51 protein-coding genes and 1 pseudogene (2 of these 52 only partly in view) are annotated in these 57,167 nt (G+C 59.8%); 23 read left to right on the top strand and 29 right to left on the bottom strand.

Features of this window, described 5'->3' with window-relative positions; genetic code table 11:
- A protein-coding gene (locus tag JJQ51_RS10575; RefSeq protein ID WP_113333244.1) for a TetR family transcriptional regulator crosses the window boundary here: on the bottom strand, positions 1-565 show its 5' portion. Its footprint begins 77 nt before the window's first position; only the first 565 of its 642 coding nucleotides appear in the window; its start codon is at positions 563-565; the stop codon falls past the left edge of the window.
- 452 nt (positions 566-1,017) lie between these two features.
- Here JJQ51_RS10575 and JJQ51_RS10570 point away from each other — a divergent pair, with 452 nt between their 5' ends.
- The 6 genes from JJQ51_RS10570 (at position 1,018) to JJQ51_RS10545 (ending at position 6,514) form a co-directional block, all read left to right on the top strand.
- On the top strand, positions 1,018-1,851 hold the full coding sequence (locus JJQ51_RS10570) for an EF-hand domain-containing protein (protein ID WP_152095469.1): 834 nt from the start codon (positions 1,018-1,020) through the stop codon (positions 1,849-1,851).
- Positions 1,852-2,219: 368 nt separating this feature from the next.
- A complete protein-coding gene (locus tag JJQ51_RS10565; protein WP_113353653.1) occupies positions 2,220-2,792 on the top strand; it encodes an RNA polymerase sigma factor in 573 nt (190 codons plus the stop codon).
- Positions 2,785-3,237: a hypothetical protein gene (locus JJQ51_RS10560; RefSeq protein WP_113333247.1), complete on the top strand. Its 453-nt coding sequence runs from the start codon at positions 2,785-2,787 to the stop codon at positions 3,235-3,237. Before JJQ51_RS10565 ends, JJQ51_RS10560 begins: the two co-directional genes overlap by 8 nt.
- Positions 3,234-3,683 (top strand): periplasmic heavy metal sensor, encoded by a 450-nt coding sequence (locus tag JJQ51_RS10555; protein ID WP_113333248.1) that lies wholly within the window; start codon positions 3,234-3,236, stop codon positions 3,681-3,683. Before JJQ51_RS10560 ends, JJQ51_RS10555 begins: the two co-directional genes overlap by 4 nt.
- A 75-nt stretch (positions 3,684-3,758) precedes the next feature.
- Complete coding sequence (locus JJQ51_RS10550; protein ID WP_152095493.1) at positions 3,759-5,291, top strand: DUF1800 domain-containing protein; 1,533 nt, start codon at positions 3,759-3,761, stop codon at positions 5,289-5,291.
- Between the two features lie 2 nt (positions 5,292-5,293).
- Entirely contained in the window at positions 5,294-6,514 is a 1,221-nt protein-coding gene (locus JJQ51_RS10545; protein ID WP_113333250.1) for a DUF1501 domain-containing protein, read from the top strand.
- A 45-nt stretch (positions 6,515-6,559) separates the two neighbouring features.
- Here the strand turns inward: JJQ51_RS10545 and JJQ51_RS10540 are convergent, their stop codons facing one another.
- Entirely contained in the window at positions 6,560-7,741 is a 1,182-nt protein-coding gene (locus JJQ51_RS10540) for an MFS transporter (protein ID WP_162748849.1), read from the bottom strand.
- Between the two features lie 190 nt (positions 7,742-7,931).
- Between JJQ51_RS10540 and JJQ51_RS10535 the strand changes: the two genes are divergently transcribed.
- Complete coding sequence (locus JJQ51_RS10535; RefSeq protein ID WP_113353656.1) at positions 7,932-8,645, top strand: FadR/GntR family transcriptional regulator; 714 nt, start codon at positions 7,932-7,934, stop codon at positions 8,643-8,645.
- Here the strand turns inward: JJQ51_RS10535 and aspA are convergent.
- Positions 8,617-10,044: an aspartate ammonia-lyase gene (gene aspA, locus JJQ51_RS10530; RefSeq protein WP_113353657.1), complete on the bottom strand. Its 1,428-nt coding sequence runs from the start codon at positions 10,042-10,044 to the stop codon at positions 8,617-8,619. The two genes, JJQ51_RS10535 and aspA, sit on opposite strands and share 29 nt — an antisense overlap.
- Positions 10,045-10,318: 274 nt before the next feature.
- On the opposite strand from aspA, the gene JJQ51_RS10525 reads away from it, so the two are divergent.
- From JJQ51_RS10525 to JJQ51_RS10510, 4 genes are all read left to right on the top strand, one after another.
- Positions 10,319-11,770, top strand: coding sequence for an amino acid permease (locus JJQ51_RS10525; RefSeq protein ID WP_113353658.1), 1,452 nt, complete (start codon positions 10,319-10,321; stop codon positions 11,768-11,770).
- Positions 11,767-12,726, top strand: coding sequence for an asparaginase domain-containing protein (locus JJQ51_RS10520; RefSeq protein ID WP_113353659.1), 960 nt, complete (start codon positions 11,767-11,769; stop codon positions 12,724-12,726). The genes JJQ51_RS10525 and JJQ51_RS10520 overlap by 4 nt, the downstream gene beginning before the upstream one ends.
- A 107-nt stretch (positions 12,727-12,833) precedes the next feature.
- Positions 12,834-13,103, top strand: a complete 270-nt coding sequence (locus JJQ51_RS10515) for an antitoxin (protein WP_113353660.1) — start codon at positions 12,834-12,836, stop codon at positions 13,101-13,103.
- Positions 13,100-13,504: a type II toxin-antitoxin system VapC family toxin gene (locus tag JJQ51_RS10510; protein WP_113353661.1), complete on the top strand. Its 405-nt coding sequence runs from the start codon at positions 13,100-13,102 to the stop codon at positions 13,502-13,504. Before JJQ51_RS10515 ends, JJQ51_RS10510 begins: the two co-directional genes overlap by 4 nt.
- Before the next feature lie 56 nt (positions 13,505-13,560).
- On the opposite strand, the gene JJQ51_RS10505 is transcribed toward JJQ51_RS10510, so the two are convergent.
- Both JJQ51_RS10505 and aceA read right to left on the bottom strand, forming a co-directional pair.
- Positions 13,561-13,806 (bottom strand): SMc00767 family acetate metabolism repressor, encoded by a 246-nt coding sequence (locus JJQ51_RS10505; protein WP_069614529.1) that lies wholly within the window; start codon positions 13,804-13,806, stop codon positions 13,561-13,563.
- Between the two features lie 26 nt (positions 13,807-13,832).
- Complete coding sequence (gene aceA / locus JJQ51_RS10500) at positions 13,833-15,122, bottom strand: isocitrate lyase (protein ID WP_113353662.1); 1,290 nt, start codon at positions 15,120-15,122, stop codon at positions 13,833-13,835.
- 207 nt (positions 15,123-15,329) lie between these two features.
- Here aceA and JJQ51_RS10495 point away from each other — a divergent pair, with 207 nt between their 5' ends.
- Positions 15,330-16,742 (top strand): helix-turn-helix domain-containing protein, encoded by a 1,413-nt coding sequence (locus tag JJQ51_RS10495; protein ID WP_113353663.1) that lies wholly within the window; start codon positions 15,330-15,332, stop codon positions 16,740-16,742.
- A gap of 78 nt (positions 16,743-16,820) precedes the next feature.
- Here JJQ51_RS10495 and JJQ51_RS10490 read toward each other — a convergent pair.
- The 15 genes and pseudogenes from JJQ51_RS10490 to JJQ51_RS10420 form a co-directional block, all read right to left on the bottom strand.
- Positions 16,821-18,541: pseudogene (locus tag JJQ51_RS10490) on the bottom strand (ABC transporter ATP-binding protein).
- Between the two features lie 312 nt (positions 18,542-18,853).
- Complete coding sequence (locus JJQ51_RS10485) at positions 18,854-19,807, bottom strand: sugar kinase (protein WP_113353664.1); 954 nt, start codon at positions 19,805-19,807, stop codon at positions 18,854-18,856.
- Positions 19,804-20,862 carry an ABC transporter ATP-binding protein gene (locus tag JJQ51_RS10480; RefSeq protein WP_113390413.1) on the bottom strand — a complete coding sequence of 353 codons (1,059 nt, stop codon included), beginning with the start codon at positions 20,860-20,862 and terminating at the stop codon, positions 19,804-19,806. The genes JJQ51_RS10485 and JJQ51_RS10480 overlap by 4 nt, the downstream gene beginning before the upstream one ends.
- Positions 20,863-20,895: 33 nt before the next feature.
- The gene (locus JJQ51_RS10475; RefSeq protein ID WP_113353666.1) at positions 20,896-21,711 is read right to left on the bottom strand and encodes a carbohydrate ABC transporter permease; all 816 of its coding nucleotides are present in this window, start codon (positions 21,709-21,711) and stop codon (positions 20,896-20,898) included.
- A gap of 1 nt (position 21,712) precedes the next feature.
- The gene (locus JJQ51_RS10470; RefSeq protein ID WP_113353733.1) at positions 21,713-22,648 is read right to left on the bottom strand and encodes a carbohydrate ABC transporter permease; all 936 of its coding nucleotides are present in this window, start codon (positions 22,646-22,648) and stop codon (positions 21,713-21,715) included.
- Positions 22,648-23,979, bottom strand: a complete 1,332-nt coding sequence (locus JJQ51_RS10465) for an ABC transporter substrate-binding protein (protein ID WP_113353667.1) — start codon at positions 23,977-23,979, stop codon at positions 22,648-22,650. Before JJQ51_RS10465 ends, JJQ51_RS10470 begins: the two co-directional genes overlap by 1 nt.
- Positions 23,980-24,038: 59 nt before the next feature.
- Positions 24,039-24,698 (bottom strand): GntR family transcriptional regulator, encoded by a 660-nt coding sequence (locus JJQ51_RS10460; RefSeq protein ID WP_113333262.1) that lies wholly within the window; start codon positions 24,696-24,698, stop codon positions 24,039-24,041.
- Between the two features lie 21 nt (positions 24,699-24,719).
- A complete protein-coding gene (locus JJQ51_RS10455) occupies positions 24,720-25,604 on the bottom strand; it encodes a dihydrodipicolinate synthase family protein (protein WP_113353668.1) in 885 nt (294 codons plus the stop codon).
- A 161-nt stretch (positions 25,605-25,765) separates the two neighbouring features.
- Positions 25,766-27,058, bottom strand: a complete 1,293-nt coding sequence (locus JJQ51_RS10450; protein WP_113353669.1) for an amidohydrolase family protein — start codon at positions 27,056-27,058, stop codon at positions 25,766-25,768.
- A 15-nt stretch (positions 27,059-27,073) separates the two neighbouring features.
- Positions 27,074-28,015, bottom strand: a complete 942-nt coding sequence (locus JJQ51_RS10445) for an ABC transporter permease (RefSeq protein WP_113353670.1) — start codon at positions 28,013-28,015, stop codon at positions 27,074-27,076.
- Positions 28,012-29,061, bottom strand: coding sequence for an ABC transporter permease (locus tag JJQ51_RS10440; protein WP_113353671.1), 1,050 nt, complete (start codon positions 29,059-29,061; stop codon positions 28,012-28,014). Before JJQ51_RS10440 ends, JJQ51_RS10445 begins: the two co-directional genes overlap by 4 nt.
- A complete protein-coding gene (locus JJQ51_RS10435) occupies positions 29,051-30,577 on the bottom strand; it encodes an ABC transporter ATP-binding protein (protein WP_113353672.1) in 1,527 nt (508 codons plus the stop codon). The genes JJQ51_RS10440 and JJQ51_RS10435 overlap by 11 nt, the downstream gene beginning before the upstream one ends.
- A complete protein-coding gene (locus tag JJQ51_RS10430) occupies positions 30,574-31,998 on the bottom strand; it encodes an amidase (RefSeq protein WP_113353673.1) in 1,425 nt (474 codons plus the stop codon). Before JJQ51_RS10430 ends, JJQ51_RS10435 begins: the two co-directional genes overlap by 4 nt.
- A 15-nt stretch (positions 31,999-32,013) precedes the next feature.
- Positions 32,014-33,000 carry a BMP family protein gene (locus tag JJQ51_RS10425; RefSeq protein WP_113333269.1) on the bottom strand — a complete coding sequence of 329 codons (987 nt, stop codon included), beginning with the start codon at positions 32,998-33,000 and terminating at the stop codon, positions 32,014-32,016.
- 198 nt (positions 33,001-33,198) lie between these two features.
- Positions 33,199-33,780 carry a TetR/AcrR family transcriptional regulator gene (locus tag JJQ51_RS10420; RefSeq protein WP_269244704.1) on the bottom strand — a complete coding sequence of 194 codons (582 nt, stop codon included), beginning with the start codon at positions 33,778-33,780 and terminating at the stop codon, positions 33,199-33,201.
- A 69-nt stretch (positions 33,781-33,849) separates the two neighbouring features.
- Between JJQ51_RS10420 and JJQ51_RS10415 the strand changes: the two genes are divergently transcribed.
- The 3 genes from JJQ51_RS10415 to JJQ51_RS10405 all read left to right on the top strand — a co-directional run bounded on the left by JJQ51_RS10415 (position 33,850) and on the right by JJQ51_RS10405 (position 36,072).
- Positions 33,850-34,281 (top strand): VOC family protein, encoded by a 432-nt coding sequence (locus tag JJQ51_RS10415; protein WP_269244703.1) that lies wholly within the window; start codon positions 33,850-33,852, stop codon positions 34,279-34,281.
- Positions 34,282-34,397: 116 nt separating this feature from the next.
- Positions 34,398-34,604, top strand: a complete 207-nt coding sequence (locus JJQ51_RS10410; RefSeq protein ID WP_092706279.1) for a KTSC domain-containing protein — start codon at positions 34,398-34,400, stop codon at positions 34,602-34,604.
- 157 nt (positions 34,605-34,761) lie between these two features.
- Positions 34,762-36,072, top strand: a complete 1,311-nt coding sequence (locus JJQ51_RS10405; RefSeq protein WP_269244702.1) for an MFS transporter — start codon at positions 34,762-34,764, stop codon at positions 36,070-36,072.
- Between the two features lie 84 nt (positions 36,073-36,156).
- Here the strand turns inward: JJQ51_RS10405 and JJQ51_RS10400 are convergent, their stop codons facing one another.
- The 5 genes from JJQ51_RS10400 to JJQ51_RS10380 form a co-directional block, all read right to left on the bottom strand.
- A complete protein-coding gene (locus JJQ51_RS10400) occupies positions 36,157-37,344 on the bottom strand; it encodes a galactarate dehydratase (protein WP_269244701.1) in 1,188 nt (395 codons plus the stop codon).
- Between the two features lie 129 nt (positions 37,345-37,473).
- Positions 37,474-39,195 (bottom strand): ABC transporter ATP-binding protein, encoded by a 1,722-nt coding sequence (locus JJQ51_RS10395; RefSeq protein ID WP_269244700.1) that lies wholly within the window; start codon positions 39,193-39,195, stop codon positions 37,474-37,476.
- Between the two features lie 7 nt (positions 39,196-39,202).
- Positions 39,203-40,324 carry an ABC transporter permease gene (locus JJQ51_RS10390; protein ID WP_113353678.1) on the bottom strand — a complete coding sequence of 374 codons (1,122 nt, stop codon included), beginning with the start codon at positions 40,322-40,324 and terminating at the stop codon, positions 39,203-39,205.
- Positions 40,325-40,333: 9 nt separating this feature from the next.
- Positions 40,334-41,320, bottom strand: coding sequence for an ABC transporter permease (locus JJQ51_RS10385; protein WP_152095474.1), 987 nt, complete (start codon positions 41,318-41,320; stop codon positions 40,334-40,336).
- Positions 41,321-41,406: 86 nt separating this feature from the next.
- The gene (locus tag JJQ51_RS10380) at positions 41,407-43,353 is read right to left on the bottom strand and encodes an ABC transporter substrate-binding protein (RefSeq protein ID WP_269244699.1); all 1,947 of its coding nucleotides are present in this window, start codon (positions 43,351-43,353) and stop codon (positions 41,407-41,409) included.
- A gap of 212 nt (positions 43,354-43,565) precedes the next feature.
- Here JJQ51_RS10380 and JJQ51_RS10375 point away from each other — a divergent pair, with 212 nt between their 5' ends.
- Together JJQ51_RS10375 and JJQ51_RS10370 are read left to right on the top strand one after the other, a co-directional pair.
- Positions 43,566-44,279 (top strand): FadR/GntR family transcriptional regulator, encoded by a 714-nt coding sequence (locus JJQ51_RS10375; protein WP_069614737.1) that lies wholly within the window; start codon positions 43,566-43,568, stop codon positions 44,277-44,279.
- A gap of 87 nt (positions 44,280-44,366) precedes the next feature.
- Positions 44,367-45,287 carry a dihydrodipicolinate synthase family protein gene (locus JJQ51_RS10370; RefSeq protein WP_269244698.1) on the top strand — a complete coding sequence of 307 codons (921 nt, stop codon included), beginning with the start codon at positions 44,367-44,369 and terminating at the stop codon, positions 45,285-45,287.
- 181 nt (positions 45,288-45,468) lie between these two features.
- Here JJQ51_RS10370 and ampC read toward each other — a convergent pair whose 3' ends face one another.
- Both ampC and bla read right to left on the bottom strand, forming a co-directional pair.
- On the bottom strand, positions 45,469-46,641 hold the full coding sequence (gene ampC, locus JJQ51_RS10365) for a class C beta-lactamase (protein WP_442967298.1): 1,173 nt from the start codon (positions 46,639-46,641) through the stop codon (positions 45,469-45,471).
- Between the two features lie 111 nt (positions 46,642-46,752).
- Positions 46,753-47,646, bottom strand: coding sequence for a class A beta-lactamase (bla, locus tag JJQ51_RS10360; RefSeq protein WP_145634096.1), 894 nt, complete (start codon positions 47,644-47,646; stop codon positions 46,753-46,755).
- 171 nt (positions 47,647-47,817) lie between these two features.
- Between bla and JJQ51_RS10355 the strand changes: the two genes are divergently transcribed.
- Positions 47,818-48,696, top strand: coding sequence for a LysR family transcriptional regulator (locus JJQ51_RS10355; protein ID WP_113390416.1), 879 nt, complete (start codon positions 47,818-47,820; stop codon positions 48,694-48,696).
- A gap of 74 nt (positions 48,697-48,770) precedes the next feature.
- Here JJQ51_RS10355 and JJQ51_RS10350 read toward each other — a convergent pair whose 3' ends face one another.
- Positions 48,771-50,273, bottom strand: coding sequence for a globin-coupled sensor protein (locus tag JJQ51_RS10350; protein ID WP_113353685.1), 1,503 nt, complete (start codon positions 50,271-50,273; stop codon positions 48,771-48,773).
- A gap of 332 nt (positions 50,274-50,605) precedes the next feature.
- On the opposite strand from JJQ51_RS10350, the gene cml reads away from it, so the two are divergent.
- Positions 50,606-51,802, top strand: coding sequence for a CmlA/FloR family chloramphenicol efflux MFS transporter (gene cml, locus JJQ51_RS10345; RefSeq protein WP_113353686.1), 1,197 nt, complete (start codon positions 50,606-50,608; stop codon positions 51,800-51,802).
- A gap of 149 nt (positions 51,803-51,951) precedes the next feature.
- Here cml and JJQ51_RS10340 read toward each other — a convergent pair whose 3' ends face one another.
- Positions 51,952-52,974 (bottom strand): LLM class flavin-dependent oxidoreductase, encoded by a 1,023-nt coding sequence (locus tag JJQ51_RS10340; RefSeq protein WP_113333283.1) that lies wholly within the window; start codon positions 52,972-52,974, stop codon positions 51,952-51,954.
- A gap of 359 nt (positions 52,975-53,333) precedes the next feature.
- Here JJQ51_RS10340 and JJQ51_RS10335 point away from each other — a divergent pair, with 359 nt between their 5' ends.
- From JJQ51_RS10335 to JJQ51_RS10320, 4 genes are all read left to right on the top strand, one after another.
- Positions 53,334-53,834: an invasion associated locus B family protein gene (locus tag JJQ51_RS10335; RefSeq protein WP_113353687.1), complete on the top strand. Its 501-nt coding sequence runs from the start codon at positions 53,334-53,336 to the stop codon at positions 53,832-53,834.
- Positions 53,835-54,015: 181 nt separating this feature from the next.
- Positions 54,016-54,945, top strand: coding sequence for an ArsR/SmtB family transcription factor (locus JJQ51_RS10330; protein WP_069614498.1), 930 nt, complete (start codon positions 54,016-54,018; stop codon positions 54,943-54,945).
- A gap of 218 nt (positions 54,946-55,163) precedes the next feature.
- Positions 55,164-56,672 (top strand): arabinosylfuranosidase ArfA, encoded by a 1,509-nt coding sequence (gene arfA / locus JJQ51_RS10325; protein ID WP_113353688.1) that lies wholly within the window; start codon positions 55,164-55,166, stop codon positions 56,670-56,672.
- A 191-nt stretch (positions 56,673-56,863) separates the two neighbouring features.
- Positions 56,864-57,167 carry the 5' portion of an ABC transporter substrate-binding protein gene (locus JJQ51_RS10320; RefSeq protein WP_113353689.1) on the top strand. 1,598 nt of this gene lie beyond the right edge of the window, so the window shows 304 of its 1,902 coding nt (coding positions 1-304); the start codon lies at positions 56,864-56,866; its stop codon lies off the right edge, out of view.

Raw genomic sequence — 57,167 nt, 5'->3', positions numbered from 1 at the left:
GTCCACACGGGACCAGTTCGAAACTGCCCCGGTCGAGCGTCCATTCGGTGATCAGGCCGCCGATGACCGCTGTCAGAGCGGAAGCGGCCGTATCCGGCGTCCACGGAGCCGGAAGCTTCGTCTTTTCATCCATCAGGGTGAAAATGCGTTCGAAATTTTCATGCATGTCATGCCGGAACGAGCTCGCCCGGCTTGTCGTCCCGTCGCAAAATGCCATGTCGAGATGCATCATCACCTTCAACATGCTGCGCTTGCGCGGATCACCGTGAACGTCGTCGAATATCGCAGCTATCGTATCGGCAATCAGGTCGAGTGGATTGGGCGGCAGCTCCTTGGACATTCGCTCCGCCAATTCCTGAAACGGCTGCTGGGCCTCGTCGCGAATCGCGAACATCAACCCCTGCTTGTTCTTGAAATGCCAGTGTACTGCCCCCCGCGTGACACCGGCGGCTGCGGCTATCTCTTCCAGGCTGACATTCTCGTAGCCTTTGTCGAGGAACAAAGCCTTTGCAGACTGCAAAATCTCGCTCCTCGTTTCCGCCGCCTCCTCCTTAGTTCGCCTCATTCACCTCTCCACAGAAACCGATGTTCAAGCTGTGCCCCTCTTCTTGATATTCTTTATCCATCAATGCCGCTCAGTGCTGGAGCCCATATACCAGCAATGCTCAACAGAGTGGCGGAATTTATATATTCCCTAAAAATCGAGGAAGGAAATCGCAACAGGATGTTTTCGTCAAGCGTCTATAAGCCACGCGCAAGTTTCCTTGTGCAATTTCCCCGCGTTGGGAAGTGAAAATCGAAATGTGCAGATGCCGATATAGCCATGATGGCGACATACATATTGCTGGGGTGATCCCGGGTACGCCTGCTCTGGAAAAGATGCATCGGTCAAGTTGGGGCGCAAGATGCGTTTGATCGGCGGCGTTCGCAAGTCCATCCGCACATATCGATTGTGTTCAAGTCGCGTACGCATAAGCCATCTGAGTTCCTCTCAACGCTCGTATCTGGAGGCCCCCAATGACGAGCATCTACTCGATCTCATCGAGCAATTATTATCAATACCAGACCTCGCGCTCGACAGCGTCGACGGCTGACGATTCTATCGCATCCCTGCTGTCCGACAGCTCCTCCGGTAATTCGTCGGGCAGTTCTTCCGGCACGAATTCCTCTTCGTCTTCGGACGATCAGTCTCAGATCGCTTCGGCAGAACAGCTCGTCGCGCAGCTGATGAACATGATTCTCAATCTGCAGGCCGGCATCGGCAGCGATAATTCGACATCGGACTCCGACAGCAACTCCACCAGTTCGACGTCAAGTACTCAGCAGACTTCCGCAACCGGTAGCCAGGATGGCAGCCAAAGCGACATGATCAGCGCTATGGACACCAATGGCGACGGCAATATCAGCGAAGCGGAATTCGTGGCCGCACGCCCGTCGGAGGTCAGCGAAACCCAGGCGCAACAATTGTTCCAGAGCTTCGACACCGACAATACAGGTTCTCTCACCGAGGCGCAGCTCGCAAAAGCCATGCAGGCAGGCCATCACGGCCGTCCCGCACCGGGCGACGGGCAGATGAGCGAGGACGATCTCTCCACTGCATTTTCCTCCATGGACACGGACGGCGACGGTAGCGTCAGCGAATCCGAATTCGTGGCCGCCCGTCCTTCCGATGTAAGCGAGGACCAGGCAGCATCGCTGTTCAAGAGCCTCGACACGTCCGGCGCCGGATCCTTGACGCAGAGCCAGTTCGAGCAGGCCATGAAGGCGCAGCAACCGCAGATGCCGGATTTCGGAAGCTTCTACGCGAACAATGAACAGGATCTGACGACGAGCGACTTATTGACGCTCTGATCGAGCCTGAACTTTCGCATTTCATCATGCGAAGTGCCGGCAAGCCCCGGGCAGGGAAGGTTGAAACTCCCGCCTCCGGGCGAGCCGGCTCTTTGTTTTTGCCTGATATTTTACCCGATAGATGCCTTTTGGGCTCGAAAAGAAAATTCGAAAACCTTCGACATGAAAGCGACGGAATTCGGCAAGTGCGGCGTTCAATCCTTGTGAGCCTGTGTTTGATGTCGAAGGATGATACGCTGACCGAGATGCTGCGATCTAAGTGGCGCCGCTTGCCGAAGTTGACGGCGAGGCGGGATTTGCCGGCCGAGAGTCCCGAGGCCCCGGTGTCATGGCGGTATCGCAGGAAATTGGAGCGGTAGCGATTGTCGATGAAGTGGGATCGCGCGCCCAAGAGTGGCGACCCAGATGAGGACCTGCTCGGTCGCATCGCTGCGGGCGATGTTCCGGCGATGCGCATGATGATAACACGGCAGTTGCCGCGCATCGTTGCCGTGGCAACCCGCATGCTCGGTGATGCGACCGAGGCAGAGGATGTAGCGCAGGAAACATTCCTGCGCGTCTGGCGCAATGCGGGCGGCTGGCGCCAGGGCAATGCCCGCTTCAGCACCTGGGTGCACCGCGTAGCGACCAACCTTTGTTATGATCGCCTGCGGCGTCGCAAAGACGTTCTTGCCGAGCATCCACCCGATGTCGAGTATGAAGGGCCGGCGCCGGATGCGGGCTTGATGAGCGAGGACGATCCGTCCAGGCGCGTGGAACGGGCCATGCAGATGATCGCGCCCAGGCAGCGCGAAGCGATCATTCTGGTTTACTATCAGGCGCTGTCGAATGCCGAGGCAGCTGAGATCATGGACGTCAGCGTCGACGCACTGGAAAGCCTGCTTGCGCGTGGACGGCGCTCCTTGCAGGCGCTTTTGTTGAAGGATGAGGGCGATGGTTGAGAATATCGCGGGTCCGATGAATGCCGATCGCTTTGAAGCGCTGACCGCGGCGTATGGCGGCGATATCGGCCGATGGCCGCAGGCTGAGCGGGCGGCCGCTCGGGATTTTGCCAAGAGCCCCGCCGCCGCCGAAACGCTTGCGCGCGCGGCCGATCTGGATGCGTTGCTCGACACCTACGTCGTCAAGCCTCGCCATGCCGGCCTTGAAGAGCGAATTCTCGCAAAGCTCGTTCGCCGCCTGACGATAAGAAACTGGTTTCGCTTCGGCTCGGCCGGCATCGGCCTCGTGGGTGTCGGCATAGCCGGCGCGCTTGCCGGCAGCATCGCCATCGCCGTCCTGGCCCCGAGCTTGACGTCCGATACCTCAGTCGTCTCCGACGGAACCGCGACCATGTTCGGCGATATAGGGCCGGACGCGGGTGCAGCACAGCAGGACAGCCAATGACGGAACGCAGCTTTCGAATAGTGGTCATTTTTCTTTTGGTACTGAATACGTTCCTGGTCGGAGCATTGGCCGGCGGTGGGCTGACCTGGATACGCAAGACGCAGGCGCGGGCCGGGATGATGCCGCTTGCCGGCGAGCAATTGCCTTCGGCGCAGAAGAAGGCTCTGCGCGCCGCGCTCAACGAAGCCCGCAAGGACGAACGTCAGATCATTCTCGAGGCACAACAGGCCAAGGTCGACGCCGCCTCCATTCTTGGGCAGCCGGCGTTGGATAAAGAGGCGCTCTCGGCCGCGCTGGCGAGGGCGCGCGATGCCGATATTGCCTTGAGGGCGAAGCTGGAGCAGCGTGCCGTCGATTTTGCGGCAGGGCTTTCCTACGACGAGCGTCGGGCGCTGGCGGAAAGCCTGGTCCGCCGCAGCATGCCTAAAGCCGCTGCCACAAAATGATCATACTTGCCGAGCGACGGATGGAAACCAGGCCTGCGTTAAAGAAGCAAGTTTGATGCAGGAGTTGGCATGGCCATGGCCCAGCAGTCCAATGATGTTTATGCCGCGCTCGCTCTTTCCCGCTTTGGGCTAGGAGCGGACCACAACGGCGCCACGTCGATCGCATCGGATCCGCGCGGCGCGTTGCTGGAAGAAATCACCGAGCGCTTCGTCCCGGTTCCGGTCGGGCCGCAGCTGCAATCGACGGCCGATCTTCTCGTTTCTCTCTACGCATTCCAGGAACAGCGCAAGGAGGCCAGACAGCAGGCCGCAGCCGCTGTCGCCGCCGTGCCGCAGGACAAGCAGATGCAAGGCCCGCAGCCGCCGCAGAAGCCGCCGCTACAGCCTTCCGGCGCCACGGCAGGGCAGCCGAACAATCAGGTCCAGCCAAGTAACCAGGCCATGGCGGCAGTCATCGGCAAGGCAGTCGAGAAGTTGGAAAAGCCCGCAATGCCCTACCTTCCGCAGCAGGTCCTGCTGGCCGAAGTGGATGCCCGCTTCAACGGCACGATCCGGCAGCCATTGATCGGCTTTGGCGAGCGGCTTGCCATGTTCTGGGCAAACCATTTCGCTGTCGCCGTGTCGAAGAGCGAGGAGGTGCATATGATTGCCGGCGCCTTCGAGCGCGAGGCGATCCGGCCGCATGTCTTCGGGCGCTTCGCCGACATGCTGCTCGCTGTCGAGACCCATCCGGCTATGCTCGGTTATCTCGACAACCAGCAATCGATCGGGCCGAACTCCAAGGCCAATGCCAACAAGAAACGTGGTCTCAATGAAAACCTTGCCCGGGAAACGCTGGAGCTCCACACGCTTGGTGTCAACGGCGGCTACACGCAGGCCGACGTGACGACGCTCGCCAAGATCATCACAGGCTGGACGGTGGCGCGCGCCGAGGGCAAGCTCGGGACACCCGGCACCTTCGTCTTCAATGCCGGTGCCCACGAGCCCGGCGATCAGACGCTGCTCGGTCTCACCTATGCCGATAATGGCGTGGGGCAGGGGCGGGAAGCGCTGCGCGATCTCGCCCGCCATCCGGCAACAGCGCAGCATATCGCCACCAAGCTTGTCCGGCATTTCGTCGCCGATACGCCACCACCAGGGCTTGTGCAAACCGTTGCGGCGACCTTTAGCAAGACGGATGGCGATCTTTCCGCCGTCTATCGGGCGCTCGTCGACTCCGAGGAAGCATGGAACCCGACCCTGTCGAAAGTTCGCTCGCCAATCGAATTCATGACCGCGCTCTTGCGGGCAAGCGGCGAGACGCCGAAGCCGAATGTCATCCTCGGCGCCTTGACCGCGATGGGGCAGCCCTTCTGGGCGCCGGCCGGCCCCAACGGTTTTGCCGATACCGTCGATGTCTGGGCCTCCAGCGAGAGCCTCAGCATGCGCATGGATGTCGCCAATATGATCGCCAATGCGGTGCCGCCTCAGGTCGATCCTCGCAGTTTCGTGTCCGACAGCCTGGGGCCGCTTCTTTCGAATGAAACGTTGCAGGCGGTATCGCGCGCGGAAACCCGCAAGCAGGGCCTGATGATCGCTTATCTTTCCCCCGAATTTCAAAGGCGCTGACCATGACCTGCGAACTTATGACCCCCACCCGTCGTGCCGTACTTGGCGCCTCCGGCGCCTTGTTTGCCTGGGCCTTCATCCCGCGCTTCGCTCACGCCGCCGGCGGACGGGACCCGCGCTTCATCACCATCATCCTGCGCGGTGCGCTTGACGGTCTGACGGCTGTCCCACCCGTTGGCGATCCCGATTATCAGGCCCTGCGGCAGTCGATCGCCATGACGACGAGCGGCCCTGAGGCGGCTCTTCCGCTCGACAGCTTCTTTGCGCTGCATCCGTCGATGCCGAATTTCAATCGGCTCTATCTCGCGGGACAGGCGGCCGTCGTGCATGCCAGTGCGACGCCGTATCGCGACCGGTCGCATTTCGATGGTCAGGACGTGCTGGAGTCCGGTTACGAAATGCCCGGCCGTGTCGAATCCGGATGGCTGAACCGGATGCTCGAAGGACTGCCAAAGGGTGACAAGGTTTCACCGGGAGTTTCGGAGATCCGAGGTCTCTCGGTCGGAGCCAATGCACCGCTCGTTATTCGCGGCAAGGCGCCGGTACTCGGCTGGTCGCCATCAACCCTCCAGCCGGTGAGCGACGACCTGCCGCCGCGGCTGATGGATCTCTACAATCACACCGACCCGCTCTTTGCGAAAATCCTCGCTGAGGGCATTTCGACCGGCAAGATCGCCGCCGGCCTTGATGTCAAGGCGAAGGGAGGTCCCGGCGATCCCACCGGCATGGAACAGATGGCGAGAGGGGCCGCGCGCCTGCTGGCTCAAGACGATGGCCCGCGCGTCGCAGCGCTTGCCTTCGAAGGATGGGATACTCATGCCGGAGAGGTCGATCGGCTGAACAAGCTGCTCGTCGGGCTCGATAATTCGTTTGCCGCCTTCCAGCAGGAGCTTGGTCCGGCCTGGAAAGATACCGCCATTCTTGTTGCGACCGAATTCGGCCGCACCGCGCAGGTGAATGGCACCCAGGGCACCGACCACGGCACCGGAACGGCGGCCTTTCTCGCCGGCGGCGCGATCAAGGGCGGCCGCGTGATCGCCGACTGGCCCGGTCTTAAACAGGCGCAACTGCGCGACGGCCGTGACCTTGCCGCAACGACGGATCTGCGTGCTGTGGTCAAGGGGATCGCGGTCGATCTGCTTGGGGCGTCACCGACCCTGTTGACGCGCGATGTCTTTCCGGGCTCCGATCATGTCCTGCCCATGAAAGGGCTGATTGCCTGATTTGCGCTGGCGGCCTGGGTTAAGGGCCGCCGTCTTCCAATAGAATTACGTGAGAGCCGCATTGGGAGGAACGGCGCCGCTGCGCCTTTCGCGCGCTGCGGAGAGGATGGCAACCACGCAGGCCAGGGCAAGCGTGATCGCGCCAAGCACCGGCAAGCTGCGATAGCCATAGCCGCTCTCGAGCAGCGCCGCACCGACACTGGCTGCGATCGCAATGCCGATATTGAACCCTGACGGAATGAGCGAGGAGGCAAGGCCCGGCGCATCGGCGGTCCACATCAGGATGCGAGCCTGGATAGGGGTGCCGATTGCAAAATTGAGCGCGCCCCAAACGAAGATCGCCACGCTCATCGGTATGGGGTAGGGGCTGACCAGGTAGAGAATGACGAGTATCGCGGACTGGATGGCGAGCATCGCGATAAGCGAGGGCATCAGCTTCCAGTCCGACAGCCTGCCGCCGATCACAACACCCAATGTCGCTCCAACGCCATTGAGCAGGAGAACCCAGGGAATGAGCATGACATCGAGGCCCGTTACTTCGCTCAGGAGCGGCGTTATGTAGGTGAACGGCACCATCTGGCCGATCATCAATGCGAGCATCATGATAAGGGACGTCCAGACCTGCTGACGGCCGAGAACGCGCACTTCGCCGCTCAAATGGCCGGATTGCTGAGATTCTGCTTTCGTTTGCGGAATCAAGACCCATATCGCGACCAATGCGAGGACACCGACCAAGGTCATCGCCCAAAACGTCATCCGCCATCCCCAAAGCCCACCGATTGCCGCGCCCAGAGGAACGCCGACAATATTGGAGACCGTCAGGCCTGCGAGGATCACGGAGACTGCACGCCCTCGAAACGCTTGCGGCACGAGGCCGACTGCAACCACCATGGCGATGCCGAAATAGGCGCCGTGGGCGACGGCAGTCGCAACACGGAAGAAGAGCATGGCGGCGAAGTCAGGTGCAAGCGCGCAGGCGATCTGACCCAGGCAAAAGGCGATCGTCAGAGCAATCAGAATGGTTCGGCGCGAAATCTGTCGTGTCGCCATGGTCAGGAGCGGCCCGCCGAGGGCAATCCCCAGCGCATAGCCGGAAACCAGATAGCCGGCAAAGGGGATCGAGACATCAAGACCCTGTGCCACGTCCGGAAGGATGCCGGCAATGACAAACTCGGTCGTGCCGAAAGCAAACGCAGCCAGAAACAATGCGAAGAGGGGTAAGGGCACGTCCAGCTCCGATATAAAGGAATAAGGATTTCTTTATATTGCCATGGGGGATACATCAAGCACGAGTTATCGTCGGTGACATTCTTCACATAATGCCAGTTCTTTCGACGGGCTTTCAGCCGGAGAGACATGCACCAATTCGGGGTGCGATCGCTTGACAAGCGAAGAATGTTTGTGAAGTTTGACTGTTATGAGTGAGGTGGCTGATTGGTTATCTTATACAAGTCCGATCAGTCGGAAAAACGCTGCCGAGGCAGTGTTTGAGGATATTCGTTCGGCAATAACATCGGGACGGTTGGCGGTCGGGACACGGCTGCCCGCCGAGTCGCAGCTTGCGACGCGTTATGGTGTCAGCCGTCCGATCATCCGCGAAGCGCTCCGCTCGCTTCAGACGCTCGGCCTCACCCAGACGCGCACCGGCAGCGGCACCTACGTTCTGACCTCCACTCCCGGTCCGGAACTCCGCTATGGCGGTTATTCCGCCCGCGACCTGATCGAGGCGCGTCCGTTTATCGAAGTCCCGGCGGCAGGTTGGGCGGCGCTACGGCGCACGGAACAGCAGCTGGCGCGCCTGCTTGAACTTTGTGATGAGATGGACGGGGAAGAAGACCCATTGAAGTGGGTAACTCTGGACTCGGAATTCCATTCCATGATTGCCGAATCCTCCGGAAATGCCGTCTTTTCCAAGATCGTTTCCGACGCCCGCGACGCACTGATGCGCCAATCGGAGTTGGTCAACATGATGGCGCAGCGCCGCGTGGCGTCGAATGTCGAGCACCGCCGCATCGTCGAGGCGATTGCGGCGGCCTCGGAGGAGGAGGCCATCGAGGCGATGGAGGCCCATCTCGGTCAGGTCAAGCGCGTGGTGACCACGATCATCGGCGAGGGGCAACAGCCTCATTGAGAGCAATCGGCAGGTTGGCGAGCCGTTCCGGCCGTAGCGCCTCGAAAAGCTCTTCCGCGGTCAGATATCCATGATCCAGCACGATTTCCGGCACTGTGCGTCCTGTTGCCAGCGCCTCGCGAGCAACTTTGGTCGCCGCCTGGTAGCCGATCAAAGGATTGAGCGCTGTCGCAAGGCCAATCGATTCCTGCAGGCGTTGTGCCATCAGAGCCGGATTGGCCGTGATACCGTCAACGCAGCGTTCGGCTAGGATATGGCAGGCGGCGGTCAGATGCATGATGCTTTCCGATAGCGAGCGCACAATGATCGGCTCGAAGGCATTGAGCTGCAGTTGGCCCGCTTCCGCCGCCATGGTCACGGTAATGTCGTTGCCGATGACGGAGAACGCCACCTGGTTGACCATTTCCGGGATCACCGGATTGACCTTGCCGGGCATGATGCTCGAACCTGCCTGCATGGCAGGCAGCGTGATCTCGCCGATGCCGGCGCGAGGCCCGGAAGAGAGCAAGCGCAGGTCGTTGCAAGTCTTGGATAGCTTGACTGCGACGCGCTTCAGTACACCGGAGAGATGGACGAAGGCGCCAGGGTCCTGCGTTGCTTCGATGAGGTCGCTTGCGGTGACCAGCGGACGGCCCGTCAGCCGGGCGAGGTGGGAACAGGCAAGGGCGGCATAGCCGACAGGTGTATTGAGGCCGGTGCCGATGGCGGTGGCGCCGAGATTGACCTCATGCAAAAGGGCCGCCGATTCGATCAGGCGGGATCGATCTTCCCCGAGCATGACGGCAAAGGTCCTGAATTCCTGGCCGAGCGTCATCGGCACGGCATCCTGTAGCTGCGTGCGGCCGATCTTCAGAATGCCGTCGAATTCCTTGGCCTTGCGTTCGAAGGCCTCCTGCAGCGTCTCCATTGCCGCCGCCAGATTGTCGATCGCTTCGATCAGCGCGACATTGACGGCTGTCGGATAGGCGTCGTTGGTGGATTGGCTGAGATTGACGTGGTCGTTCGGATGAAGGTGAGCATAGTCGCCCTTGGCATGGCCGAGCAGTTCGAGCGCGCGGTTGGCGATGACCTCATTGGCGTTCATATTGGTGGAGGTGCCGGCGCCGCCTTGAATCACATCGACGACGAACTGGTCGTGAAGCTCGCCGGCGCGGATTTCGCGGCAGGTGCGCACGATGGCGTCGAGCCTTTCCTTGCTGAGCAAGCCAAGTTCGTGATTGGCAAGAGCCGCTGCTTCCTTGACGAAGGCCAGGCCTCGAATGAGATGTGCATAGCGGCTGATCGGCGTTCCCGTGACCTGGAAATTCTCGACGGCTCTTGCCGTATGTACCCCCCAATAAACCTCAGCCGGAATATCCTTTTCGCCCAGCAGGTCATACTCGCTTCGCGTCTTGACCACATTATCCTCCTATGGTCGAAATCAAGCTATATCTGTCAAGCTGTATGACAGATTTTGAAATCTGTTATCCGTTCGCTCCTGCCGCGTCAATAAGTGCTGCCCGGCTTGACCTGCGGACTTTTCTATGTCTAAGAGAAAATCTGTCATACAGCATTACAGCATGACCGGCGATCACTAGACTTGATCGGCGGCCAGATTAAGGCAGCGGCATCCGGTCGGGTGCGAAATCAGCACCCCGGATCCGCCCATGGACAAACGGCTCGAGGGAGGAGCAATGTCAGTCGAACCTATTCAGAATATTCCGGCGGATCGCCGGCCGCCGGTCAATGAGGATCTTGGCTACCACAAGGCGTTGAAGCCACGGCAGATCCAGATGATCGCGATCGGTGGCGCAATCGGCACCGGTCTCTTCCTCGGTGCGGGCGGACGCCTTGCCACAGCCGGGCCAGCGCTCATCTTCGTCTACGCGCTCTGCGGCTTCTTTGCCTTTTTGGTGCTGCGCGCGCTCGGCGAACTTATTATGCACCGCCCGAGCTCCGGCTCTTTCGTTTCCTATGCCCGCGAGTTCTATGGTGAGAAGATGGCCTTTGCCGTCGGCTGGATGTACTGGCTGAACTGGGCCATGACCTCGGTTGCCGATGTGACGGCCGTCGCCCTCTACATGAATTTCTTCAAGCATTACGTGCCCTGGCTTGCGGGCATCGATCAATGGGTCTTCGCGCTGATCGCGCTGATGGTCGTGCTGGCCATGAACCTCCTGTCGGTGAAGGTCTTCGGCGAACTCGAATTCTGGTTCAGTCTGGTGAAGGTTCTGGCGCTGGTCAGCTTCCTCGTCATCGGCATCTATTTCGTCGTTTCCGGCACGCCGATTGCCGGTCATTCGGCGGGCTTCAGTATCATCAGCGATAGCGGCGGTTTCTTCCCCAATGGCATCTTGCCCGCCTTCGTCATCATACAAGGCGTGGTCTTTGCCTATGCGTCGATCGAGCTGATCGGCACGACTGCGGGTGAAACAGAAGATCCGCGCAAGGTCATGCCTGGCGCGATCCGCACGGTGGTCGCCCGCCTGTTGGTCTTCTATGTCGGCTCGGTCCTGCTTCTGTCGCTGCTTCTGCCCTATACGGCCTACAAGGCAGGCGAGAGCCCGTTCGTCACCTTCTTCGGGACGATCGGTATTCAAGGTGCTGATATCATCATGAACCTCGTCGTGCTGACGGCCGTGCTGTCCTCACTCAATGCCGGCCTCTACTCCACCGGCCGCATCCTGCATTCGATGGCGGTTTCGGGCTCGGCACCGGCCGCGCTGGCCAAGATGAACAAGGCAGGCGTCCCCTATGGCGGCATTGCGGTGACGGCCGTCGTGACCGTCATCGGCGTGGCGCTGAACGCCGTCGTTCCGTCGGCCGCTTTCGAGATTGCCCTCAATATCTCGGCACTCGGCATCATCTCGGCCTGGGGCGTGATTGTGCTATGCCAGTTGAAGCTCTGGAAGCTCTCTAAGCGTGGCGAGATGGCTCGTCCGGATTTCCGCATGTTCGGCGCCCCTTATACCGGTATCCTGACGCTCGTCTTTCTCTTTGCGGTGTTGGTGCTGATGGCGCTCGACTATCCGGTCGGCACGTGGACGATCGCCTCGCTGATCCTGATCGCGCCGGCTCTCGTCATCGGCTGGTATCTGTTGCGTGACCGCATCTATCGGCTGGCAGCCGAGCGGGGCCAATCGTGACGGCTGGGCAAGTCAATCCGCTGGTGGCAGTCATTGCCACCGGCGGCACCATTGCGAGCGAGCGCACCGATAGCGGCGCCAGCATACCGTCGCTGACGGGAGAGAGCCTGTTGGCACTGCTCCCGGACATGCCTGTCGATCTCAGGCCCGTCGAGCTGATGGCAAAGGATTCGGCGAGCCTGACGCTCGCCGACATGCAGGGGATCAGCGACAAGGTCGGCGAATTGCTTGCAGATGATGCCATCAACGGTATCGTCATTTTGCATGGCACGGACGCGATGGAAGAGACGGCGCTGCTCGTCCATCTTCAGCACGGCCTGAATAAGCCCGTTGTGTTTACCGGTGCGCAATTTACCGCAGACCATCCCAAGGCCGACGGGCCGGCCAACCTTGCTGCTGCTGTTGCCGCAGCCGTCGATTCTGCAAACGCGAGGCGTGGCGTGCTCGTCTGTTTCGGTGGTCGGTTGTTGCCGGCTTGGGGGCTTTATAAGCATTCTTCGGATAGTGCTGATGCGTTCCGTCAATCGCGGCCGCTCGAAAATCCGCCAAGTCCGCGGCTTGCGGCGCCGCTCGATAATGTGCGGATTGATGTCGTCGCAATCTATCCTGGCTGTGACTCGGTGCATGTGGATGCAAGCCTGAGGGCAGACGCCCATGGCATCGTTCTGGCGGCTCTCGGTTCCGGCAATGCCAATCCGCGTCTGGTCGAGGCTGTCAGGCGCTGTGCCGATGTCAGCGTACCCGTCGTGGTTTCCAGCCGCGTACCGGAAGGCTTGCTCGTTTCAAGCTATGGCGGTGGCGGTGGCGGCCATGATCTTGCGGCGGCCGGTGCAATCCACTCCTCCACACTGCGACCGGGGCAGGCGAGAGTTTTGCTGGCAGCCCTGGTTGCCTCTGGAGCCACTGCGGACGTCGTCAAGCAGGCATTCTCTGATTTCGCAGACGTGAAGTCCTAAGCAAGGGCTTTCGCGGAAAAGTAATCTTGTGTCGTTGGATTCAGCGGGCTTGAAATCAGATCCGTTACGTTGCATATACATATGGATATGCAAGGAGGGAGGTTAGCATGCGCCATCTCCGAGATAACGAACCTAGTCCGCCACGAGAAGCCAAGCTGTTTCGTAACAACAAGAGTCAGGCCGTACGCATCCCGGCTGACTTCGAGCTTCCTGGCGATCGAGTGATGATTCACCGGGAAGGAGATCGGCTTATTATCGAGCCGGTGCGCCGCAAGAGCTTGCTTGACGTTTTGGCAAGTTTGGAGCCTCTCGGACCAGAGGATCAGTTTCCCGATATAGATGATACTCTGTTGCCAGCGAAGGAAATCGAGCTTTGAATAAGCTCTACATGCTGGATACCAATATCGTATCCGAACTTGCGCGAAACCCGCAGGGTACCGTTGCCAAGCGCATCGCAGATGTCGGGCCGAATGCAATTTGTGTCAGCATCGTTACAGCCGCAGAGTTGCGCTATGGCTGCGCTAAAAAGGGATCGCCGAAATTGCTGGCACAGATCGAGGCCATCCTGGGAAGCATACCGGTGCTCGCGCTCGATGTCCCTGCCGATGCCGAATACGGAGCCATTAGGGCCGAGCTGGAAGTTGCTGGCAAATCCATCGGCCCAAACGACCTGCTGATTGCTGCCCATGCTCGTGCGCTGGAGGCGGTCCTGGTAACAGCTAATATCGGCGAGTTTAAGCGCGTCCGCGATCTCCGTGTCGAAAACTGGCTGGATTGAGCGTCGGGCCGGCCGTTAATGACGGCGCGGCCCGAACATCGTTGTATCTATCTTCGTCAAGCCTGATGCGCAGCCTTGGCGACGACGACGGGGATCAAGAGGTCGCCCCAATTGCCGTTACCGCCATGGTGGCGGGCCGAGCGGACGAGCTCGACGGAAACGCCGGCTTCGACCGCATTCATGACCGCCTGGTTGAGGCGATGCAGTTCATTGGCCAGCATGCGGATGACCGCCTGCTGATCGGCATTCATGGTGAGAGATTGCTCCTCTGCTCTCTCGCGAACGCGTGCTATCGATGCCATGTCATTCTCCTCCTAAGATCCTGATATCACTCTGCTGCCGGTTTGAACTGGGCATGCTCCGTCGATCCGTGCATGGCGGTGGTGGACGACTGGCCGCCGGTGATTGCCAGCGAAACCGCATCGAAATAGCCGGTGCCGACTTCGCGTTGATGCTTGGTGGCGGTATAGCCATTGGCCTCGGCTGCAAATTCCGCCTGCTGTAGCTCCGAATAGGCGGCCATCTGGCGAGCCTTGTAGCCGCGGGCGAGCTCGAACATGCCGAAATTCAGCTGGTGGAAGCCGGCAAGCGTGATGAACTGGAACTTGTAGCCCATGGCGCCTAGTTCGCGCTGGAACTTGGCGATCGTCGCGTCATCCAGGTTCTTCTTCCAGTTGAAGGACGGCGAGCAATTGTAAGCGAGCAGCTTGCCGGGATGGATCCGATGCACGCCCTCGGCAAATTTACGCGCCTGCTCCAGATCCGGCTTCGACGTCTCGCACCAGATGAGATCGCAATGCGGCGCATAGGCGACAGCACGGGCGATGCAGGGTTCGATGCCGTTCCTGACCTGATAGAAGCCTTCGACCGTGCGGCCGGCGTCGTAGTCGACGAAGGGCTGATCGCGCTCATCGATGTCCGAGGTCAGAAGCTTGGCGGCCTCGGCGTCGGTACGCGCAACCACGAGGGTCGGCACGCCCATGACGTCGGCGGCAAGCCGTGCTGCGTTGAGATTGCGAATATGGGCCGCCGTCGGGATGAGGACCTTGCCGCCGAGATGGCCGCATTTCTTCTCCGATGCCAGCTGATCCTCGAAGTGGACGCCCGCAGCCCCCGCCTCGATATAGGCCTTCATGATCTCGAAGGCATTGAGGGGGCCACCGAAGCCCGCTTCGGCATCGGCAACGATCGGCGCAAACCACGTGTCGACGGAAAGCCCTTTGCCTTCCGCGGTCTCGATCTGGTCGGCCCTTTGCAGGGTGCGGTTGATGCGCTTGGCCAATTCCGGACCCGCATTGGCAGGATAGAGCGATTGGTCGGGGTACATGGCCGAAGCCGTGTTGGCGTCGGCGGCAACCTGCCATCCCGAGAGATAGATCGCCTTCAGGCCGGCGCGGACCATCTGCATGGCCTGATTGCCCGAGAGCGCGCCGAGCGCATTGACGAAATCCTCCTCGTGGATGAGCTGCCAGAGGCGGTTCGCACCCATCTCGGCCAGTGAATGACGGATGCTGACCGATCCGCGCAGCCGCTCCACATCCGCGGCCTTGTAGGGGCGCTCGATGCCATCGAAACGCCCAGTGGGTGCGCTGGGAACCAGTTTGTAAAAATCTGTCATGCTATTCTCCCGGTACTTCCTCTTGATCCTTCGATCGATCTCCGTTGCACGACTATTTTTACAATATCGATGCTGTAAGGGCGAGGAAAACTGGAAAATGCCGTTAGATAAAAGGGTTATGATGTGTTACTGTTGACATTAGTCTTCGGTAAAATTGTAAATCTTGTAAAAATCTTGCTGATGAGAGCTTTGTAAAAGGTATGACACATGGTTGAGCGCAAGATCTTTGCAGGTCCGAAGGTTCGGCGCATTCGCATGGGCCTCGGTCTGACACAGACGACGATGGCGCAGGCGCTCGATATCTCGCCATCCTATCTCAACCTCATCGAGCGCAACCAACGGCCGCTGACCGTGCAGCTGCTGTTGAAGCTGTCGGCGGTCTATAAGGTCGACCTCGACGAGCTGCAGGGCGGAGAGGCCGGCAGTGCAGGGCAATTGCGTGAAGTTTTTGCCGATCCACTGCTGTCAGGCGAGATCCCTGGGGATCAGGAGCTGATCGAGCTCGCCGAGGCCGCGCCGAATGCGGCAAACGGCATGATCCGGCTTTATCGCGCCTATCGCGAGCAGGCGGCAAGGTTGTCCGATCTCGCCGAGCTTCTGGGCCGCGAGGGCCGGGTTGCCGAGGTCGCCGGACCGCGACTGCCGCTCGACGAGGTTCACGATCGCCTTCAGTCGCGTCCGAATTTCTTTGCCCGCATCGAAGATGCTGCGGAAACCTTCCATGAGCGCCTGTCGCCCGGCGACGACCTGGCGGGCGCATTGAAGGCATGGCTAAAGGCCGAGCATGGCATCGCGGTGCGCCTGTTGCCAGTGCGCGCCATGCCTGGTTTGCGTCGTCGCTACGACCGGCATTCGATGCGGCTTTTCCTGTCGGAGCGTCTTTCGCCCTTCGATCAGATCCGGGAGATTGCGACTGAAGTCTCCCTTTTGGCCCTGCGTCAAGAGATCGCCGCCGAACTCGATGCTCTCGCGCTTTCGACGCCTGAGGCCAATCGCATCGCCCGTTTCGAGCTGGCGCGCTACGCTTCTCATGCGCTTCTGATGCCGTATGGCGCCTATCTCTCGGCAGCACAGCGACTGCATTATGATATCGATCGTCTGAGTGGCCGTTTCGGCGTTTCTTACGAGCAGGCCGCCACGCGGCTGACCAGCCTGCAGCGCCCCGGCGCATCCGGCATTCCGTTTTTCCTGATGGAGATCGATAATGCCGGCCATCGCCTGCGCAAGGCAGGCGCCCAAGGTTTTCCGCAGGCGCGTTTCGGTGGCGCCTGTCCGAAGCTCAATATCCATGCCGCTTTCACCCAGCCCGGCCAGATATTGGTGGACGCTGCCCAAATGCCTGACGGGGGCGGCTTTCTGACAATCTCGAGAACGATCGAGGGGCCGCGGGCCGATTTCGGCGAAAGGGTGCGCCGCACCGCACTTCTGATCGGCTGCGATATCTCCCATTGCGACGAGGTGGTCTACGGGAAGGCGCTGGGTAGCAATCAGGTCATGATCGGTCCTGCCTGCCGCCTATGCGAACGGCAGGGCTGTCTGGCGAGAGCCGAACCGCCGGTCACGCGCCCGCTTGGCCTCGATGAAATGGCGGCTGGTCTGAGTGTGTTCGATTTTCAGTAACGGCATTGATTATCGCTGGTTAGAAGAAGGCCGGGCCGCCGAGCCCGGCTCCTGTTTTTTTTGATGTTTCAGCCAAAATCAGGCATAAAGCCCGAACTGTGCATCATATAGCCGCGCATAAGCGCCGCGCCCGGCGAGCAGCTCGTCATGCGATCCCTCTTCGACAATGCCCTTGTCGCCCATAACGATGATGCGGTCGGCATTGCGGATGGTCGACAGTCGATGAGCGACGACCAGTGTCGTGCGTCCCTTTGCAAGCTCGAGCAGTGCCTGCTGGATGGCGTATTCGGTGGCCGTATCGAGCGCCGAGGTGGCCTCGTCAAGGATGAGGATCGGCGGGTCTTTCAAGAAGATGCGGGCGATCGCAAGGCGCTGTTTCTGTCCGCCCGAAAGCTTGACGCCGCGCTCGCCTGTCGGCGTATCGAGGCCGGCGGGCAGGGAGCGGACGAATTCGTCAAGCGAGGCGCGCCGCAGCGCCTTCATGATATCGTCGTCCGTCGCGCCGAGCTTCCATAGGCGATGTTCTCGCGGATGGTCGAACCGAACAGGAAGACGTCCTGCTGCACGATGCCGATCTGGCTGCGTAGCGAGGTCTGCGTCATATCGCGAATGTCGGTGCCGTCGATGGTAATGCTGCCAGCCGTCACATCGTAGAAGCGCGGCAGCAACGAGCAGATCGTTGTCTTGCCGGTGCCGGAGGCGCCGACGAAGGCCACCGTCTCGCCCGATGCGATAGTCAGGTTCAGATCCTTGAAGATCGTCGCCTGATCGGAATAGCCGAAGGTAACGCCCTGGTAGGCGATATCGCCTTTCAGGTGATCGATCGCGACAGCATTCGGCCGATCGGCAAGATCCGGTTCCGTGTCGATCAATGATAGGAAGCGTTTGAAGCCGGCAATACCCTTGGGATAGGTCTCGATGACCGATGTGATCTTGTCGATCGGCCGGAAGAAGACGTTGATGAGCAGCAGGAAGCTGATGAAGCCGCCATAGCTCAGCTCCCCCGATATGACGAACCAGGTACCCGCCATCATCACGATCAGCTGGACGAGGCGCGTGCTGAAATAGCTGAGTGCGATGCTTGCCGTCATATAGGCATAGCCGTCGAGCTTGGTCGCCTTGTAATCCTCGTTGTCGCTGGCAAACAGCTGGCTTTCGTATCGTTCATTGGCAAAAGCCTTGACCACACGGATGCCGCCGACTGTTTCCTGCATGCGCGTGTTGAAGTTGCCGACCTTGCCGAACAGGCTGCGCGAATTCAGCGTCATTTTCGAGCCGTAGCGGCTGACGAGCCAGGTCATGAACGGCACGATGATCGTCGTCAGCAGCGCCAGCTTCCAATGGACGCTGAACATCAGCAGGAAGGCCCCGACGAAGGTCATGATCGCGATGAACAGGTCCTCGGGGCCATGGTGGGCGATCTCGCCCACTTCCTCGAGATCCTTGGTGACGTGGGTAATCAGATGGCCGGTGCGGTTGTTGTCGAAATAACGGAAGGAAAGCTTCTGGATATGATCGAAGGCCTGGCGGCGCATGTCGGATTCGATCGAGATACCAAGCGCATGGCCCCAATAGTTGACGATCGCCGAAAGGCCGGTCGCCACCGCGTAGACGACGAGGAGCAGCACCGCCGTCGTAAAGATCAGGCTCCAGTCGCGGCTTGGAAGCAGTTCATCAACGAAAAGCTTGACTGCCAGAGGGAAGCCGAGTTCCAGCAGGCCGGCGAGCACGGCGCAGCCGAAATCCAGGAAAAACAGCGTCTTGTAACGCGCGTAATATGAAACGAAACGACGAAGCATGAATGCCCTCCATGGGCACTGAAGAGGATATGGGAGACAAGAACGGACTGAGCGGCAGCCCGAATTCGGCATCGCCGTTCAGCGTTAATTGGTGCCGAAATTTCTCATCTGGCGATCCTCCTGTTTCGGTCGCGCGTTTGGTATAGCCGACGCATGCAGGCATGTCACCCCCATAAAGGAGGGGTGACGACCGTTGCAGATGGCCTGCCGTACCGATGTAGAAAACGCTCGCTTAGGACGAACAACGGCTGGAGGTAAATGCCTCCAGCGGGTCATGAATTCGCGACAGGTTTCGACGGCATCCTCATGCCGTCAGAGCCTATGAAGCAGCCCGGAACGTTTGATCACATCGACACGCCTCGGCGCACCGGTACGCCCTCCGAAGAATTCGCATTTGATCGCCGCGGCGATAGAGGAGAAGCGGATGGCATCTTCCGCCGCCATGCCCTCGGCAATCGCAAGAGCGAAGGCGCCGTGGAAGATGTCTCCGGCGGCAAGCGTATCGACGGTCTTGATGGATATGGTCGGGCAATGCTCGACCTTGCCGGTATCATCATTGAACCAGTGACTGCCCGCTGCACCCGCCGTTACGCAGATGAAGGCATGGTCGAACCGTTGTTTCAGACGCCGCGCCCTCTCGGGCACATCGCTTGTTCCCGCGATACGCTGTGCGGCTGGCTCCGAAAAGATGATGTGGGTCGCTTCCGGCGCCAGCTCCTCGATGACGCCGTCAGGAGCCACGTCGCCGTCTAGAATGGCTGGCCTGCCCATGGCTCTTGCGGTCTTGAGAACTTGCAGCGCCAACGCCGGCCAGCGGACGTCGACGAGTACGGCATCGAAGGCGGCGATCTCGTCGGCCGAGAATGCCTTGACGGTGTGGTGCAGTTCCGGATCGTAGAAGGGAACGATCAGTCTTTCGCCGTCATCGTCCACCAGGATGGTCGAGACGGCAGAGCGTGCGCCCTCTATGCGCGACATGCCTCCGACGTCGATGCCGGCGGCGTCCAGATCGCGGATAATGCGCTCGCCGGTATCGTCGCGGCCAACGGCACCCCACAGGCTTGCCTTGCCGCCGAGCCGGATAATGGCATAGGCTGCGCTGGAGGCCATGCCTTCCGCGATCTGCAGCATGTCGTAAGGCAGAACCTTTCCCTGACCCTGCGGAAGGGTGCGGACGCGAAAAAGCGTATCGAGAACGGCAGCGCCGACACAAAGGACGTGCCTGGCCCTACCGGCCGGTGGATCGAAGATGGACAGAGCGCTCAAAGCCGCTTTCCGCTCGCCTTGTCGAAAAGATGGATGCTGGCCGGGTCGATGCCGATTTCGATCTTGTCGCCGAAGCGGATGTTGAGCCGCTCGCGGAACAGACAGGAGATGTCTTCTCCGCCGCAGTCGAGTTTGGCGTAGATCTCGGAACCTGTGCCTTCGACGATGCCGACCTTGGCCGACAGGCCGCTTGCCACAGCTCGGATATGCTCGGGCCGGACACCGTAGACGAGTGGGTGCCCACCATGCTGCGCGATCGGAAAGCCTTCCGGCAAGGGCAGGATCAGACCTTTGTCGCTGCGGAAGACGCCCTCCTCAATCCTGCCGTCGATGAAGTTCATTGAGGGCGAGCCGATGAAACCGGCGACGAAGAGGTTGGCCGGACGATCGTAGAGATCGAGCGGCGCGCCAACCTGTTCGATGAGGCCGCCATGCAGCACGACGATCTTGTCGGCCATGGTCATCGCCTCGACCTGGTCATGCGTCACGTAGATCGTCGTCGTGCCAATGCGCTGATGCATGGATTTGATCTCGCCGCGCATCTGGACGCGCAGCTTTGCATCGAGATTGGAGAGCGGTTCGTCGAACAGGAAAACTTGAGGATCGCGGACCAGTGCGCGGCCCATGGCGACGCGCTGGCGCTGGCCGCCGGAAAGCTGACGAGGCAGGCGGTCCAGCAAATTTTCCAGGCCAAGGACGGCGGCCGCCTTCTGCACTTTAGCGGCGATTTCCGAAGCCTCTGCCTTTTTCAGCTTTAGCGCAAAGCCCATGTTTTCGGCGACCGTCATATGCGGATAGAGCGCGTAGTTCTGGAAGACCATCGCAATGTCGCGGTCGCGCGCCGGCAGATGGCTGACTTCGCGCCGACCGATATGGATCTCGCCGCCGCTCACCTCTTCAAGCCCGGCAATCATGCGCAGCAGCGTGGACTTGCCGCAGCCCGAAGGGCCGACGAGGACGACGAATTCGCCGTCGGCGATATCGACGCTGATATCGTGAATGACCTTTACCTGGCCGTAGCGCTTCTGGATGCTCTGTATATTGACGGGTGCCATGAATGTGATCCTATCCAAAAGATAAAGGCTGCGTCACTTGACGGCGCCGGCTGTTAGACCGGCGATGATCTGTCGTTGTGCGAACATCGTCAGCACGAGCACCGGCAGCGTCACGATCAGGGCGGCAGCAGCAAGCGGTCCCCAGCTCACCTGCTCGAAGGAGAGCATGTTATAGACGGCCACCGGCAGCGTGCGGGTCTCGCGGCTCGCAAGCACGATGCCGAAGACGAAATTGTTCCACGAGAAGATCACCGAGAGAATGAAGGCGACGACGATACCGGGCCGGGCGATGGGCAGAGCGACGAGCCGGAAGACCTGCCACGGTGTCGCGCCGTCGATGCTTGCTGCCTCCTCCAGTTCCATCGGGGTCGTCTCGAAATAGCCGATCATGATCCAGACGACGATCGGGACGGTGACGACGAGGTGGATAATGATCTGCGGCCAGAGCGTTCCCAGCAGATTGAGCCATTGGAACAGCAGGAACAGCGGGATGAGGAAGGAAAGACCGGGCGTCATGCGGGCAATCATGATGATGACGGCAGACTTCTCAGCCTTCAGCCGTGCAATGCCATAACCGGCCGGCACGCCGATGACGAGTGCGAGCAGGGTCGCTGCGCCCGTCACAAGAATGGAGTTCCAGAAATAGAGAAAGAAGTTGTTTTCCTGGAAGACATTGACGTAGTTCGTCCAGGCGAAACGATCGGGAATAAGGATCGGCGGATAGGCGCCGTTGTCGATCTCGTATTTCAGCGATAGCGAGATCATCCAGAGGAAGAACAGAATAACGGGTGAGACGATAACCAGGGCCACGAAGAATAGGCCGATACGGTTGAGTGTCGAACGCTTCATCTCAATGTCCCTCCGCGTCGATCCATTTCGTCCGCTGCCGCATCATCAGGAGGATGAAGGAAAGCGCGACGATGAGGATGAAGAACACCACTGCCATGGCCGAACCATAGCCGATGTCGTAATAGGAAAAGGCAGTGTTGTAGAGGTAGATGTTGATTGTTTCGGATGCCGTTCCCGGACCACCCTGCGTCATCGCATAGATGATGTCGAAGCTCTTGATCGCGTCGATACCGCGGATGATGACGGCGATCATCAGGAAAGGTGAGATCATCGGCAGCGTCAGATAGCGGAACTTCTGCCAGGCATTCGCACCGTCGATTTCGGCACTTTCATAGGGTTCGCGCGGCACGGAGGCGAGACCGCCGAGCACGATCAGCATGACCAGCGGCGTCCATTGCCACACCTCGACGAGGACAAGTGAGGGGATGACGCTCGCCTGATTGTAGATCCATTCCTGCGGTCCGATGCCCACCAGCGACAGCAGGTAGTTGAGCACGCCGAGCTGTGGGTGGAACATCATCGTCCACACAAGCGCCACGGCGACCGGCGTTGCCATCATCGGCATAACGAAGATACCGCGCAGGAAACCGCGCAGCGGAAAATTGGCATCGAAGATCAGCGCGGCCAGCGTTCCGAAGAACAAGGGGCCGACGACGGAAAGCACGGTATAGAGAACCGTGTGCCAAAGGGATTCCCAAAATCGTACGTCGGTCGCCAGCCGGACATAATTGTCCCAGCCGACGAAACTCTGCGATTGACCGAGCGTCCACTTGTTCACGCTCATCCAGAGAGTGAAGACCCAGGGGAAGACGATGACAGCGGCAATGACGATCAATGCAGGAATGACAAAGGGCCAGTAGTTGGTAGCAAGCCGTTGCGGCTTGCTCCTTCCTTTGGTTGCCTTCGCGGCGGTATCTTCAATGCTCACGGAAGCCATCATCCCTCGCTTCGTGCCAGAACAGGCTCGAACTGGGCGGTTGCCGTCTTCAGTTCGGCTGCCGGATCTGCGCCGCCGATCATGTTTGTCAGCGCGACACCATAGATGTCGCGGAACTCGGTGACCGGGATGATGACGGGTAGCGCCAGCTGGGAGACCTTGGCGGAGCCGGCGACGGCATCGAGCCAGGCGCCTGGCATTTTCACACCTTCGCGAACCTTCTGATCCTCCAGAATGGATTGACGGAAGGGAACACCGGCGCCGGCCTGCAGAAGACGCGCGCCCATGTCATGCGAGATCGCCCATTGGCAGAAGAGATAGGCGGCTTCCTTCTTCTGGCTGGCAGCAGTCACGCCTATGCCGTCGCCGGTCGTGGCAGCTGCCTGTGCGTTCGGCCCTTTCGGCATGACGCCGTAGCCGACCTGGCCGACGACGCGGGATTTCTCCGGATTTTCGATGGGCGGCGCAAAGCCGACGCCATCGACCCACATGCCGATCTTGCCTTGCAGGAAGGCTGATTGCGCTTCCGCCCAGTTGAAGCCGGAAACTCCGGGAGGTGCCGATTTCGTCATCAGGCGTTGATAAAGCTTGGCGGCGTCGACGGCGCCCTGCGATTCCGTCTGCAGCTTGCCGTCGGCCGAAAGCGGCGTCGTACCGTAGCCGAGCATGAAGGTCGTCCAGACCGGCGCGTTGGCATTCTTCAGGCCGCGGGCGACGAAGCCGTAAGTGTTGGTCGATTTGTCCGTCAGCGCCTCGGCGGCTTTCGCCATATCTTCGAAGGTTTCGGGATAGGCCAGGCCCTTCTTCTCAAACAGGGCCTTGTTCCAGTAGACGATCCAGTAGTCCACCGAGAAGGGCAGGGAGCGCATGACGCCTGCGGAATCCTTGGCGAACTTCAGTCCGGCCTCGGCGAAATCGCTTTCCGTCAGCGAGGGATCGGTGAGCGACGGATCCTTCATGAAGCCGCTGATATCGGCGAGCCAGCCGCCCTTTTCGAACTGACGCTTCTGAACGTGGTAGCTCAGATGGACGACGTCGAAGCTGGGCTTGCCGGAGCTGAGCTCGATCGTGGTTTTCTGACGCTGCTGCTGCTCGGGTGTCGCCTCGGCATTGACCTTGATGCCGGTCAGAGCCTCGAATTCGCTTAAGTATTTGAGGATCGTTTCGCTGCGCGGGCTCTTGACCAGATTGACTTCGAGCGTCGTGCCGGCAAAGCGCTTCCAGTCGACGGCTGCCGAAGCGGTGCGGACACCGAGAAGGCTTGCTGCGCCGAGTGCAGCCGTGCCGGCCATGAAGCCGCGACGTGTCGGATTGAAAAGTGACGATGACATTGGTTCCTCCTCCTTTTGGCCGAAAATCTCCTCATTCGCGGCCCGTTATCCAAAGCTATTTACATCTTCAACGCGCGATCCCGGGCTCCGCCGATGTGGGCGACCAGCGCGGTAACCGCCTCTTCGGCGGATCGTCGCTCGATGGCCTCAAGCACTTTCAAATGCTCGTCCATGACCGGCCCGACATGGCCGTTGATGCGGAACCTGTCCTGACTGATCAGTCGCATCTTGATCGAATTGACCCGATAGGCGTTCGAGATGATCGTATTGCCGAGCGCATCGATGAAGGCATCATGCATGCCCCAGTCCACCGATTGCGCGTGAAGCTCCAGCTCCGGGGAATTGTCGCCGGAGCGGATGGCATCGGCGATATCGCGATGATCCTTCAGAAGCTTGGCGATCGTCTCGTCCGATGCTGAATGGGTAAACAGCGCAACGGCTTCCTTCTCCAGAAAAAGACGAAGCTGGAACGCTTCGCGGATCAGGTCCAGATCGATATGGGCGATCTGCAATCCACGCTGCGGAACCGTCTTGATCAGACCTTCCGCTTCCAGACGCGGGATCAATTCGCGGATCGCGCCGAGCGTCAGTCCCGTCAGCTCGACCAGCCGCCGCTGCGAGATGAATTGCCCGGGACGAACGTCGCGCGCCAAGAGATGGCGTGTGAAGCTCTCATAGGCTTTCTCTCTCAACGTTGTCTGTTCGCCTGGTCCGTCCATCGGCAGCTCCGGGCTGTTCGGTTAGGCTGCTTTGGCGCGAAACAGTGCGCCGAAAGCAGCAAAGAGCGTGTCGGAATCTTGGCTGTTCAATGCCACGAGCGGCGGGCGCACGGCAAGCCAGCTATCGTCCTCCGTCAACCGGGCGAGAATAGCCTTGATCGAAGGAATGACCGGATAGTTCAGCAGCTGTTCGACGAAACGCTCGACATTGGCGTCAGCGATACCTTTTTCCGCCATGGCCTGCACTTCGCGAGGAAGAAGATTTGCCATGCCGGAGATTGCTCCCTGTCCGCCGAGCCGAACGCCGCGGGCAAGATGCCGCTCGTCGCCAATCAGAATGATGAGATCGCCATGCGTCTTCAGCAGTTCCTCGGTATAGGGCCAATCGCCCGAGGAGTCCTTGACGCCGACAACAACATCCGGAAATGCGGCGTGCAGGCGGCCAACGAGGGAAATGGAGAGCGGCACCATCGTTACCGACGGAATATTATAGACGATCACGTCGCGGGCATGCGTGCCGAGCATAGTGAAAACGGCCGCGAACCATTTGAAGAGGCCATCGTCGCTGACGTTCTTGAAGTAGGAGGGCGGGGCAAGGAGAATGTTGCGGACACCCTGCGCCAGCGCTTGTCCAGCCTGCGCTGCCGCATCTTCTGCGGCATCGACGAGCACGCCCATGACGATCTGCTTCGGCGCAATGCCGGCGGCGAGCATGGCGGCCAGAACTTGCTTGCGCTCCTGCATGCCAATCGAAGCGCCTTCGCCCGTGGTCCCGAACAGGGTGACGCTCTTGCAGCCATTGGCAAGGCAATGCTTTGCCTGCTCGATCACACCCGGGATTGCAATCTCGCCATCAGCGTCGAAAGGTGTTGCCAGCGCGGCCGACAGGCCAAAATTCTCACTCATCCGATCCTCCCGATCTTGTGAGATCAGTGCGTAGCATGCTGACATGTTAGTTGTAAAGCGAAGTTTATATCAGTCGCCTATATGTGATTACACTGACGTCGAATTGGCGGCGGTAGGAGTTGATGGCTGGGGACTTTATAGAGCCTCGGCCCCGGCCTCTGTTAGCCCCTTGCAGGCACGTAGTCGAGCCCGCCATCGATTTGTGAAGGCCGGCCATCGAGGAAGAGTTCGCCGATGCGCGGCGCGGAGCGGGCAATGACCTTGCCGCGCCTAATGACGGCGAGGCGAGTTGGCTTCAGGCGCAGCGCTTCCAGCGTGTCGACGGCCTGCAGCACTACAAAATCGGCATTGCAGCCCTTTTCCAGGCCGTAGCCTTCCAGGCCGAGCGTCTTGGCGGAGTTGATGGTGAGCGCATCGAAAATCTTCTTCTTGTCTTCGATGCCGGCCATTTGTGCGACGTGGATAGCCATGTGGCCAACTTCGAGCATGTCACCCGAGCCCATCGAATACCAGGGGTCCATCACGCAATCATGGCCGAAGGAGACGTTGAGCCCGGCATCCATCAGTTCGCGCACGCGCGTCATGCCGCGGCGCTTCGGATAGGTGTCGTGCCGGCCTTGCAGCATGATGTTGATGAGCGGGTTAGAAATTACATTGATCTTCGCCTCTGCCATCAGCGGGATGAGCTTGGAGACGTAGTAATTGTCCATCGAATGCATCGAGGTCAGATGCGAGCCGGCAACACGTCCCTGCAAACCGAAGCGGACCGTCTCTGCCGCAAGCGTTTCGATGTGACGCGACATCGGGTCGTCGGTTTCGTCGCAATGCATGTCGACGGGAAGACCGCGATCGGCGGCGATCCTGCAAAGCGCCTCTACTGAGGCTCTGCCCTCATCCATCGTGCGCTCGAAATGCGGAATGCCGCCGACGATATCGACGCCCATGTCGAGCGCGCGTGCGAGCGAAGCCACGCCATCCTTGGCGCGATAGTATCCATCCTGCGGGAAGGCGACGAGCTGCAGATCGATATAGGGCTTGACCCTGTCCTTCACCTCCAGAAGCGCCTCGGCCGTCACCAGCTTGGGATCGGACGTGTCGACATGGCTGCGGATGAACAGCAGTCCTTGCGTGACGGCGAGATCGCAGTATCGTAGCGCGCGCTCGACAAGCTCCTCCTTCGTCACGATGGGGCGCAATTCTCCCCAGAGGGCGATGCCTTCCAGAAGCGTGCCGGATATATTCATGCGCGGCAGGCCGAGCGAAAGCGTGGCATCCATATGGAAATGCGGGTCGACGAAGGGCGGGCTCACCAGCCGATCGGTCGCATCTATTTCTTCCTTGCTCTCGGTGGTAATCGAGGCTTCGATTGCTGCGATCCTGCCATCCTTGACGGCGATGTCGATGCCTGTGCGGCCATCTGGCAGATTGGCATTGCGAATGATCAGATCGAACATGAACGGCTCCTCGGATTATCTTTCGCCACGGCGATAGGGTTGCATCAGCGCCTGCGGCACGCGGGCGCGTCTGCTCATGACGGCAAGGGCAACGATGGACAGGATATAGGGTGTCATCAGGAAGAGCTGATAGGGGACACCCTGGACTGCGGTCTGCAGGCGCAATTGGAACGCGTCGAAGAAGGCGAAGAGCAGCGCACCGAACAGCGCCCGGCCCGGCCTCCAGGACGAAAAGACGACGAGCGCGATGCAGATCCAGCCGCGTCCCTGCACCATCGTCGGAAAGAAGCTGTTGAAGGCGGAAAGCGTCAGGAAAGCGCCGCCCATGCCCATCAATGCGCTGCCGGCGATGATGGCGCCATAGCGGATCCTCATGGGGTTGAGGCCCTGTGCCTCGGCTGCATGCGGATTTTCGCCCGTCATGCGGATCGCAAGCCCGACCGGCGTGCGGAAGATCAGATAGGCCATGACCAGCGCCACCAGGATCGCGAGATAGGTCGGGACGGTCTGCGTGAAGAGAGCGGGGCCGATGAAGGGCAGGGTGGAAAGCCCGGGAATGGCGATCGGCTGAAACGGCGTGATGGTCGGCGGCGTCCCGGCGACGGGAACGATCAACCGGAAGGCGTAGTAACTGAAGCTGGATGCAAAAAGCGTCACGCCGAGGCCGGAAACATGCTGCGACAGGCCCAGCGTCACCGTCAGGGCCGAATGCAAAAGCCCGAAAATGCCGCCCGCAATCGCCGCGATGAGAAGGCCGGTCCACAGATCGGCACCGTGATAGACGGAGAGCCAACCGATCATCGCGCCAAAGGTCATGATGCCCTCGATGCCGAGATTAAGAACGCCGGCCCGCTCGCAAAGAAGCGCGCCGAGCGTGCCGAAGATCAAGGGTGTCGCAATCCGCAACACGGCAGCCCAAAGCCCGGCCGAAGCAATGATGTCGATCAACGTGCTCATCGGCGGATCCTGTACTGCGTGAAGAACAAAGCGATCAGCATGGTCAACAGCGACAGGGCGACCGTGACGTCGGCGATGTAAGTTGGGATGCCGAGACTCCGGCTCATGCCGTCAGCGCCGACAAACATCGTGGCCGTAAAGATCGCCGCAAGAACGACACCAAGCGGGTTGAGGTTTGCAAGCATGGCGACGACGATGCCGGCATAGCCGAAGCCCGGGGACAGATCGGTTGTGACATAGCCTTTGACACCCATGACTTCGATGGCGCCTGCAAGGCCGGCAAGCCCGCCCGAAAGACAGGCAACTTTGACGAGGGTCGAGCCGAGACGAACGCCTGCAAAAACGGCGCCCGAAGGATTGAGGCCGGCTGCCCGCGACTGCATGCCGAAGACGGTGCGCGACTGGACGAAATAGACGATCGCCGCGATGACGATCGCAATTGCAAAACCGATATGAAGACGCGATCGCGCAATCAGCTTCGGCAGCATGGCATGATCGCCAAGCGCCTGGGATTGCGGCCAGCCGAATGCCGTCGGGTCCTTCAGCACGCCGTCGATCAGCATGGAGACGAAAAGGACGGCGATGAAATTCAGGATAAGGCTGGTGACGACTTCATCGACGGAAAAGCGCAACCGCAGCCATAGTGGCACGAGGATCAGGACCATGCCGGCAATGGCACCGATCACCATCAAGAGCGGAATAAGGATCGGGCCGGGCAGGCCGGCGAGCATTTTTGACCCGAAGGCCGCAACGGCAATGGCGCCGAAATAAAATTGTCCCTCGGCGCCGATATTCCACAGACGGGCGCGAAAGGCGACTGCGGCGGCCAATCCCGTTAGGATCAATGGCGTCGCGCGGGTGAGCGTCTCCGTTGCCGAAAGCCGCGAACCGAAGGCTCCAAGCAGAATCCGCCGATAGGCTTCGAGGACGGGTGCGCCGGCAATCGCGATCAGTATGCCGGCGAGCGCAAGGGCCGCGACGACCGAGAGCACGGGAGCGAGGATCATCATAGACAGTGGGCGGTGTTCGCGCCGTTCAAATCGCATGATTGGCCCCACTCTTTTCTTTCCATTCTCCCGCCATCATCAGTCCCAGCAGGCGCGCATCGGCCTTATCGGCATCGATAGGCGCCGAAAGGCGTCCGCCGACGATTGCCTGGATGCGATCGGCCAATGCAATGACCTCGTCCAGATCCTCCGAGATCAAGAGAACGGCAGTGCCTTGCCGGCGCGCTTCCAGAATGCGTCCGTGAATGGCGGCCACTGCACCTTCGTCCAGCCCGCGCGCTGGCTGGGCGGCGATCAGGATTCGTGGTCGCTCATGGAGATTGCGACCGAGGATCAGCTTCTGCATATTGCCGCCCGATAATAGCCGGGTGCGTGTCGCAGCATTGCCGCCGCGCACGTCGAATGCCTCGATGATCTCCTGCGCAAAGGCCATGCCGGCACCCTTGTCGACCAGACCATGTTTCGAATAGGAAGGCAGGCGCTCGAGCACGGCATTCTCCCAGATCGCCATTTCGCCGATGGCACCATCACGGTTTCGGTCTTCCGGAATGCGCCCGATGCCAGCCTCGATAATCGCGGCAACGTCGAGATCGCCGACTGGCTTGCCGAACAGAAGAAGCTCGCCGGATGTGCGGTTCGACATGCCGGACAGAATTTGCCCCAAGGTCGCCTGACCGTTGCCCGATACGCCGATGATCCCCAGAACCTCGCCGGCCCGGACATGGAAGCTGATCTTTTTCAACCGTTCGACGCCACCGGTCTTGACGATGATATCGCGAGCTTCGAGCACGATGTCGCCCGGCGTCGACGCTTCGCGGGTCGGGCGTGTGACGCGATGTCCGACCATCAGCTCCGCAAGCTCGGCCTTGCTGGTCTGAGATGCCTGTCTTTCGGCCGCGACCTTGCCGCCGCGCAGGACGACGATACGATCGGCCGTCGCCATGACTTCATCGAGCTTGTGCGAAATGAAGATCAAGGACAGGCCTTGTGCGGCCATCTGTTTCAACGTCGAAAAGAGCTTTTCTGCCTCGATCTGGGTCAGAACGGCGGTCGGTTCGTCGAGGATCAAGATGCGTGCATCATTGTAGAGTGCCTTCAGTATTTCCACCCGCTGCTGCTCGCCAACGGAGAGATCGCCCAGGCGCGCATCCGGATCGACTTTCAAGCCGAAGCGTTCGGCAATCGCCAGAAGCTTGTTGCGGGCCGCTGCCGTTTGGGACTTGAGCGACCAAAGTCCCTCCGTGCCCGTCATGATGTTTTCCAGCACAGTCAGGTTCGGCGCGAGCGAGAAATGCTGATGCACCATGCCGACGCCGGCCCGGATCGCCGCGCGCGGCTTGCCCTGCGGCAATTCCACATTATCGATCAGGATGCGACCGGCATCGGGCACATAGTGCCCGAAGAGGATGCTCATCAGCGTCGTCTTGCCGGCACCGTTCTCGCCGAGCAGGGCAACGATCTCACCCTTTGCTAGAGACAGCGAAATATTGTCATTGGCAATCGTGCTGCCGAAGCGTTTGCTGACACCTTCGATGGAAAGGACGAGGATGGTCATGCCGGAAAGCCTGCAATCGGGAAGCGGTGTTGCCAACGTTGCTCGGCCTCGAGCACGGATGCAAGCTGCAGCAACAGCTTATCCTCACCCATGGGGGCCATCAGTTGGACCGGCAGCGGCAATCCCGCTTCATCTTCGCCGAAGGGAAGTGTGATGGCCGGAAAACCGGAAATGTTGGCGAGCGCGGCAAGAGGGGCAAAGGATGTCATGCGCTCGAGGTGCAATTGAGTGTCCGAATGATCCGTCGGAAAGGATCCGATGGGTGGCGGTGCCGAAGCGAGCATCGGCATGACGATGACGTCGACCCTGTCGAAGATCTCCCACAGAATGCGGCTAGCCTTCACGGCGCCATTGACGGAGCTCCAAAGGGTGGTTGCCCGCATGGCGCGCCCGCGCATGATGAAGGCTTGCGTCATCGTCTCGGCGAGACGCGTGTCCAGTTCGAGATCATCAATCAGGTGGGCGATATTGACGGAAATGATATCACCAAAAGCGCGGCTGCTGGCCTGAACGGCGCTTTCCATCTCGTCCCAACGGATGGATATCTGCTCGTTTCCCCGGCTTTCGAGGAAACTGGCCGCTGCTTCCACCGCTTGGGCCCGATCCTGGTCGATTGCGTAACGCTGGCCAGTGTCTGCAAGGAGTCCAATGCGAAGCTTACCCGTTTTGGGCGGGAGTTGAGCGATATCCGCGTATGGCCCTCTTGTCTTTCCCCGGACAACATCGAAGATTTGTGCGGTGTCGCGAACGGAGCGGGTGACCGCAAGTTCGCTGGCGATGCCGCCGAGATGATTGCCGAAGGAGGGGCCGGCGGGCACGGCGCCGCGTGTCGGCTTCAGTCCGACAAGGCCGCAGCAGGCAGCCGGCACGCGGATCGAGCCGCCCGCGTCCGTCGCATGCGCGATCGCAACGATACCGGCGGCGACTGCAGCCGCGGCTCCACCCGACGAGCCGCCGGCAGTTCTGACAGGATTCAACGGGTTTCGGCAGATCGGACCGATTGCCGGTTCGGATGCGAGTGAGAAGCCGAATTCCGGACTGGTGGTCAAGCCGAAGGCGCAGAGACCGGCATCGCGAAAACGCTCTGCCAAATCGCTGTCCGCGCCTTTGCCCGTGCGGGCGAACAGGCGAGAGCCAGCGGTCACCGGCAGCCCCGGGAAGGGGCCGCCGAGATCTTTGGCGACCGTCGGTACGCCGGCAAAGGCGCGCTGCGCAAAGCGCTCGGGATACGCCGATGCCTCCTGATCCAGGGCATGTGCTGCCGCGAGCCCGGCTTCAGGATTGACATAGGTAATGGCGCCAAGCTCATCTTTCATGGCGCAGGCGGCAAGTGCCGCCTGCATGGCATCCACACAGGTAAGCTTGCCGGACTTGATCGCGCCGGCCAGCTCCGTGGCGTCAGTGAATGACGGTCTGGTCATGATCGAGCCGAAGGATTACTTCGGCTGATCCGCTACCTTCGGCACTTCGAAGCTGCCGGCCTTGATGTCGGCGCGGACCTTCTCCATTGCAGCTTCGGCCTCTGCTGGTGCTGTGCCCTTCACATAGACGATATCGCTGCCGCCTTCCTTCATCAGGCCGTAGGCCGTGTAGTTGCGGCCAACCGGCTTGCCGGCGGCAACATCGGCGATTGCGGCATTGAGAATGGGGCGGAAATACCACATGGCATTGGCGAAAACGGTGTCGGGATAGCGCGGCGTGTAATCGATCAGCGATCCCACTGATTTGATATGCCGCTCCTTGGCGGCATCAGCCGTGCCGATGCGCTCACCGAAGAGCACGTCGGCACCGGCGTCGATCTGCGCGAGACCGGCTTCACGCGCCTTCGGCGGGTCGAAGAAGGTGCCGATGAAGGAGACGAGGTGCTTGCAATCGGGGTTGACCGCTTTGACGCCCGCGGCAAAGGCATTGATCAGCATGTTGACTTCGGGAATCGGGATGGCGCCGACGGAGCCGACGACGTTCGACTTGGTCATCTTGCCCGCCAGCATACCGGCGAGATAGGCGCCGTCATAGTTCCAGGTGCCGAAGACGCCGAAATTGCTCCCGGCAGCCTCGCCGCTGGACCCGAGAACGAAAGCCGTATCCGGATAGTCGGCAGCAACCTGGCGCGCTTCCTTCTCTACAGCATAGGCCTCGCCGATGATCAGCTTGTTGCCCTGTTCGGCATATTCGCGCATGGCACGCGGATAGTCCGTGCCCGAAACGCCTTCGGAAAAGACATATTCGATAACGCCTTCCTTGGCGGCATCCTGAAGCGCCTTGTGAAGACAGGAATTCCACGCGTTTTCGACCGGCGAGGCATGAATGCCTGCGACCTTGAGCGGCGCTGCGGCGCGGGCGGCTGGCGCAAGAGCGCTGACGCCGAGCGCGATGCCGGATGCGATGACAGCGCGGCGTGACAGTATGATTTCATTGGTCATTTTTCAGTTCCCCTGGTTTTTGATCGTTTGGTAAAAATCATAGGAGGGGGCTAAAAAAGTGTCAAGCAATTGGCGTGCTTAAATAATATGCGAGAGCGCTCGAAATCTACTCGTCGCTTACAGCATTAGATAGCCCGAGCGGGTATTCAATTGTTTTTCGGGCGACCACCGTTTGTGGTCTGGCGAGCAAGCATGATGTCAAGCTGCAATACGGTCGATCATATGTGCAATGGCTGCGCGATAGCGATCCACATCACCCCCCGCATCGATGGCGAGGGCGGCGCGATCGAAGGCCGCTGAGAGAATGTCGGCGAGGGCCTCAACGGCGATATCCGACCCCTGGCCACGACTGAGCGTCGCTTCCAGGCCATGTTTCAGCGTAAGCGTGGTGGTTTCCTCATCCAGCTGCTTCATATCGATAAAACCAAGCACAGTCGGTCCTTCGATCAGCAGAAGTCGCGTGCGGCCGACAACCCGCATTGCATCGAGATAGGCATTGCTGCCGGCGATCAAGGCGGCGCGAGGCGCAAGATGATCAGGCGTTGCCTTCTCTATGGCGCGTGTCACCGCCAGAGCTTCCTCTGTGACAACTGCGCGAAACAGCGCGCGCTTGTCCTCGAAATGGTGATAGAGCGCGCCGCGCGTGATGCCGGCGGCAGCGACGATCTCCGGCGTCGATGTCTCGGCATAGCCCTTTTCCACGAACAAGGCGCGCGCGGCCGCAATGAGTGCAGCCTTGGTCTTTTCGGTTCTCTCACGATTGGAGCGCGGATCTTGCATGCATGCAGCCTGTATGTTATTCGAAATAATACAGACAGATTGTATGTCTTTTGAGGAAGGAAGTGAAGCATGAAGGTAACGAGCTATTATCCGGTGATCATGACTGAGCGCGTCGAGGAAACCGCTGCCTTTTACGTGAAGCATTTCGGCTTCCGGGAGAGTTTCACCAGTGATTGGTACGTCCATCTGCAGTCGGCTGAGGACAGCGCTGTCAATCTCGCCATTCTGAATGGGCAGCATGAGACGATTCCGCTACAGGGGCGCGGTAAGGTCGCGGGCTTGCTGCTCAACTTCGAAGTGGACGATGTCGATGCCGTCCATGAGCGCTTGCAGGCGGCCGGCCTGCCGATCCTGCTTGCCATCCGCGACGAGGATTTCGGTCAACGTCATTTCATAACGTCCGATCCGAACGGTGTTTTGATCGACATCATCAAGCCGATACCGCCAAGCCCGGAGTTCGCATCTCTCTATGCCGAAGATGCCCTGCCGCAGGATCGCTAAGGTGCTGGGCGCAATCGATAAAATCGAGCGCTGCAACTCTATCTTTGATTAACTAGGTCGCTTCACCCAATATTTCGGTTTTCATGCGACAAAGCCGGCCAGAGGTAAGGTGACCCATGCAAGAGCTCCCGGTTTCGTCGAAAATCATCAAATCAGTCTATTTCCGCCCCGATGACGGGCGGCTTTACATCCGCTTCAAGAACGGTGAGGAACGTCAGTTCACCGGCGTTCCGCAGAAGGCGGCGATCGCCATGGTGAAGGCGCCGTCGCCCGGCCAGCACTATATCGAGCATATCCGCACGCAGTTCGAACGCGTCGCTTGAGGCGAAGGCCGCACGGCTGACGCCCGCTTGGCAGAAGGATTTGCGGTGCTGCCATTTGAATTCTGTGGGCAGGATATGCTTTATCAATCAGCGCATTGATAAACGCTTAGTTGCGCTATCTATATCAATCACAAACATCTTTCAGGGAGGAAGAGGCGTGGTTGATGAAAAGCAGCTTATATCCAAGATCACCTGGAGGCTTATGCCCTTTCTGGGCATTCTCTATCTGATCGCCTATATCGATCGCCAGAATGTCAGCTACGCGAAGCTTCAGATGGTCGATGCGCTCGGCATGAGCGAATATGCCTATGGTCTCGGCGCCTCGTTGTTCTTCATCGGCTATTTCATCTTCGAGGTGCCGAGCAACCTGCTTCTCGACAGGTTCGGAGCCAGCAGGTGGTTTGCGCGCATTCTGATCTCTTGGGGTGCGGTCACGGTCGCGCTTGCCTATACGCAGAACGCGACCATGTTCTATATTCTCCGCTTCCTGCTCGGCGCCTGCGAGGCCGGCTTCTTTCCAGGCGTGCTCTATCTGCTGACCCTTTGGTATCCTTCGGCCTATCGCGGTACGATGGTCGGGCTTTTCATGATCTTCAGCGCCTTCGCCAATGCGATCGGCGCGCCGCTTGGCGGTGTGCTGCTGGACTTGAACGGCCTTTATGGTATTGCCGGCTGGCAATGGGTCTTCCTGGTGACCGGTATCCCAGCCATCATTGCCGGCTTCATCACCCTGTTTTACTTGCCGGATCTGCCGTCCAAAGCGACGTTCCTCGACGATACGGAAAAGAACTGGCTGAAGGATCGGCTCGCGGTGGAAAATTCCGGCATGGAGCAGAACGCCGCCGACGGCTTCAAGGCGCTCGTCAATCCGCGCGTGCTGTTGATGGCGCTTTGCTATATCGGTTTCCCGCTCGCCGCCTATGGCCTCAGCTACTGGCTGCCGACCATCGTCAAGAATTTCGGCGTCAGCAACACGACGAACGGCTTCCTGAACATCATCCCGTGGATTCTCGTCGCCATCGCTCTTTATGCCGTGCCGCGTGCAGCGGACAAGGCCGAGTCCAAGACGCCCTATATCGTCATTCCGGCACTGGTCGGCGCCGTGAGCCTGGTCTTATCCGCCGTTATTCCCGACCATACGCTGCAGTTTGCTTTCCTCTCCATTGCCGCCGCCGGCATCTTCGCAGGCCAGCCGGTGTTTTGGAGCCTTCCCTCGCGCTTCCTACAGGGAGCAGGGGCCGCAGCGGGCCTTGCCGCGATCAACTCCGTCGGCAATCTCGGCGGCTTCATCGCTCAGAACGTCGTGCCCTGGATCAAGGATTCCACGGGAAGCACGATCGCACCGATGTTTTTCCTGGCCGCCTGCCTTGTGATCGCGGCGCTTTTGGTTCTAGTGATTGGGCGCATGGTGCCGCGTACACCCCGGCGAGAAGATCTCGGCAATCCGAACGCAGCCCGCGTGAAATGATTGCGCTCATGCTTGTAAAGGCATCCACCAAATGAGAGGGCGGTCCGATGGCCGCCCCAATTTTTTCAGATGCTGATACCAAGCTTACGCAAAGGCGTAGGAACCATCCGGACGTTTGGGCACGCGCCGCTGCCAATGGATATAGCCTTCCTCTTCCATGGCCTTTTCATCCATCTCGACGCCCCAGCCGGGACGATCGGGTCTGAGCTCAAGATAGCCGTCCTTCGGCAGATAGGGATCGACGACATAGCGGGTCTCGCCCTGCCGCTGTTCGACTTCGTTGCCGCCATAGACGTAGGCCTGACCCTTCGGCAGCCGGTATTCGAGGATCCTAAAGTTCTGCGCGGCGGCCGAGAAATGCACGTTGACGGCGGTCGCCAGCGGTCCCATCGGGTTGTGTGGAGCGACGCCGACGAAATGCGCCTCGGCGATCGTCGCGATGCGCCGCATCTCGCTGATGCCGCCGACCACGCAGATATCCGGCTGGATGAGGTCGGCGCCCTTGACCTGCAGCAGGCGCAGGAACTCGTTGCGATTATAGAGGGATTCGCCGGTCGCGAGCACGCAATTGAGGCCCTGTTTCAGCTCGCCCCACATCTCGATATTCTCAGGACGCAACGGCTCCTCGTAGAAGAGCGGATCATAAGGAGCCAGCGCATTGCCGAGCTGGCGGGCGGCGACCGGCTCGAAGATTTTCGCATGCGCGTCGAAAGCGATCTCATAGTCGTCGCGCACGGTCTCGCGCAGCGAACGGAAATAGTCGGCCGATGCCTTGACGACATTGCCCCAGCGATGGGCGTGCATGTCGATGCGCCATGGGCTGAGCTTGAAGGCGGTGAAGCCCCATTCGGCGTTCAGACGGTCGAGCTCATCGCGTGCGGCCGGCGCATCCGGTGCGGTGTAGACGCCGGCATAGACCTTGATGCGATCGCGCACCGCACCGCCGAGCAGCTTATAGACCGGGACATTGAGGGCTTTGGCTGAGAGATCCCACAGGCAATGATCGAGCGCGGAAATCGCCGAAAGGCCAAGCGCGCCCGGCGGGAAACGGCTTTGCTGGATTAAGAGGTTGATGAGATAGTCGACGCGGCTTGGATCCTGGCCGGCGAGGAAACCGTAGAGATAGTCGAGGATCGGCGGCAGCGCCAAGTCGGGACCGTGGTTGTAGCACTCGCCCCAACCGGTCAGCCCGTCATCCGTATCCAGCGCCACGATGACACGCGGGCGATCCTTGTCGCGGGTCATGAATACCCGCATGCGCTCGATCTTCATCTTATCTTCCTTCTATCGATTGACGTGAATGCGGCATGGGAGCTGCCGCAGGTGGGGAAATCGTTGTGCGCATCGCGGCGAAGCCTGGCTCGTGGAAAATGGGCGTTGCGGCGGTATCGAGGGAAGCCATCATGCCGCGCTCCCGTTCTTCACGGTTTCGGGTTCGACATAGCGGAAGCGCCGCGAGTGATCCCTGTCGCGAGGGTCGGGGCGCGGGATCGCCGAAATCAGCGCCTGCGTATAGGCATGTTCGGGTGAATTGCAGACCTTGTCGGCATCGCCGACCTCGACCAGGCGCCCTTTGTACATGACGCCGACGCGGTCGCACATGTAGCGGATGACGCCGATATCATGACTGATGAAGATATAAGCGAGGCCAAGTTCGTCCTGCAGGCGCATGAGGAGATCGAGCACCTGCGAGCGGACGGAAACATCGAGGGCCGAGGTCGCCTCGTCAGCGACGATCACGCGGGGATTGAGGGTAATGGCGCGGGCAATGCCGATGCGCTGGCGCTGGCCGCCTGAGAAGGCATGCGGATAGCGCTCGCGCGCCCTCGGATCGAGGCCGACCTGCTCCATCAGATGGCAGACGCGCTCGTCGAGCGCCCGGCCCCTGGCAATGCCGTTGACAAGCAATGGCTCGCCGATGATCTGTGAAACCGTCATGCGCGGATTGAGCGAGCCGAATGGGTCCTGGAACACCATGCGCAGCTCGCGGCGCGCTGCCGCAAGGGCCGCCCCCTTGGCGCTTGCGAGATCGGTGACGTCGCCATCAGTGTGGCGATAGAGAATTTCGCCTGCACTCGGGTCGATAAGGCGCATGATCGAGCGGCCCATCGTCGTCTTGCCCGATCCGCTCTCGCCGACGATCCCAAGAGTTTCGCGCGGCAGAAGCGAGATCGAGACGTCGTTGAGAGCACGAACCTCGCCGAAGGCCATCGACACGTTGCGCAGTTCAAGGATCGGGGCAGCGGTCTTGTCGAGCGGCGGTCGCGCCAGCCGGATTTCGGCCTTCCTCTCGAGCTTCAGCACCGAGCCGATCAGCATGCGGGTATAATCGTCCTTCGGCGCATGGAAGATCTGCTCGACTGGACCGTATTCCCTGACGACGCCATTGTGCATGACGAGCACGTCATCGGCGATCTGAGCGACCACGCCCATGTCGTGGGTGATGAACAGTACCGCCATGCCATTGGCCTTCTGCAGCCGGGCAATGAGGTCGAGGATTTCGGCCTGCGTCGTGACATCAAGTGCCGTCGTCGGCTCGTCGGCGATCAGAAGCTGCGGCTTGCAGGCAAGCGCCATGGCGATCATGGCACGCTGACGCATGCCGCCCGAATATTGAAAAGCGTAGCGGTCGATCGCCTTTTCGGGCGAGGGGATTTCCACCTGTTTCAAAAGTGAGATCGCTTCGGCGCGCGCCTCGGCCTTGCTCATCCTCGTATGAAGGCGCAGCGCCTCCATGATCTGGTCGCCGACCGTGTGGACCGGCGAGAGCGACGCCATCGGCTCCTGAAAGATCATGGCAATGTCGCGCCCGCGGATCGACCTGATCTGCCGCCCGCGCGGATTGAGCCTGACGAGATCGACCGAACTGCCGCCAGCACCGTTCAGAATGATCGAGCCGCCGGTGATGCGGCCGGGGGCATCGACGATCTGCAGGATCGAGCGTGCAGTAACGGATTTGCCCGAGCCGCTCTCGCCGACGACGCAAAGCGTCTTTCCAGGCTCGATGGCAAAGGAGAGATTGTCGACCGCGCGGAAAATACCCTTTCTCAAGGGGAAGTCGACGGTGAGATTCTTGACCTGCAGCAAAGGGCGGGAGGTGTTCATGGAAACGATATCGGTCATGCCCGCCTCATTTGTTGTAGGGATCGGCCGCGTCGCGCAGGCCATCGCCGAGAAGGTTCAGGGCCATGACGGCGATAACGACGGCGACACCCGGCAGAAAGAGCCATGGTGCGGTTGCGATCGAGCGGATGTTCTGCGCCTCGCGCAACAGCACGCCCCAGGAAATGGTCGGCGGCTGCAGGCCGAGCCCCAGAAAGGAGAGGGACGTCTCGGCTAGGATCATCGCCGGCACGGCAAGGGTGATGGAAGCGATGATGTGGCTGGCGAAGCTCGGCAGCATATGGCGGAAGATGATGCGCCCTTCGCTGGCGCCGTCGAGTCTGGCTGCGGCGACAAACTCTTCCGTTCGCAGCGACAGAAAGCGGCCGCGCACGACGCGGGCAAGCTGCGCCCAGCCGGTCAAGGACAGGATGATCGTGATCATCATATATTGCAGTGCCGCCGGCCAGCCCTGCGGCAGGGCCGCCGCCATGGCAAGCCAGATCGGAATGGTCGGCAGGGAGAGCACGAAATCGATCAGGCGCTGGATGAAGAAGTCGAGCTTTCCGCCGTAATAGCCTGAAATTCCCCCCAGAACGATGCCGAGCAGGAGCGAGAAGAACACACCGACGAGGCCGATCGATAGCGAAATCTGCGCACCTTGGACGGTGCGGCTGAAGACGTCACGGCCGAGCCGATCTGCGCCGAACAGCAAAAGCGGTGTCGTCTTGTCCGAGGAGGCCAGCAGGTGAATGTTGCTCGTGAAAAGGCCGAGTACGGAATATTCGTAGCCGCGACCGAACAGGCTGATTGAGACGCGCTTGGTCGTGTCTTCCTTGAAGATCGGCGCAAGCGTTTCCGGATCGCGTGTGAGCTTTAGCGAATAGTAGTGCAGCCCGAAGGAAAAGCCGTTGTCCGTATCGAAGAAGTGGACCTTCTGCGGCGGGTGAAAGGTTGCGCGTGCATTCTGCTGATTGGGGTCATTGATGGCAAAGAAGCCGGGCGCGACCGCGACGATATACATCAATATGGTGACGACGAGGGCGACCATGGCAAGCTTGTGGCGGCGGAAAGCCCACCAGATCAGCTGCCATTGCGAGGCGACGGCGTTTCGGTCGGGGCGCAGGTTTGTGACGGCGATATCGGCCATGGACTGCTCCTATTCCAACCGGATGCGGGGATCGACAAGGGCAAGCAGAATATCACTGATGAGTGACCCGATCAGCGTCAGCGCGCAGATCAGCAGCACGAAGGCACCGGCCAGATACATGTCCTGCGCCATCAGCGCCTGCAGCAGCAATGGCGCCGCCGTTGGCAGATTGAGAACGATCGCGACGACGACTGAGCCCGAAATGAGATTGGGCAGCAGCCATGCGATGGTGGAGATGAACGGATTGAGCGCTATGCGCAGCGGATATTTGACCAGCAGCCGGAATTCGGAGAGGCCTTTCGCGCGCGCCGTCGTCACATAGGGTTTCGGCAGCTCATCGAGCATATTGGCGCGCATGACGCGGATGAGGCTTGCGGTAGAAGAAACGGCAAGAATGACGACCGGCAGCCACAAATGCGAGAGCAGATCCACCATCTTGGCGATGCTCCAGGGTGCCGTCTCGAATTCGGTGGAGAACAGACCGCCGACATCCTGGCCGAACTCGACGGCTGCGACATACATCAGCACCAGCGCCAGCAGGAAGGAGGGGATGGCAAGCCCGAGAAAGGTGAAGGCGGTAAAGAAATAATCGCCGATCGAATATTTCTTGACGGCGGAATAGACGCCGATCGGCAGCGCGATCGCCCAGGTCGCGATCAGCGCTGCAAGCGCCAGAATGAGCGTCAGCGCCATGCGCTCCCAGATGAGGCCCGAGACCGGTTGCTGCCATTCGAACGAAATACCGAAATCGCCGCGCGAAAGAATGCCCCACATCCATTTCAGATATTGGATGAGCATCGGCTGATCGAGGCCGAAGCGTTCGCGCAATTGCGCAGCTGTGTTCTGATCGACCACTTCATTCGAAGAGGCGAGCGTGGCGATGTAGGTCGTCACATAGTCGCCGGGAGGCAGCTGGATCAGCACGAAGGCCAGGAAGCTGATGGCGAAAAGGGATGGGATCATCCACAAGAGGCGTTTACCGATGAAGACCAGCATGGCTGTTTCTCGCAGTGAGTGCTGCCACGGGCAGCTCCGCATCAAGGAAAGCGCCGCCCGTGCAAGGCGGCGCTTGATCGGCACAATCAACTGGTGAAGAAGAATTGCTGCGGCATGGCCGGTCCCGGATTGGGCCAGGACCAGCTGTCCGGCTGCTTTTCCGGAACATTGTGCAGGTTATTGCGGATGATGCCGAAGCCGCCGACGGCAAGGCAAAGCCCAACGGTTTCAAATTCTTCGGCGGCGATGTCGAAGATCTGCTTCATGACGGCGCCGCGCTTGTCGAGATCGGCCGTCGAGCGCGCCTCGTCAAAAAGTTTCATGCGCTTTTTCTGGCTCTCCGGCGGCTCCTCGCCCTGTTTGCCATTCGAGGTGTACCAGACCGACCATGGAATGGCGTAGCGCGAACCCTGCGGGTGGAAAGCGAAGAAATCGCGCGGATCGAGCATCGGATCGAGGCCGCCAGGCCCGGGCCAGACCTGAGCATCATGGGCATTGTCGTCGCCACGGGTGTAGTAAAGCGCGCGCTCGATCGTATTGACCTTCATGTCGACGCCGATCTGTGCCCAATGCGCCTTCACCAGTTCGAGGGCATCGACCAGATCGGGATAGAGGGTCGGTATGACGTCGACGGCGAAGAAGACTTTCTGGCCGTCCGGCCTCAGGCGGAAGCCGTTTGCATCCTTCTTGCCGTAGCCGGCCTCATCGAGCATGGCTCCGGCCTTGTCCGGATCGTAGTTGGTAAATTGACGGGCATATTTTTCATTGTACCAGGGATGCTCCGGTCGCGGCCCGGCCTGGTATCCCTCGCTTTGGCCGAAATAGACGATGTCGATGATTTCCTGTCGATTGATCCCGAGCGAGAGCGCCTGCCGGACCGACTTGTCGGCAAACATCTTGCGCATGGCCGGATCTTTATGGGTGATGTTGAAGTAGATCTGGCATTGCTGTGAGGTGGAAGGGACAAGAGTTAGAAGGCGATAATCGCCCTTCTTCATGTTCTGCGAGAGCGTCGGCTTGTTGGCCAGCACGCTGATATGGCGCTCCTGAATATCGATCTTGCCGGAAATGACGTTCAGCATCAGCGATTCCACATCCTGCGAGATGCCGAAATTGATCTCGTCGACATAGGGAAGCTGGTTGCCTGAGGTATCGACCTGCCAGAAGTATGGGTTGCGGGTCATGACGACACGGGTTGCTCCGCCGGTATAGGGTTCCTTGACGACCCAGGGATCGAGCGTCGGCTTGTCCGGATTGCCCCAGCGTGAGGGTATTTCGATGTCGCCGCAGCGTGCGCGGAAGAGTTCGGGCCAACTGCTGACGCCGGCCTTCTTCGCATCCTCCGCGACGTTCGGATTGTATTTGGGCAAGAACTGGCTGCAATAGTGCTTCGGAAACAGCGTTGGATGCTGGCCGAGCGGGGTTGCGAGATTTTCCAGATAAAGCGCGTTCGGAGCGGCAAAGGTGAATTTCACCGTATAGTCGTCAATCTTCGTGACATCGACTGCCTTGCCGGCAACGGAGAGCTGAGCCGGCGTTGCGCTATAGAGATCGGTATTCTTGACGCAGTCCTCGATGGCGAAAACGACGTCATCCGCCGTGAATGGCTGACCGTCGGACCAGCGTGCGCCTTGAATGAGATAGAAGGTGAACTGCGAGGCGTCGGCATTGACGTCCCAACGTTCGGCGAGGTTCGGCAGAACCTGCGTGAATTCGAGATTCCAGCGCACCAGACTCTGGTTGCCCACCATGCGCAGGATACCGTTGTGGTCGGACGAGCCTCGCAGGCCGCGCCGTAATGTGCCGCCATAGGTCCCGACTTTTTCGTAAGGGGTAACCACCATCGGCTTTTTCGGCAGCCGGTCGGCCAGCGGCGGCAGCTTGCCATCCTTGACGAGCGCAGCCAGAGCCGGCGCCTCACCACCCGCATCGACAGCGTTGACACGACCGGCCAGAGACAGGGCTGCCATGCCCGCCATACCGCCGAGGACGGCACGCCTGCTCACTCCGCGGGACAATATTTCATCGCGCATCGAATCCCTCCCGTTTTGATTTCGGCCGGGCTTTGCCTCGACCGATGCGACAGGCTCCCGTCCCGTCGCCATGCACCCCTCTGGCGCAGCGTCGAGACCATATTATGTTCTCAGATAATTACAAGAGTTGACAGATTTTTACAGATTTAGTAGCCCTGTCGCGCAGGAAATGCGCTATGGCTGTCGCCGGCCAGCATTCACGAAGGACGATGATGAAACTCTCTGTCGCCAACGATTCCGGTGCGGGCGCGACGCGCTTCGGCGACATCATCTATGAGAGGATCGTCGCCATGATTGCGGATGGAACCTTTCCGGTGAATGAGCGGCTGCCGGCGGAAGCCAAGCTCGCGGACATGTTCGGCGCGTCACGACCCGTCGTGCGCGACGCCCTGGAGCGGCTGCGTGCCGACAGCCTGATCGTGTCGCGGAAGGGGTCGGGTTCCTATGTGAGGCAAAGGCCGGATTCCTCGGTCCTGAAAATGGTGCCCGTAGGGTCGCTTGCCGATGTCCAGCGCTTTTTCGAATTTCGCGCCGGGCTCGAGGCCGAGGCGGCCGAGCTTGCGGCGCGCAACTGGCAGGCTGACGACAAGGAACGGATCACCGCAGCGCTTCAAAAGATCGAACAATGTCTTCGCGAGGGCCGGCTTGGCGCGGAAGAGGATCAGGAGCTGCACGACGCCATTGCGATCGCGACTGGCAATCAGTTCCATATTACCGTCCGTGAATTGTTCCGGCCGCATTTCGCTATCGGTCATTCCGTGACCCGCAGCCTCAGCCTCAAGCGGACGCCCGAGCAGATCCGCAGTGTTCAGGATGAGCACGCCGTCATCGTGCAGGCGATTTTCGCGCGGCAGGAGACTGAGGCTCACGATGCCATGAAGCGACATATCTTGAATGCACGCGCCCGCATGTTCCAGGGCGTATAGGGAATTGGATGGGCGAAGGCGAGGTGATGACTTCTTTACGCCTCCTCGTTTGCGTCCCGATGGATGATAAAGGGTAAGGGTAGGAAGATGAGCATTGAAACCATGCGGCGCGTGCTGACCGGCGTCTCCGGTGTTCCGGTCACGGCCTATGATGGGAGTGGCGAAGTGGAACCGCGCGTGACCGCTCAAGTCTATCAGCGGGTGGCGGTTGCCGGGATTCATAACATCGTCGCAGCGGGCAATACGGGCGAATTCTATGCACTTACTCCGAGAGAGATCCGCCAAGTCCACGAAGCTGCGATCAAGGGTGTCGACGGCAAGGCGCCGGTGACGGCGGCGATCGGCCGTTCATTGCGCGAGGCGATCCAGATGGCGAAGGATGCTGCCTCGATCGGCGCCTCCGCCGTCATGTCGCATCAACCGGTGGATCCGTTCGCTGCACCCGGCTCGCAAATCGACTATTTTCGCGATCTTGCGGAGGCTTCGCCGCTCCCGCTCGTTGCCTATGTTCGTGCCGAAGGCTTCAGCGTCGACGACATGGTCCGTCTGGCCGGTCACGGCAACATTGCCGGCATCAAGTTCGCGACAACGGATCTGATGCTGCTTTCACGGACGATTGCAGCTTCCGATCCGAACGGCGCGCTGTTCGTCTGCGGTCTTGCTGAGAGCTGGGCCCCGACATTCGCCGCCGCCGGCGCAAAGGGCTTCACGTCGGGCCTCGTCAATGTTGCTCCGAAACTGTCGCTTGCTGTGCATGCGGCTTTGGAGAAGGGCGATTTTGCCGCTGCCCGCGCCATCGTCAACAAGCTCGAGCCCTTCGAACGCATGCGCACCAAGTTCCGCAACGGAACAAACGTCACCGTCGTCAAGGAGGCCGTCACCTTTTCCGGCCTGAAGGTCGGCCCTGTTCGCGTTCCCGGCGTGCCGCAGCTCGATGTGAAGGATCGCGAGGAGCTTTTTGCCTTGTTGCGCAATTGGCAGGAAGCAGGCGAACTTGCCACCGCCTGACGCTGCGGTATCCGGCGATCGCGACCTCTCCATGACCTGAACTTAGCGTTCTATGGGATATCGTCATAATATATGTCAGCGGCTTGGCGAATGGCGCTGTGTGAAATGATACTGGCCGACCCGTCAGCTTTTGCCGGGGTCGGCCGTTCGTTGGAGCGGACCAAGCCTTAGAGCCCGGTCTCTACTTTACCTCCTCCGATCCCGCCAGATTTTCGACGGCAGTCAGGATCTTGTAAGCCGACGAAACGCGTGCAGGGATCGGAAAATTCCTGTTTGCCAGCAGAACGATGCCGATCTGCCGGCCCGGTATGAAGGCTGCGTATGCGCCAAAGCCATTCGTTGAGCCTGTCTTATTGAGAAGGACATCCTTGCGTGGCTGTTGAGGCGGGTCGAGCCGGGTGATCTTGTGGGGCTCAAGCGCCATGTCGGACGAATTGCCGGCAAGCAGCCGGGCAAGCGTCGTCGGATAGGCATAGATTTCCCAGCCGAGCGCCTGCGTCGTGTTGTCGACGCGGTAATAACCGACATGCGTCGCATCGATTGCCTGCCGAAGTGTGGCGTCGAGCTTTGCTTCACCCATATTGGCCTCGAGAAAAGCAAGCATGTCGGAGCCTGTAGTCTTGATGCCATAGGCCTGCGTGTCGAAGACACCGCCATTGACGCGGATTGGCTTGCCCTGCTTCGAATAGCCATAGGCATAGTTGCTCATCTCAGCCGGTGGAACGCGGATATAGGTGTGGCTGAGGTTGAGACCGGAAAGAATTTTGTCCTGCATCAGCCTGTCGAACGGCTCGCCCATTGCCTGCGCTGCCAGATAACCGAACAGGCCGATGCTGGGATTGGAATATTGCCGATACGTGCCGGGCGCGAAGGAAGGATGCCAGTTGCGATAATAGGCAACCATCTTGTCCTGATCCGTTACCCCGTTGGGAAACTGCAGAGGCAGACCGCCGGCCGAATATGTGGCGAGATCGAGGAGGCTGATCTTGTCGAAACTGGTATCCGCAAGTTCCGGCATATATTTCGTTGCCTTGTCGGAGAAGGAGAGCTTTCCGCTGATCTGGGCGTAGGAGCCAAGGGCTGCCGTAAAGATCTTGCTGATGGAGCCGAGCTCGAAGATCGTGTCGTTCGTCACCTTCCGGCCGCTCTCCTTCGAGGCGACGCCGTAGTTGAAGATGTAGCGCTTGCCCCTGACAGTAATCGCGATCGCCATGCCCGGTACGTCGTTATCCTTCATGAGCGGACGAATGATTTCGTTGACTGCTCGCTCCAGCTGCTCTGGGTCATTGACTTCGGCGGCGTGGGCACCGACCCCATAGAAAAGGCAGCCTGCGACGATACCGAGCTTCTGCAAAGAATTGGCACGTATATTCAAGATGATATCCTCAGTGTGATGATCGACCGTGAAAGATCGCAAGGTCGAAAAGGAAGCGATGATTGGCGGCTGTTATCCGGCGCGATGAACTCAGATCGCTGCGGCGATGCGGCCGATTTCAGCAATGATGGCGTTGCGTTCGTCAGCTGCGATGGCGGGGATCTCGCAATAGGCCGTTACGATGATGGGGGCGTGCTTCGATGGCCATAGCACCGCGATGTCGTTGGCATTGCCGTATTTGTCACCGTTTGTTCCGGTCTTGTCGCCCACCAGCCAATCCTTCGGAAGGCCGGCGCGCAGTCGGGTGTCTCCCGTCTTGTTGGTGATCAGCCAGGCGGCCAGTTGCGATCGCGAGGCGGCTGTCAGTATATCGGTGAACAGAAGCCGACGCAGGTTTTCCAGCATCGCCGAAGCTGTCGTCGTGTCACGCTCATCGGTCGGAGTGTCATGATAATTCAGCGTTGGCTCGGTGCGGTCCAGACGGGTGATCTCGTCGCCCATGCTGCGGCAGAAAGTCGTAATTGCCTCCGGCCCGCCGAAACTCGCGAGCAGCAGGTTGGCCGCGGTATTGTCGCTGAGCGTGACGGCGGCCGCACAAAGTTCGCCAACCGTCATGCCATTGTCTCCGGCATTGGGTTCGGTCGCCGGAGAATAGTCGACGAGATCGCTCTTCTTGTAATGAATGCGCCGGTCGAGCTTTTCATCGCCCTTGTCGACCCGGGCAAGCACCAGAGCTGCGGCCAGTGCCTTGAAGGTGCTGCACATCAGGATGCGCTCGCCGGCGCGATGCTCGATGCGCTTGCCCCTTGCCAAGTCGAGAATGCTGACGCAGATGCGGCCCGGATGCTTGCTTTCGAGTGCGGCAAGCTGCGCCTCGCCCGTATTATCGTCTGCAGTACGTCCAACCGCGCTTAGCCCCGCCAGAACAGGCAGCGCAAGCAAGCTGCCGGCAAGGCTTTGCCGGCGCGACAATAAGATCGTCATCACGTTTCCACTTCGATTGATGTTTGAGCAAAGAGGTGCGTCTCGGATCTCGTGGACGTCATTGGGACCCTGCAAATCACCTTGCGAGGCAGACTATGGCTCTGCTTTCTGCCCTAGACAAACGATCAATTCTGAGCTTAGACATGAGAAAAACTTGGCCTTAGGACACAAATGGACATCTCCCAGCTGCCATTGAACGCGCTGCGCGTGTTCGAAGCCTCGGCGCGGCACTGCAGCTTCACGCGGGCGGGCCTTGAACTCCGGGTCACGCAGACGGCGATCAGCCATCAGGTCAAGGCATTGGAGGACGTGCTGGGCGTGACCCTCTTCAAGCGCCTGCCGCGCGGCCTAGCCCTGACCGATGAGGGGCACGCACTGCTGCCAGTGCTGACGGACGCCTTCCGACGGATGAGCGCCACGCTCAGTCAACTGGAAGAGGGGAATTTTGCCGAAATCCTCACCGTCGGCGTCGTCGGGACTTTCGCGATCGGCTGGCTTTTGCCGCGCCTCGCGAGCTTCAAGGCGCAGCACCCGCATGTCGATCTGCGCCTGAAGACCAACAACAATCGCGCCGATATGGTGCTCGACGGACTGGATTTCTTCCTGCGCTTCGGTGACGGCGCCTGGCATGGAACGGAAGCGATCCATCTGATGGATGCGCCGCTCTCCCCGGTTTGCACGCCCGATATCGGCGCGCGATTGCGCAAGCCTGCCGATCTCGCCGATGTCGAGCTGTTACGATCCTATCGGGTGGACGAATGGTCGCTCTGGTTCAGGGTGGCGGGTCTGCCACCGCCGCATCTTCGCGGTTGGATGTTCGATTCGTCGCTGACGCTCGTGGAGGCGGCTGCGCGAGGCGTCGGCGTCGCGCTCGTGCCCGTCGCGATGTTTTCGCATGACATCGAGGCCGGCAGGATCATGCAGCCGTTCCAGATCACGGCGATGACCGGCAGCTACTGGCTAACGCGCTTGAAATCCCGAGCGGAAACGGCTTCGATGAAGGTGTTTCGCCAATGGCTATTGGCGGAAATCGAGGAGATGCCGGGCTAAATGTGCGGCAAAACGGCCCCGAACTATTGTCCGAAGCCATCTCATTGAAAGTGCTAACGATGTTGTCGGCCGCGTCAGCTCGCGATTTTCAGCCTGACGGCTCCGGTCCGCGTTCCCGAACGCACCGTTTTGAACCGTCCAACCAGACCGGCGAGTTCGTTGCTGATATCGGCGAGGTGCCGCGTCGAGGCATTCGTCTCTTCCATGAGCGCGACATTCTGCTGGGTCATCTGGTCCATGTTGCGGACAGCGGAGTTGATCTCGCTGATGCCGACGGCCTGTTCCTGCGTCGAGCGGGCAATGGCGCCGACATTCCGGTCGATGGACGCGACCTGATTGCCGATCAAGGCCAGCGCCTCGCCAGTCCGGTTGACCAGTTCTACGCCGCGCCGCACGTCATTTGACGACCTGTCGATCAGATCCTTGATTTCCTTTGCCGCCGTTGCCGAGCGTTGCGCCAGTTCGCGGACTTCCTGGGCAACGACGGCGAAGCCCTTGCCCTGTTCGCCCGCTCTGGCGGCTTCGACGCCGGCATTCAACGCCAGAAGGTTCGTCTGGAAGGCAATGTCGTCGATGACGGAGATGATGTCGGTCATCTTGCGCGACGAGGTTTCGATATCGCCCATGGCGGACACGGCCTGCTGCACGACCTCGCGCGAGCGTTCCGCCTCCGAGGCGGATTCCTTGACGATTGCCTGCACCTCGCGCGTCCGCTCGGCGGTCTGTTCCGAAATGGTGGTGATCTGGTCGATAGCAGCGGCACTTTCTTCAAGCGCTGAGGCCTGCTGTTCCGTGCGCCTTGCCATGTTGTCAGCAGCAGACGAGATCGAACCGGCTTCATCGCGAACACGGGTTACCGAAGCTTCGATGCGCTGCATTGCAGTGCCCAGGGATGCAAGCGACTCGTTGTAGTTCCTCTTCAGGACCTCGAATTCAGCCGAAAGGGCTTCTGTGATATCAGCCGTTAGGTCGCCGTTCGCAAGGCCGTTCAGCGCTATGCCGAGTGCATCAAGCGCGCGTTCCTGCTCGCGCTGTGCAGCAGCCCGCTCGGACTCCGCGCGGTCGCGCTCATCGGCGAGCACCTGCAGGTAAACCGAGATGCCGTAATCCATATCGAGCAGAGCGGCCTTGACGATCGCCGAGAGCCGCCGTGACAAGGCTTGTTCATGCTTGCGCTGCATGAAGCCATTGAGCTGTTGCGCAACGATCGATCGCACCATCCCTTCGAGGATCAAGGCGTAGCCGCCAATATACCAGCGCGGCTCGAGACCGAGGCGGGCATGCGTCCTGCCGACCGCCGAGACCGCTTCGACATAATCGGGTCCGTATTTGCCTGACGCGATCGTCTTCCAATGGTCCTGCTGCTTGGATTTGGCGTGGTGCACATGCTGCTGCGACGAAAAGAATTTCGACATTGCCGGATGTTTGGTGATCTTCTCGTAAAAGCTGTCGAGAGCGTCTTTGACGGCCGATTCGATAGTCGGCTGCAACTCCGAAAGAGCCTGCCTGGCATCCTGTCCCAGTCCAACAAAGTCGAGCCGATCGTTCAACTCGTCCATTTTCGATGCGCGCACCATAATCTGCTCCAAGAAAGAAATTACAAGCAGTTAGGGCATAGTCATGGTTAAAAATTCATTAGATTTTCACCTCATTTTCGGTGCGCGGCTAGCCGCATTGCATGTGGTGGTTGCGACCATGCCCGTCCCAACATCATTGCCCGGTCCGATGTCATCTGCTATACGCTGTGGTCATCACGTATCTCGCCACGAGGCCATCGGCATGGGGAACTCCAAGTCAGCAGATAGATAAGCCGCAACAGCTTTTTGTTGTTGCGGCGTGCTGTCGAACTCATTCCCATTGATGCCAGTGGCAGGCGCCGCCCGATCTCTCTTTCGAGCGGAATTTTCTCATGTCTGACATACGCCCGTCCTGGGCTTATTCGCTGCCGGCGGCACTGCTGCTGATGGCGCCTTTTGATATCCTCGCTTCACTGGCCATGGATATCTACCTTCCTGTCGTGCCGTCGATGCCCGGTATTCTCAACACGACGCCTGCGGTGATCCAGCTGACGTTGAGCCTCTATATGATCATGCTGGGTCTCGGACAGGTCGTGTTCGGCCCTCTTTCGGATCGCATCGGCCGCCGCCCGGTCCTGCTTTCCGGTGCCGTTCTATTTGCCGTCGCCTCTCTCGGAGCAGCCCTTTCATGGGGTGCGCCTATCTTCGTGCTATGCCGCCTGCTGCAGGCCATAGGCGCGTCGGCAGCCTTGGTCGCGACCTTCGCGACCGTGCGGGATGTCTACGGCAATCGTCCTGAACAGGCCATTATCTATGCCACATTCGGCTCGATTCTGTCCTTCGTGCCGGCCTTTGGACCGATAGCCGGTGCGATGATCGCCGACCGGTTCGGATGGCGTGCCATCTTCATGGTGCTCGCGATGCTGACGCTTCTTGCAAGTATCCATGCTGTTGTGAAATGGCATGAAACGTGCCCCGAGGGCGCCCCCGGTCCACGCCGTTCCATATGGCCGATCTTTAAAAGCCGATCGTTCTGGACCTATACACTGGCCTTCAGCGCGGGCATGGGCACATTCTTCGTGTTCTTCTCGACCGCTCCGCGCGTGCTGATCGGCCGGGCCGGTTATTCCGAGCTCGGTTTCAGCATCGCATTTGCGACGGTCGCCGTCGTGATGATTATCACGGCGCGCTTTGCCCGATTGTTTGTGGAAAGATGGGGCGTTGCGGGCTGTGCTGCACGGGGTATGGGACTGCTTCTGATCGGTGCGGCAGCTCTTGGTCTCGGTCAGCTCTATGGGATGCCGTCCTTTGCAAGCTTCGTGCTTCCGATGTGGATCATGGCGGTCGGCATCGTCTTTGCGGGATCGGTGACGGCAAATGGGGCGCTGGCGGAGTTCGGCGATATCGCCGGATCGGCCGTGGCATTCTATTTCTGCATTCAGAGTCTGATCGTAAGTCTCATCGGGACTCTGGCCGTCACAGCGCTGGATGGCGATAGTGCATGGCCTCTGGTCGGCTTTGCCACGCTGATGGCGTTGCTGGTGCTGGCAGCGCTTCATCTGTTGCGGCGTCACAATGCCCTGGCTTGATCTGCGGAGCCCTGCGCCGCTCATGATGTAAAATCTGAAACGACCGCCCGCGAAAGCTGGCTTTCGCGGGCGGTCAATTTCGTTTCTTCCATTTTCTGCCTCACGCAACCCCGCCGTCGGCAGACGTACCTTCGCCATTCGCAGCCGTCCTAGCGCCAACCTAATGCCGGCGCGACATGGGTCAGGATGGACTCGATGACATGGGCGTTATAGTCGACCCCGAGCTGGTTCGGCACGGTCAAGAGCAGCGTGTCTGCCGCGGCGATGGCTTCGTCCTTTGCCAACTGTTCGATCAGCACATCCGGCTCTGCGGCATAGCTGCGGCCGAAGATGGCGCGCGTCTTTTCATCGATGAAGCCGATCTTGTCTGCATCCTGGCCGCTCTGGCCGAAATAGGCTCGGTCGAGATCGTTGACCAGCGCGAAGATGCTGCGGCTGACCGAAACCCGCGGCTCGCGCTTGTGCCCGGCTTCTTTCCAGGCCTCGCGATAGAGCCTGATCTGATCGGCCTGCTGGACGTGGAAGGGCAGGCCGCTTTCATCGTCTTTGAGCGTCGAGCTCTGCAGGTTCATGCCAAGCTTTGCGGCCCATACGGCCGTGGCATTAGAGCCGGCACCCCACCAGATCCGCTCGCGCAAACCCTCGGAGTAGGGTTCGAGGCGCAGCAGGCCAGGCGGGTTGGGGAACATTGGCCGAGGATTGGGCTGTGCGAAGCCCTCGCCGCGCAGCAGATCGAGCAGCACTTCCGTATGCCTGCGGCCCATGTCGGCGTCGCTCTCGCCCTCCATCGGCGCATAACCGAAGTGGCGCCATCCATCGATCACCTGTTCGGGCGAGCCGCGGCTGATGCCGAGCTGCAGCCGACCGCCGGCGATAAGATCGGCAGCGCCCGCATCCTCGGCCATGTAGAACGGGTTTTCATAGCGCATGTCGATGACGGCGGTGCCGGTTTCGATGCGGCTGGTCTTGGCGCCGACAGCCGCCAGCAGCGGGAAGGGCGATGCGAGCTGGCGAGCGAAATGATGCACGCGAAAATAAGCGCCGTCCGCTCCCAGCTGTTCCGCCGCGACGGCGAGATCAATCGACTGTAGCAGCGTGTCGGCTGCCGAGCGCGTCTGCGATTGCGGCGACGGCGTCCAGTGGCCGAATGAAAGGAAACCGATCTTCTTCATGGTACAATCCTATTATATCCGGTTAGCACGGCCTGCTTTTGCATCACGCATGTCCATGCAGAAACCGGCGCGTCAAAGGCGCCGCTTGCTTGCGTCTTCATGGCATGGCTTGCAAAAGCCGAAGGTTCAGGCGGCTATATGTGCATGGATGCAGCGGATGGAACAGCGCAAACTGTGAACTGATCGTCAATGCCGACGAGGTTGCGTTCTTCCCACATATGGTTTCTTACGCGCTTCCTAACATGAACAAATTTTAACGAAGACGTTAACAATCGGATAACGCACCGCACCGAAACTGCCGCGCGTGTGAGTGCATCTCTCGCTTTCAATGTCCTTGAAACAAGAAATGGCAGGAAACTATGTTTGCAAGAAATTTCGCCCCGGCTCTGGTCCTCGTCGCATTCAGCGCCGGTATCGCGCATGCGGAAGTGCCCGTCCGTATCGATCAATTCGATCATTGGGGCGCGTATTCTTATAAGTCCGGCGACAGCGTCAGTTGCTATGTTTTATCGAGACCGGTTGCGCAGCAGCCCGCCAGCGTCGACCACGGCGACAATTTCTTCATCGTCTCGCGCCTGTCTCCCGGTGACAAACTGGTTCCGGAGGCGGCAATGGGCTATGACCTGAAAGACGGGGCGCAGATGACGGCGACGGTTGGCGATAAGACATTCCCGATGTTTACGAAAGACCGGCACGGCTGGGTAAGGAACGAGGCGCAGGAGCCGACCATGGTCAACGCCATGAAAGGCGGCGCGCAGCTGCAGCTGCAGGCAACCTCGAAACGAGGCACTGAGACGAGCTATTCCTACTCTCTTTCCGGCATTACAGCCGCGTTGAAGCGAATAGAGACTTGCCGGTGAGGCCGGCGGCGTCCGAGGATCTACCGGCGATTTCGTTGCAGCGGGTTGTGTAGCGGACAAGCGGATTGGCGTCTTCTCATTCCGCGGAGAAGGCGCCAGTCAGGGCTTTCGAACTGATATCTCTTGTGAAATCAAAAATCCTGATATAAATGAGATCTATTGATGGGGAATTCAGGATTCAATGAAGCGCGGCTTTCTGACAATTTATGCGGGTGAGAACGCTGCAGTCTTCAGGGCGCTTTCGGCGCCAGCGCGCGTCGACATGCTGAAGCTGCTTTGCGCCCGAGGCTCACTGAATGTCAACGAGATCGCCCGGGAACTGGATCTGCCGCAATCGACTGTCGCGACGGGCATCATGATCCTGGAGGAGGCCGGTCTTGTCGAAACCAAGGCTGCGAAAGCGCGAAAAGGCTACCAAAAGATCTGCACCGCGCTTTACGACGAAATCCTGTTGAGCTTCGAGGACCAGGCCTTCAAGCATGATGAGGACGTGATCGAAGTTGCCATGCCAATCGGTCTCTACACGAGCTGCGAGACGCATGCGCCTTGTGGCCTGTGCTCCACCGAGGGCGTCATCGGCCTACTCGATGTTCCCGATTATTTCCTCGACCCACAACGCATGCAGGCCGGTCTTCTCTGGTTCGGCCGCGGCCATGTCGAATATAAATTCCCCAACAATGCCAAGATCTTGAATCGAAACGTCAACGCCATCGAATTCTCGATGGAGCTCTCATCCGAAGTGCCCGGCACCAATCCGGATTGGCCGTCCGACATCACTGTCTGGATCAACGGCGTTGCCGTTGGCACATGGACCTCTCCCGGCGATTACGGCGACAAGCGCGGGGCCTTCACGCCAAGCTGGTGGAAGCTGGAAGGTTCTCAATACGGCAAGCTCAAGACCTGGCGAATCTCCAAGAAGGGCACGTTCATCGACGGGGTCGCCTCTTCCGATGTAACGATCGATGACCTTGCCATCAGTCAGCATTCCTCGATCCGTCTGCGGATCGGTATCGCCGACGATGCGCGCAACACCGGTGGCATCAATATCTTCGGCCGCGGCTTCGGCAATTATGGCCGCGATATCCTCATGCGCATCGATTTGGCGCAATAGTATCGTAATTTATGATACATAGCATATTGTCGGAGTTGAATTCCGATAAGTCATATTTTTCATAAATCACTGATTTCACGGAGAGTTTTGTCATTCCGTGCGTGCCGCTCCTGTGGTTTCTGCGATATTTTCCTCCGTGAGTGCGTTGACGGCCTTTCAAAAGTGTATCAAGATCAAGGTATAAGAACGAAATATCTGATATATATGGGAGGAAGGCCGTGAAGGCGCATGTGATCGTCCATCGTGATTTCCGAATTGCCGACATCGATGATCGGCTCTACAGCTCTTTTCTGGAGCATCTGGGTCGGGCGATCTATGGCGGCATCTACGAGCCGGGCCACCCGACTGCCGATGAGAACGGTTTCCGTAAGGATGTGATTGAGCTGGTGCGCGAGCTCAACTCGCCCTACTGCCGTTATCCGGGGGGTAATTTCGTCTCAGCCTATAATTGGGAAGATGGCGTTGGGCCCCGTTCTGAGCGGCCGGTGCGCCTCGATCTTGCCTGGCGGACGCGCGAGAGCAACCAGATCGGCGTCAATGAATTCGTGGATTGGTGCAAGAAGGCCAATACCAAGCCGATGCTTGCCGTCAATCTCGGCTCGCGCGGGCTGGATGCGGCACGAAACTTCCTTGAATATTGCAATCATCCGAGCGGCACATACTGGTCGGACTTGCGGCGCAAGCACGGCTGGGCTGATCCGCATGGAGTGAAGCTCTGGTGCCTGGGCAATGAGATGGATGGTCCCTGGCAGGTCGGTCACAAGTCTGCCTACGAATATGGCCGCCTGGCCGACGAGACCGCCAAGGCCATGCGCGGCTTCGATAAATCGCTTGAACTGGTGGTCTGCGGCTCGTCCAACTCGGACATGAAGACTTACCCCGATTGGGAAGCCCAGGTTCTGGAGCAGTGCTACGACAGCGCTGATCATATCTCGCTGCACATGTATTTCGCCAATCGCGAGAAGAATACGCTGAACTATCTCGCCAAAGCCGAGAAACTCGATCGCTATATCGTCACCATCGGCGGCGTCATCGACTATATCAAGGCTAAGAAGCGCTCGAAGAAGACGATCGGCATTTCCTTCGACGAATGGAACGTCTGGTATCACTCCAACCAGCAGGACAAGGAGATCCTTGCGCGCGACGAATGGCCGGATGCGCCGCATCTGCTTGAGGATGTCTATAATTTCGAGGACGTGCTGCAGGTCGGCGGCATTCTCAACACCTTCATTCGCCGTTCCGACCGCGTGCGCATTGCCTGTATTGCCCAGCTCGTCAACGTCATCGCGCCAATTATGACGGAGGACGGAGGCCCGGCATGGCGGCAGACGATTTACTATCCGCTCTATTTCGCCTCGAAATATGGCCGCGGCTACGCGCTGCGCCTGGTCACCGACGGCCCGACCTATGACAGCGACGAGGCCGACGACGTGCCCTATCTCGATGTGTCGGCCGTTCACGACGAGATCGGAAAGATGGTTACGCTCTTTGCCGTCAACCGCCATCCCGACATCGCGCTCGATCTAGATACGCGCCTCGAAGGCTTTGCCGGAGCCCGTGTCGTCGAACAGCATGAAATGGTTCACAGCGATTTGCAGGCGACCAACACGGCAGCGCATCCGAACGCAGTCGTCCCAACCAATACGGGCGACGCCAAGATCGAGGATGGACGGCTTCGCGCGACACTGAAGCCGCTATCCTACACGGTGATCCGACTGGCAGTCTGACACCTTGTGGCCGGGGCGAATGCACCCGGCACTGAAAACGGTCTGATGGTCGCGAGGAGGCGGCTGAGGACCCATTGCAGGCCCGGACAGCCGCACGCCACTTTGTGCCGCCGGCCGGGAAAAAGGGTGAAATCGCGGTCTGCTCACTATCGCTTGAGCGTCCGCGCAGTCGATAAAAATGGGAGGAGATCATGAAGCAGTGGAAGAAGCTTGCCTTCGGCGCCGCGCTGGCCACGTTCGGCCTCATCGCTGCGGCCAAGGCTCAGGACTATACCTCTTTGCCCCGCAAGGAGACCTTGATCGTCGAAAACCCTGAAGGAACGATCAAGAATCCAGGCTGGTTCAACATCTGGGTCAATGGTGGCGGCGGTGTTTCGACTGGCCTTCAGCAGCTGACGATGGACACGCTCTGGTACATCGATCCGGAGAAAGGTCTGGGCGGCTCGGCCTGGGACAACTCGCTTGCTTCCGACAAGCCGCAATATAATGACGATT

It is taken from the genome of Rhizobium sp. AG207R, from assembly GCF_027109195.1.
Classification (GTDB): Bacteria; Pseudomonadota; Alphaproteobacteria; order Rhizobiales; family Rhizobiaceae; genus Rhizobium; species Rhizobium dioscoreae.
Note: the sequence above shows the minus strand (reverse complement) of the source record. Positions and strands in the feature narration are given on the sequence as shown.

Excerpts from the sequence above, each read along its gene's own strand:
- JJQ51_RS10430 (WP_113353673.1), bottom strand. The coding sequence starts at position 31,998 with ATGACCAGACCGTCATTCACTGACGCCACGGAGCTGGCCGGCGCGATC.
- JJQ51_RS10525 (WP_113353658.1), top strand. The coding sequence starts at position 10,319 with ATGTCAGTCGAACCTATTCAGAATATTCCGGCGGATCGCCGGCCGCCG.
- JJQ51_RS10330 (WP_069614498.1), top strand. The coding sequence starts at position 54,016 with ATGAAGCGCGGCTTTCTGACAATTTATGCGGGTGAGAACGCTGCAGTC.
- JJQ51_RS10460 (WP_113333262.1), bottom strand. The coding sequence starts at position 24,698 with ATGGACGGACCAGGCGAACAGACAACGTTGAGAGAGAAAGCCTATGAG.
- JJQ51_RS10410 (WP_092706279.1), top strand. The coding sequence starts at position 34,398 with ATGCAAGAGCTCCCGGTTTCGTCGAAAATCATCAAATCAGTCTATTTC.
- JJQ51_RS10445 (WP_113353670.1), bottom strand. The coding sequence starts at position 28,015 with ATGAGCACGTTGATCGACATCATTGCTTCGGCCGGGCTTTGGGCTGCC.
- JJQ51_RS10385 (WP_152095474.1), bottom strand. The coding sequence starts at position 41,320 with ATGCTGGTCTTCATCGGTAAACGCCTCTTGTGGATGATCCCATCCCTT.
- JJQ51_RS10380 (WP_269244699.1), bottom strand. The coding sequence starts at position 43,353 with ATGCGCGATGAAATATTGTCCCGCGGAGTGAGCAGGCGTGCCGTCCTC.
- JJQ51_RS10505 (WP_069614529.1), bottom strand. The coding sequence starts at position 13,806 with ATGGCATCGATAGCACGCGTTCGCGAGAGAGCAGAGGAGCAATCTCTC.
- JJQ51_RS10560 (WP_113333247.1), top strand. The coding sequence starts at position 2,785 with ATGGTTGAGAATATCGCGGGTCCGATGAATGCCGATCGCTTTGAAGCG.
- JJQ51_RS10535 (WP_113353656.1), top strand. The coding sequence starts at position 7,932 with ATGAGTGAGGTGGCTGATTGGTTATCTTATACAAGTCCGATCAGTCGG.
- JJQ51_RS10400 (WP_269244701.1), bottom strand. The coding sequence starts at position 37,344 with ATGAAGATCGAGCGCATGCGGGTATTCATGACCCGCGACAAGGATCGC.
- bla (WP_145634096.1), bottom strand. The coding sequence starts at position 47,646 with ATGACGATCTTATTGTCGCGCCGGCAAAGCCTTGCCGGCAGCTTGCTT.
- JJQ51_RS10370 (WP_269244698.1), top strand. The coding sequence starts at position 44,367 with ATGAGCATTGAAACCATGCGGCGCGTGCTGACCGGCGTCTCCGGTGTT.
- JJQ51_RS10550 (WP_152095493.1), top strand. The coding sequence starts at position 3,759 with ATGGCCCAGCAGTCCAATGATGTTTATGCCGCGCTCGCTCTTTCCCGC.
- JJQ51_RS10495 (WP_113353663.1), top strand. The coding sequence starts at position 15,330 with ATGGTTGAGCGCAAGATCTTTGCAGGTCCGAAGGTTCGGCGCATTCGC.
- JJQ51_RS10555 (WP_113333248.1), top strand. The coding sequence starts at position 3,234 with ATGACGGAACGCAGCTTTCGAATAGTGGTCATTTTTCTTTTGGTACTG.
- JJQ51_RS10390 (WP_113353678.1), bottom strand. The coding sequence starts at position 40,324 with ATGGCCGATATCGCCGTCACAAACCTGCGCCCCGACCGAAACGCCGTC.
- JJQ51_RS10565 (WP_113353653.1), top strand. The coding sequence starts at position 2,220 with ATGAAGTGGGATCGCGCGCCCAAGAGTGGCGACCCAGATGAGGACCTG.
- JJQ51_RS10420 (WP_269244704.1), bottom strand. The coding sequence starts at position 33,780 with ATGCAAGATCCGCGCTCCAATCGTGAGAGAACCGAAAAGACCAAGGCT.
- JJQ51_RS10440 (WP_113353671.1), bottom strand. The coding sequence starts at position 29,061 with ATGCGATTTGAACGGCGCGAACACCGCCCACTGTCTATGATGATCCTC.
- JJQ51_RS10350 (WP_113353685.1), bottom strand. The coding sequence starts at position 50,273 with ATGGTGCGCGCATCGAAAATGGACGAGTTGAACGATCGGCTCGACTTT.
- JJQ51_RS10570 (WP_152095469.1), top strand. The coding sequence starts at position 1,018 with ATGACGAGCATCTACTCGATCTCATCGAGCAATTATTATCAATACCAG.
- JJQ51_RS10395 (WP_269244700.1), bottom strand. The coding sequence starts at position 39,195 with ATGACCGATATCGTTTCCATGAACACCTCCCGCCCTTTGCTGCAGGTC.
- JJQ51_RS10375 (WP_069614737.1), top strand. The coding sequence starts at position 43,566 with ATGAAACTCTCTGTCGCCAACGATTCCGGTGCGGGCGCGACGCGCTTC.
- JJQ51_RS10545 (WP_113333250.1), top strand. The coding sequence starts at position 5,294 with ATGACCTGCGAACTTATGACCCCCACCCGTCGTGCCGTACTTGGCGCC.
- JJQ51_RS10475 (WP_113353666.1), bottom strand. The coding sequence starts at position 21,711 with ATGAAGCGTTCGACACTCAACCGTATCGGCCTATTCTTCGTGGCCCTG.
- JJQ51_RS10425 (WP_113333269.1), bottom strand. The coding sequence starts at position 33,000 with ATGACCAATGAAATCATACTGTCACGCCGCGCTGTCATCGCATCCGGC.
- JJQ51_RS10435 (WP_113353672.1), bottom strand. The coding sequence starts at position 30,577 with ATGACCATCCTCGTCCTTTCCATCGAAGGTGTCAGCAAACGCTTCGGC.
- JJQ51_RS10450 (WP_113353669.1), bottom strand. The coding sequence starts at position 27,058 with ATGTTCGATCTGATCATTCGCAATGCCAATCTGCCAGATGGCCGCACA.
- cml (WP_113353686.1), top strand. The coding sequence starts at position 50,606 with ATGTCTGACATACGCCCGTCCTGGGCTTATTCGCTGCCGGCGGCACTG.
- JJQ51_RS10455 (WP_113353668.1), bottom strand. The coding sequence starts at position 25,604 with ATGAGTGAGAATTTTGGCCTGTCGGCCGCGCTGGCAACACCTTTCGAC.
- JJQ51_RS10340 (WP_113333283.1), bottom strand. The coding sequence starts at position 52,974 with ATGAAGAAGATCGGTTTCCTTTCATTCGGCCACTGGACGCCGTCGCCG.
- JJQ51_RS10465 (WP_113353667.1), bottom strand. The coding sequence starts at position 23,979 with ATGTCATCGTCACTTTTCAATCCGACACGTCGCGGCTTCATGGCCGGC.
- JJQ51_RS10355 (WP_113390416.1), top strand. The coding sequence starts at position 47,818 with ATGGACATCTCCCAGCTGCCATTGAACGCGCTGCGCGTGTTCGAAGCC.
- aceA (WP_113353662.1), bottom strand. The coding sequence starts at position 15,122 with ATGACAGATTTTTACAAACTGGTTCCCAGCGCACCCACTGGGCGTTTC.
- JJQ51_RS10415 (WP_269244703.1), top strand. The coding sequence starts at position 33,850 with ATGAAGGTAACGAGCTATTATCCGGTGATCATGACTGAGCGCGTCGAG.
- JJQ51_RS10515 (WP_113353660.1), top strand. The coding sequence starts at position 12,834 with ATGCGCCATCTCCGAGATAACGAACCTAGTCCGCCACGAGAAGCCAAG.
- JJQ51_RS10480 (WP_113390413.1), bottom strand. The coding sequence starts at position 20,862 with ATGGCACCCGTCAATATACAGAGCATCCAGAAGCGCTACGGCCAGGTA.
- JJQ51_RS10335 (WP_113353687.1), top strand. The coding sequence starts at position 53,334 with ATGTTTGCAAGAAATTTCGCCCCGGCTCTGGTCCTCGTCGCATTCAGC.
- JJQ51_RS10470 (WP_113353733.1), bottom strand. The coding sequence starts at position 22,648 with ATGGCTTCCGTGAGCATTGAAGATACCGCCGCGAAGGCAACCAAAGGA.